The 55,501-nt window shown below is 65.9% G+C and carries 56 protein-coding genes (1 of these 56 cut by a window edge); 24 read left to right on the top strand and 32 right to left on the bottom strand.

Features of this window, described 5'->3' with window-relative positions; translation table 11 throughout:
• The 7 genes from trpC to BMX04_RS10050 form a co-directional block, all read left to right on the top strand.
• A protein-coding gene (gene trpC / locus BMX04_RS10080) for an indole-3-glycerol phosphate synthase TrpC (RefSeq protein WP_074786106.1) crosses the window boundary here: on the top strand, positions 1-202 show its 3' portion. It extends 614 nt beyond the left edge of the window; 202 of the gene's 816 nt are visible here — the last part of the coding sequence; the start codon falls outside the window, past its left edge; its stop codon occupies positions 200-202.
• A complete protein-coding gene (gene moaC, locus BMX04_RS10075) occupies positions 202-678 on the top strand; it encodes a cyclic pyranopterin monophosphate synthase MoaC (protein ID WP_074786105.1) in 477 nt (158 codons plus the stop codon). The genes trpC and moaC overlap by 1 nt, the downstream gene beginning before the upstream one ends.
• Positions 675-1,847 carry a molybdopterin molybdotransferase MoeA gene (locus BMX04_RS10070; protein ID WP_074786104.1) on the top strand — a complete coding sequence of 391 codons (1,173 nt, stop codon included), beginning with the start codon at positions 675-677 and terminating at the stop codon, positions 1,845-1,847. The genes moaC and BMX04_RS10070 overlap by 4 nt, the downstream gene beginning before the upstream one ends.
• Positions 1,848-2,198: 351 nt before the next feature.
• Positions 2,199-2,663 carry a (2Fe-2S)-binding protein gene (locus BMX04_RS10065; protein WP_074786103.1) on the top strand — a complete coding sequence of 155 codons (465 nt, stop codon included), beginning with the start codon at positions 2,199-2,201 and terminating at the stop codon, positions 2,661-2,663.
• Position 2,664: 1 nt separating this feature from the next.
• Positions 2,665-4,905, top strand: coding sequence for a xanthine dehydrogenase family protein molybdopterin-binding subunit (locus BMX04_RS10060; protein ID WP_074786102.1), 2,241 nt, complete (start codon positions 2,665-2,667; stop codon positions 4,903-4,905).
• Between the two features lie 40 nt (positions 4,906-4,945).
• Positions 4,946-5,998, top strand: coding sequence for an AbrB family transcriptional regulator (locus BMX04_RS10055; protein WP_074786101.1), 1,053 nt, complete (start codon positions 4,946-4,948; stop codon positions 5,996-5,998).
• Between the two features lie 118 nt (positions 5,999-6,116).
• Positions 6,117-6,872: an SDR family NAD(P)-dependent oxidoreductase gene (locus tag BMX04_RS10050; protein ID WP_074786100.1), complete on the top strand. Its 756-nt coding sequence runs from the start codon at positions 6,117-6,119 to the stop codon at positions 6,870-6,872.
• On the opposite strand, the gene BMX04_RS10045 is transcribed toward BMX04_RS10050, so the two are convergent.
• Positions 6,859-7,878 carry a fatty acid desaturase gene (locus tag BMX04_RS10045; RefSeq protein WP_074786099.1) on the bottom strand — a complete coding sequence of 340 codons (1,020 nt, stop codon included), beginning with the start codon at positions 7,876-7,878 and terminating at the stop codon, positions 6,859-6,861. The two genes, BMX04_RS10050 and BMX04_RS10045, sit on opposite strands and share 14 nt — an antisense overlap.
• A 140-nt stretch (positions 7,879-8,018) precedes the next feature.
• On the opposite strand from BMX04_RS10045, the gene BMX04_RS10040 reads away from it, so the two are divergent.
• Positions 8,019-8,738, top strand: a complete 720-nt coding sequence (locus tag BMX04_RS10040) for a hypothetical protein (RefSeq protein ID WP_074786098.1) — start codon at positions 8,019-8,021, stop codon at positions 8,736-8,738.
• Between the two features lie 273 nt (positions 8,739-9,011).
• On the opposite strand, the gene der is transcribed toward BMX04_RS10040, so the two are convergent.
• From der to BMX04_RS10025, 3 genes are read right to left on the bottom strand one after another with little or no spacing between them, the layout of a single operon-like run.
• Positions 9,012-10,475, bottom strand: coding sequence for a ribosome biogenesis GTPase Der (gene der, locus BMX04_RS10035; protein ID WP_074786097.1), 1,464 nt, complete (start codon positions 10,473-10,475; stop codon positions 9,012-9,014).
• A gap of 50 nt (positions 10,476-10,525) precedes the next feature.
• The gene (locus BMX04_RS10030) at positions 10,526-11,854 is read right to left on the bottom strand and encodes a PQQ-like beta-propeller repeat protein (protein ID WP_083398154.1); all 1,329 of its coding nucleotides are present in this window, start codon (positions 11,852-11,854) and stop codon (positions 10,526-10,528) included.
• Between the two features lie 53 nt (positions 11,855-11,907).
• On the bottom strand, positions 11,908-12,597 hold the full coding sequence (locus tag BMX04_RS10025; RefSeq protein WP_050662705.1) for a tetratricopeptide repeat protein: 690 nt from the start codon (positions 12,595-12,597) through the stop codon (positions 11,908-11,910).
• A 206-nt stretch (positions 12,598-12,803) separates the two neighbouring features.
• Between BMX04_RS10025 and BMX04_RS10020 the strand changes: the two genes are divergently transcribed.
• The 3 genes from BMX04_RS10020 to BMX04_RS10010 all read left to right on the top strand — a co-directional run bounded on the left by BMX04_RS10020 (position 12,804) and on the right by BMX04_RS10010 (position 18,218).
• Positions 12,804-14,042, top strand: coding sequence for an efflux RND transporter periplasmic adaptor subunit (locus tag BMX04_RS10020; protein ID WP_074786096.1), 1,239 nt, complete (start codon positions 12,804-12,806; stop codon positions 14,040-14,042).
• The gene (locus BMX04_RS10015; RefSeq protein ID WP_074786095.1) at positions 14,039-17,830 is read left to right on the top strand and encodes an efflux RND transporter permease subunit; all 3,792 of its coding nucleotides are present in this window, start codon (positions 14,039-14,041) and stop codon (positions 17,828-17,830) included. The genes BMX04_RS10020 and BMX04_RS10015 overlap by 4 nt, the downstream gene beginning before the upstream one ends.
• A gap of 211 nt (positions 17,831-18,041) precedes the next feature.
• A complete protein-coding gene (locus tag BMX04_RS10010) occupies positions 18,042-18,218 on the top strand; it encodes a VPEID-CTERM sorting domain-containing protein (RefSeq protein WP_074786094.1) in 177 nt (58 codons plus the stop codon).
• 12 nt (positions 18,219-18,230) lie between these two features.
• On the opposite strand, the gene xrtE is transcribed toward BMX04_RS10010, so the two are convergent.
• From xrtE to BMX04_RS09995, 3 genes are all read right to left on the bottom strand, one after another.
• Complete coding sequence (gene xrtE / locus BMX04_RS10005; protein ID WP_074786093.1) at positions 18,231-19,838, bottom strand: exosortase E/protease, VPEID-CTERM system; 1,608 nt, start codon at positions 19,836-19,838, stop codon at positions 18,231-18,233.
• A gap of 66 nt (positions 19,839-19,904) precedes the next feature.
• Complete coding sequence (locus BMX04_RS10000) at positions 19,905-20,570, bottom strand: alpha/beta hydrolase (RefSeq protein WP_074786092.1); 666 nt, start codon at positions 20,568-20,570, stop codon at positions 19,905-19,907.
• Complete coding sequence (locus tag BMX04_RS09995; protein ID WP_074786125.1) at positions 20,567-21,196, bottom strand: DNA-3-methyladenine glycosylase family protein; 630 nt, start codon at positions 21,194-21,196, stop codon at positions 20,567-20,569. Before BMX04_RS09995 ends, BMX04_RS10000 begins: the two co-directional genes overlap by 4 nt.
• Positions 21,197-21,289: 93 nt before the next feature.
• Here BMX04_RS09995 and BMX04_RS09990 point away from each other — a divergent pair, with 93 nt between their 5' ends.
• Positions 21,290-22,507 (top strand): MFS transporter, encoded by a 1,218-nt coding sequence (locus BMX04_RS09990; RefSeq protein WP_074786091.1) that lies wholly within the window; start codon positions 21,290-21,292, stop codon positions 22,505-22,507.
• 61 nt (positions 22,508-22,568) lie between these two features.
• A complete protein-coding gene (locus BMX04_RS09985; protein WP_074786090.1) occupies positions 22,569-22,955 on the top strand; it encodes a hypothetical protein in 387 nt (128 codons plus the stop codon).
• Positions 22,956-22,965: 10 nt separating this feature from the next.
• Here the strand turns inward: BMX04_RS09985 and BMX04_RS09980 are convergent, their stop codons facing one another.
• Positions 22,966-23,838, bottom strand: coding sequence for an NAD(P)-dependent oxidoreductase (locus BMX04_RS09980; RefSeq protein WP_074786089.1), 873 nt, complete (start codon positions 23,836-23,838; stop codon positions 22,966-22,968).
• A gap of 97 nt (positions 23,839-23,935) precedes the next feature.
• On the opposite strand from BMX04_RS09980, the gene BMX04_RS09975 reads away from it, so the two are divergent.
• A complete protein-coding gene (locus BMX04_RS09975; protein WP_074786088.1) occupies positions 23,936-26,413 on the top strand; it encodes a penicillin acylase family protein in 2,478 nt (825 codons plus the stop codon).
• A gap of 7 nt (positions 26,414-26,420) precedes the next feature.
• Here the strand turns inward: BMX04_RS09975 and pqqE are convergent, their stop codons facing one another.
• From pqqE to BMX04_RS09940, 7 genes are all read right to left on the bottom strand, one after another.
• Positions 26,421-27,521 carry a pyrroloquinoline quinone biosynthesis protein PqqE gene (gene pqqE, locus BMX04_RS09970; RefSeq protein WP_074786087.1) on the bottom strand — a complete coding sequence of 367 codons (1,101 nt, stop codon included), beginning with the start codon at positions 27,519-27,521 and terminating at the stop codon, positions 26,421-26,423.
• Positions 27,518-27,796 (bottom strand): pyrroloquinoline quinone biosynthesis peptide chaperone PqqD, encoded by a 279-nt coding sequence (pqqD, locus tag BMX04_RS09965; RefSeq protein WP_083398153.1) that lies wholly within the window; start codon positions 27,794-27,796, stop codon positions 27,518-27,520. The genes pqqE and pqqD overlap by 4 nt, the downstream gene beginning before the upstream one ends.
• Complete coding sequence (gene pqqC, locus BMX04_RS09960; RefSeq protein WP_074786085.1) at positions 27,793-28,542, bottom strand: pyrroloquinoline-quinone synthase PqqC; 750 nt, start codon at positions 28,540-28,542, stop codon at positions 27,793-27,795. The genes pqqD and pqqC overlap by 4 nt, the downstream gene beginning before the upstream one ends.
• Complete coding sequence (pqqB, locus tag BMX04_RS09955; protein ID WP_074786124.1) at positions 28,539-29,435, bottom strand: pyrroloquinoline quinone biosynthesis protein PqqB; 897 nt, start codon at positions 29,433-29,435, stop codon at positions 28,539-28,541. The genes pqqC and pqqB overlap by 4 nt, the downstream gene beginning before the upstream one ends.
• 21 nt (positions 29,436-29,456) lie before the next feature.
• A complete protein-coding gene (gene pqqA, locus BMX04_RS09950; RefSeq protein WP_050662718.1) occupies positions 29,457-29,555 on the bottom strand; it encodes a pyrroloquinoline quinone precursor peptide PqqA in 99 nt (32 codons plus the stop codon).
• 108 nt (positions 29,556-29,663) lie between these two features.
• A complete protein-coding gene (locus BMX04_RS09945; protein ID WP_074786084.1) occupies positions 29,664-30,347 on the bottom strand; it encodes a response regulator transcription factor in 684 nt (227 codons plus the stop codon).
• An 11-nt stretch (positions 30,348-30,358) separates the two neighbouring features.
• Positions 30,359-31,996 (bottom strand): sensor histidine kinase, encoded by a 1,638-nt coding sequence (locus BMX04_RS09940; RefSeq protein WP_338101068.1) that lies wholly within the window; start codon positions 31,994-31,996, stop codon positions 30,359-30,361.
• A gap of 97 nt (positions 31,997-32,093) precedes the next feature.
• On the opposite strand from BMX04_RS09940, the gene BMX04_RS09935 reads away from it, so the two are divergent.
• Positions 32,094-32,279: a hypothetical protein gene (locus BMX04_RS09935; RefSeq protein ID WP_074786083.1), complete on the top strand. Its 186-nt coding sequence runs from the start codon at positions 32,094-32,096 to the stop codon at positions 32,277-32,279.
• A gap of 5 nt (positions 32,280-32,284) precedes the next feature.
• Here the strand turns inward: BMX04_RS09935 and BMX04_RS09930 are convergent, their stop codons facing one another.
• The 8 genes from BMX04_RS09930 to BMX04_RS09895 form a co-directional block, all read right to left on the bottom strand.
• Positions 32,285-33,076: an ABC transporter permease gene (locus BMX04_RS09930; protein ID WP_050662720.1), complete on the bottom strand. Its 792-nt coding sequence runs from the start codon at positions 33,074-33,076 to the stop codon at positions 32,285-32,287.
• Positions 33,073-33,789 carry an ABC transporter ATP-binding protein gene (locus BMX04_RS09925; protein ID WP_074786082.1) on the bottom strand — a complete coding sequence of 239 codons (717 nt, stop codon included), beginning with the start codon at positions 33,787-33,789 and terminating at the stop codon, positions 33,073-33,075. The genes BMX04_RS09930 and BMX04_RS09925 overlap by 4 nt, the downstream gene beginning before the upstream one ends.
• 66 nt (positions 33,790-33,855) lie before the next feature.
• Positions 33,856-34,512 (bottom strand): ABC transporter ATP-binding protein, encoded by a 657-nt coding sequence (locus BMX04_RS09920; RefSeq protein WP_244888518.1) that lies wholly within the window; start codon positions 34,510-34,512, stop codon positions 33,856-33,858.
• Complete coding sequence (locus tag BMX04_RS09915) at positions 34,458-35,216, bottom strand: ABC transporter permease (protein ID WP_074786080.1); 759 nt, start codon at positions 35,214-35,216, stop codon at positions 34,458-34,460. Before BMX04_RS09915 ends, BMX04_RS09920 begins: the two co-directional genes overlap by 55 nt.
• Positions 35,213-36,217 (bottom strand): ABC transporter substrate-binding protein, encoded by a 1,005-nt coding sequence (locus BMX04_RS09910; RefSeq protein WP_338101067.1) that lies wholly within the window; start codon positions 36,215-36,217, stop codon positions 35,213-35,215. Before BMX04_RS09910 ends, BMX04_RS09915 begins: the two co-directional genes overlap by 4 nt.
• A gap of 15 nt (positions 36,218-36,232) precedes the next feature.
• A complete protein-coding gene (locus BMX04_RS09905; RefSeq protein WP_074786079.1) occupies positions 36,233-36,670 on the bottom strand; it encodes a cupredoxin domain-containing protein in 438 nt (145 codons plus the stop codon).
• A gap of 32 nt (positions 36,671-36,702) precedes the next feature.
• Positions 36,703-37,674, bottom strand: coding sequence for a PQQ-dependent catabolism-associated beta-propeller protein (locus BMX04_RS09900; RefSeq protein ID WP_050662726.1), 972 nt, complete (start codon positions 37,672-37,674; stop codon positions 36,703-36,705).
• Between the two features lie 12 nt (positions 37,675-37,686).
• Positions 37,687-38,811 (bottom strand): ABC transporter substrate-binding protein, encoded by a 1,125-nt coding sequence (locus BMX04_RS09895; protein WP_074786121.1) that lies wholly within the window; start codon positions 38,809-38,811, stop codon positions 37,687-37,689.
• A 221-nt stretch (positions 38,812-39,032) separates the two neighbouring features.
• Between BMX04_RS09895 and BMX04_RS09890 the strand changes: the two genes are divergently transcribed.
• The 4 genes from BMX04_RS09890 to BMX04_RS09875 are packed head-to-tail and all read left to right on the top strand — an operon-like array spanning position 39,033 to position 41,797.
• Positions 39,033-39,521: a DUF3280 domain-containing protein gene (locus BMX04_RS09890; RefSeq protein ID WP_074786078.1), complete on the top strand. Its 489-nt coding sequence runs from the start codon at positions 39,033-39,035 to the stop codon at positions 39,519-39,521.
• On the top strand, positions 39,518-40,060 hold the full coding sequence (locus BMX04_RS09885) for an SRPBCC family protein (protein WP_074786077.1): 543 nt from the start codon (positions 39,518-39,520) through the stop codon (positions 40,058-40,060). The genes BMX04_RS09890 and BMX04_RS09885 overlap by 4 nt, the downstream gene beginning before the upstream one ends.
• Positions 40,023-40,988 carry a YncE family protein gene (locus BMX04_RS09880; protein WP_074786076.1) on the top strand — a complete coding sequence of 322 codons (966 nt, stop codon included), beginning with the start codon at positions 40,023-40,025 and terminating at the stop codon, positions 40,986-40,988. Before BMX04_RS09885 ends, BMX04_RS09880 begins: the two co-directional genes overlap by 38 nt.
• Complete coding sequence (locus BMX04_RS09875) at positions 40,985-41,797, top strand: quinoprotein dehydrogenase-associated SoxYZ-like carrier (RefSeq protein ID WP_074786075.1); 813 nt, start codon at positions 40,985-40,987, stop codon at positions 41,795-41,797. The genes BMX04_RS09880 and BMX04_RS09875 overlap by 4 nt, the downstream gene beginning before the upstream one ends.
• A gap of 15 nt (positions 41,798-41,812) precedes the next feature.
• On the opposite strand, the gene BMX04_RS09870 is transcribed toward BMX04_RS09875, so the two are convergent.
• The 7 genes from BMX04_RS09870 to BMX04_RS09840 form a co-directional block, all read right to left on the bottom strand.
• On the bottom strand, positions 41,813-42,604 hold the full coding sequence (locus BMX04_RS09870) for an inositol monophosphatase family protein (RefSeq protein WP_074786074.1): 792 nt from the start codon (positions 42,602-42,604) through the stop codon (positions 41,813-41,815).
• 104 nt (positions 42,605-42,708) lie between these two features.
• A complete protein-coding gene (locus BMX04_RS09865) occupies positions 42,709-43,251 on the bottom strand; it encodes a PQQ-dependent catabolism-associated CXXCW motif protein (RefSeq protein WP_074786073.1) in 543 nt (180 codons plus the stop codon).
• Positions 43,248-44,117: a substrate-binding domain-containing protein gene (locus BMX04_RS09860; RefSeq protein WP_074786072.1), complete on the bottom strand. Its 870-nt coding sequence runs from the start codon at positions 44,115-44,117 to the stop codon at positions 43,248-43,250. Before BMX04_RS09860 ends, BMX04_RS09865 begins: the two co-directional genes overlap by 4 nt.
• Positions 44,101-44,604: a c-type cytochrome, methanol metabolism-related gene (locus tag BMX04_RS09855; RefSeq protein ID WP_050662734.1), complete on the bottom strand. Its 504-nt coding sequence runs from the start codon at positions 44,602-44,604 to the stop codon at positions 44,101-44,103. The genes BMX04_RS09860 and BMX04_RS09855 overlap by 17 nt, the downstream gene beginning before the upstream one ends.
• Positions 44,605-44,686: 82 nt before the next feature.
• Positions 44,687-46,489, bottom strand: coding sequence for a lanthanide-dependent methanol dehydrogenase XoxF5 (gene xoxF5 / locus BMX04_RS09850; protein WP_050662735.1), 1,803 nt, complete (start codon positions 46,487-46,489; stop codon positions 44,687-44,689).
• Between the two features lie 178 nt (positions 46,490-46,667).
• Positions 46,668-47,519: an S-formylglutathione hydrolase gene (gene fghA / locus BMX04_RS09845; RefSeq protein ID WP_074786071.1), complete on the bottom strand. Its 852-nt coding sequence runs from the start codon at positions 47,517-47,519 to the stop codon at positions 46,668-46,670.
• 1 nt (position 47,520) lies between these two features.
• Positions 47,521-48,633: an S-(hydroxymethyl)glutathione dehydrogenase/class III alcohol dehydrogenase gene (locus BMX04_RS09840; protein WP_074786070.1), complete on the bottom strand. Its 1,113-nt coding sequence runs from the start codon at positions 48,631-48,633 to the stop codon at positions 47,521-47,523.
• 183 nt (positions 48,634-48,816) lie between these two features.
• Between BMX04_RS09840 and BMX04_RS09835 the strand changes: the two genes are divergently transcribed.
• Positions 48,817-49,449, top strand: a complete 633-nt coding sequence (locus BMX04_RS09835; RefSeq protein ID WP_244888517.1) for a hypothetical protein — start codon at positions 48,817-48,819, stop codon at positions 49,447-49,449.
• 6 nt (positions 49,450-49,455) lie between these two features.
• Here BMX04_RS09835 and BMX04_RS09830 read toward each other — a convergent pair whose 3' ends face one another.
• The gene (locus tag BMX04_RS09830; RefSeq protein ID WP_074786069.1) at positions 49,456-50,499 is read right to left on the bottom strand and encodes a quinoprotein relay system zinc metallohydrolase 2; all 1,044 of its coding nucleotides are present in this window, start codon (positions 50,497-50,499) and stop codon (positions 49,456-49,458) included.
• 135 nt (positions 50,500-50,634) lie between these two features.
• On the opposite strand from BMX04_RS09830, the gene BMX04_RS09825 reads away from it, so the two are divergent.
• From BMX04_RS09825 to bmt, 3 genes are all read left to right on the top strand, one after another.
• Positions 50,635-51,459: a quinoprotein dehydrogenase-associated SoxYZ-like carrier gene (locus BMX04_RS09825; protein WP_074786068.1), complete on the top strand. Its 825-nt coding sequence runs from the start codon at positions 50,635-50,637 to the stop codon at positions 51,457-51,459.
• 126 nt (positions 51,460-51,585) lie between these two features.
• Positions 51,586-51,900, top strand: coding sequence for a DUF1476 domain-containing protein (locus BMX04_RS09820; RefSeq protein ID WP_074786067.1), 315 nt, complete (start codon positions 51,586-51,588; stop codon positions 51,898-51,900).
• 161 nt (positions 51,901-52,061) lie between these two features.
• A complete protein-coding gene (gene bmt / locus BMX04_RS09815) occupies positions 52,062-53,072 on the top strand; it encodes a betaine--homocysteine S-methyltransferase (RefSeq protein WP_074786119.1) in 1,011 nt (336 codons plus the stop codon).
• A 219-nt stretch (positions 53,073-53,291) separates the two neighbouring features.
• Here bmt and BMX04_RS09810 read toward each other — a convergent pair whose 3' ends face one another.
• Positions 53,292-54,377 carry a PA0069 family radical SAM protein gene (locus BMX04_RS09810; RefSeq protein ID WP_074786066.1) on the bottom strand — a complete coding sequence of 362 codons (1,086 nt, stop codon included), beginning with the start codon at positions 54,375-54,377 and terminating at the stop codon, positions 53,292-53,294.
• A gap of 137 nt (positions 54,378-54,514) precedes the next feature.
• Here BMX04_RS09810 and BMX04_RS09805 point away from each other — a divergent pair, with 137 nt between their 5' ends.
• The gene (locus tag BMX04_RS09805) at positions 54,515-55,495 is read left to right on the top strand and encodes an SGNH/GDSL hydrolase family protein (RefSeq protein WP_083398157.1); all 981 of its coding nucleotides are present in this window, start codon (positions 54,515-54,517) and stop codon (positions 55,493-55,495) included.
• Positions 55,496-55,501: the final 6 nt, after the last annotated feature.

The raw sequence follows: 55,501 nt of genomic DNA, 5'->3' as shown, positions 1-55,501 counted from the left end.
CACCCGCAAGCTGGCGAAATTCGTCGCGCCCGACGGTCTGATCGTCAGCGAAAGCGGGCTGTCCAACCCCGACGATCTGGCCGAGATGGCGCGCTACGGCGCGCGCAGCTTCCTCATCGGCGAGACCCTGATGCGCGCCGAGGACGTCGCACAGGCCACCCGCGATCTTCTGGCCAACCCGATGAAGGCGGGCGGCGTCTGATGAGCGATCTGACGCATTTCGACGGTCAGGGTCACGCCCATATGGTCGACGTGTCCGACAAGGACGTGACGCCACGTGTGGCCGTCGCGGAAGGGCACATCAAGATGGCCCGCGAAACCTATGATATCATTGTAGAAGGTCGCGCCAAGAAGGGTGACGTTCTGTCGGTCGCACGGCTTGCGGGCATCATGGGGGCCAAGAAGACGCCCGACCTGATCCCGCTCTGCCATCCGCTTCCCGTCACCAAGGTGGCGGTGGAGCTGACGCTTGACCCCGACCTGCCCGGTGTGCGGATCGAGGGCACGGTCAAGACCACCGGGCAGACCGGCGTCGAGATGGAGGCGCTGACGGCGGTCTCGGTGGCCGCGCTCACGGTCTATGACATGGCCAAGGCCGTGGACAAGGCCATGGAAATCGGCGGCATTCGCGTGATCCTGAAAGATGGTGGAAAATCAGGCCGGTATCAGGCGCAATGATCACGGTCGACGCCGCCCTTTCGCATCTTTTCGCCCTCGTCGAGCCGCTTGAGATCGAAGAGGTGCCACTGGCCGAGGCCTCGGGCCGCATCCTCGCGCGCGACGTCACCGCACGGCGCGATCAGCCGCCTTTTTCCGCCTCGGCGATGGATGGCTACGCCCTGCGCGGCGACGAGGCCACACCCGGCGCGCGGTTCACCGTCATCGGAGAGGCGGCGGCGGGGCATGGCTTTCATCGCGCCGTCAACGCAGGTGAGGCGGTCCGCATCTTCACCGGCGCGCCCCTGCCCGAGGGGGCGACCCGCGTCATCATCCAAGAGGACGTGACGCGCGACGGCGACACCATGACCCTCGGCGCGGATATCGGCACCAAGGACCATATCCGCCCCCTTGGCTGCGATTTCCGGCAAGGCCAGAGCATCACCGCCCCGCGCACGCTGCGCCCCGCCGATATCGCGCTCATGGCCTCGATGAACATCGCGTCGGTGCCGATGCGGCGCAAACCGCAGGTGGCGCTGATCTCCACGGGTGACGAGTTGGTCATGCCCGGCGAGGCCCCCGGCCCCGATCAGATCATCGCCTCCAACACCTTCGGCCTCAAGGCGCTGCTCGAGGCGCGCGGCGCGCGGGCGCGCATCCTGCCGATTGCCCGCGATACAGTGGCCTCGCTCACCACCGCCTTCGGGCTGGCCGAGGGCGCGGACCTGATCGTGACCATCGGCGGGGCCTCGGTCGGCGATCACGATCTGGTGGGCCGCGTGGCGGGTGATCTCGGCATGGACCGCGCCTTTTACAAGGTCGCGATGCGGCCGGGCAAACCGCTGATGGCCGGTCGCATGGGTGGGGCCGCGATGGTCGGACTGCCGGGCAATCCGGTCTCGGCCATGGTCTGCGGCCATGTCTTTGTCGCACCGATGATCGACAAGATGCTGGGGATGGGCGAGGGGCCAGCCCCACGCCGCGAGACTGTCTTGGCCGCCCCCCTGCCCGCCAACGGCCCGCGCGAGCATTACATGCGCGCCCGGCTCACAGATGCGGGCCTCATCGCCGAGGACAAGCAGGACAGCTCATTGCTCAGCATCCTCGCCCATTCCGACGCGCTCCTGGTGCGCCCCCCGCATGACCCGGCGCGAAACGCGGGCGAGACGGTGGCGTACCTGCCGATCTGATTTGGCTGGTCCGGGTCTTCGGTGGTGATTTTGGCCTTGAGCTGCCGTCGTCATTTCAGGGGAAAGCCGCGCGGTGCCCGACCGCGGGTGGGCGCTGCAACCTTAGTGGGATGCGCTTTATGGCAGCCAAATACTGCAACGATTGCGCGGGTTTGTGACGTTGCAAAAGCGCCCGCCCGGGGGGCGGTCGGGCGCTGCGCGGCGGTGCCTGCAGCACCTTGATTCCGCGCATTGGGACTGAACTCCAATGGCAGTTCAAGCCCATGCCACCCCTCCCCCAAATCCCGCTTTACACCTGAACCGAACGGTTTATCTTCCATCCCAGCGCCCCGCGCGAAAGGAGCCTGCCCCATGCAACTCAGCGTCAACGGCGCCGACCACTCTCTCGACGATCTCGAACCCGAGATGCCGCTGCTCTGGGCCCTGCGCGACGTGCTCGGCATCAAGGGCCCGAAATACGGCTGCGGCATCGCCCAATGCGGGGCCTGCACCTTGCATATCGACGGCCAGGCCGTGCGCTCCTGCCAGGTGGCGGTGGGCGATGTCTGGGGTCCGGTGACCACGATCGAGGGGCTCGGCACGCCCGACGCTCCGCACCCGATACAGGCCGCATGGATAGACGCACAGGTGGCGCAATGCGGCTACTGCCAGTCCGGCCAGATCATGCAGGCCGCGAGTCTGCTGACAGAGACCCCCGACCCCACGGACGAGGACATCGACGACGCCATGTCCGGCAATCTGTGTCGTTGCGGCACCTATCCGCGCATCCGCGCCGCGATCAAGGCCGCCGCCAAGTCGATGAACGAAGGGGCCTGAGATGGGACGCGTGAAAACCATCGCCCGCCGCTCCTTCCTGATCGGCTCAGTCGCCATCGCGGGCGGCGTCGCCTTCGGGCTCTGGCGCTACAAGACACCCTATGCCAACCCCCTGCTCGCCGATCTGCCCGAGGGCGCGGCGGCGCTCACACCTTACGTGAGGATCACCTCCGACGCGATCACCCTGATCACGCCGCGCGCCGACAAGGGCCAAGGCGCGGTCTCGGTACAGGCCGCGCTGATTGCCGAGGAACTCGACGTCTCGCTCGATCAGATCGAGACCGATTTCGGCCCGCCCAGCCCCGCCTATTACAACACCGCCCTCGCAGGCGACGCGGTGCCGTTCCGCGCCACTAACGATAGCTGGCTCGCCGAAACTGTGCGCGACCTCGCCGATGCGCCGATGAAATTCCTCGGCATGCAGATCACCGGCGGCTCGACCACGGTGCCCGATGGCTATGACAAGCTGCGCCATGCCGGGGCGGTGGCGCGCGAGACGCTCAAGGCCACGGCCGCACGGCTGCACGGGGTGGAGCGGTCCGCCCTCAGCACCGAGACTGGCGCGGTGATCCTGCCCGACGGCACACGGCTCAGCTATCAGAGCCTTGCCTCAGAGGCCGCGCAGACCGACCCGGTCACCGATGTCACCCTGCGTGACCCGTCCGAGTGGCGATTGCTCGGAAAACCGATGCAGCGCATTGATATCGTGGCCAAATCCACCGGCACGCAGGGTTACGGCATCGACATCGACCAGCCCGAGATGCTGCATGCCGCGATCAGGCTCAACCCCGGTCAAGGCGCGGCGCTCGCCAGCTATGACGCCACCGAGGCGCGAACCATGCGCGGCGTGCAGAAGATCGTCGAAATCCCCGGCGGCGTGGCGGTAATCGCCGACAACACATGGCGCGCCATCCGCGCCGCCGAGGCGATCACCTGCGATTGGGCCGCAGCACCCTACCCCGCCGACATGGCAGATCACTGGCAGGCGCTGTCGGACAGCTTCACGCGCGACGCACAGGACAGCCAATTCCGCGACGAGGGCGATGTCGAGGCCGCACTGGCAGGCGGCGCGGAGATCGAGGTCGAATACCGCGCGCCCTACCTCGCCCATGCCCCGCTGGAGCCGCTCAGCGCCACCGTGCGCTACACGCCCGAGCGCATAGATATCTGGACCGGCACACAGGTGCCGCGCTTCATCGAGACCAACGTCGCCCGGATCACCGGGCTCGATCGCGACCGCATCCACGTCCACGCAGAGATGATCGGCGGCAGTTTCGGACACCGGCTGGAGGATGACGTGGTGCGCCACGCCACCCATATCGCCATGGAAATGCCGGGCCGCCCGATCAAGCTGACCTATTCGCGCGAAGAGGACATGGCGCATGACTTCCCCCGCCAGATCGCCATGGCGCGCGGGCGCGGGCGGGTCGAAAACGGCCGCGTCACCGCCTATGACCTGGGCATCGCCATGCCCTCAGTGCTCTCGTCGCAGATGGGCCGTCAGAACATCCCCGCGCCGGGGCCCGACCTGCAGATCGTGGCAGGCGCCTGGGATCAGCCCTTCGCCATCCCCGATTACCGCGTCACCGGCTACCGCGCGCCGGAACTCGCGCCGATCTCAAGCTGGCGCTCGGTCGGGGCGTCATCGAACGGATTTTTCCACGACTGCCTGCTCGATGAGCTCATTCACGCCGCCGGGGCCGACCCGCTGGAGGAACGCCTGCGCCTATGCACCCACGCCCCGTCGCGCGCGGTGCTCGAGGCGGTGGGCGAGATGTCGAACTGGGGCAGCGCCATGGACCCCGGCGCGGGGCGCGGCGTCGCCTATTGCCTCTCGTTCGGGGTGCCCTGCGCTCAGGTGGTGGAGGTCAGCGATACCGAGGACGGCATCCGCCTCGACAAGGTTTACGTCGCCGCCGATGTCGGCCGCATCATCGACCCGGTGAATTTCGACGGGCTGGTCAAGGGCGGCGTGATCTTCGGCTTGGGCCACGCGATGAACTGCCAGGTCACCTATGCAGACGGTGCAGCCGAACAGCGCAATTTCGATCAGTATCCGGGCATGCGTCTCTATCAATGCCCCGAAATCGAGGTGCGCGGGCTTGAGACCGCCGACAAGATTCGCGGCATCGGTGAGCCGCCCGTGCCCCCGGCCCCGGCAGCACTCGCCAACGCGATCTTCGCCGCCACCGGCACGCGGCTGCGCGAAATGCCCTTCGACCGTCACGTGACCTTCGCCTGAGCCCCTTGCCCCCGCCCGCGCGGGGTGGTTCAAGAGGGGCATGCCGCATATCCTGACCACTCTCGCGCTGCTCGCGCTCTCGGGTCTCGCCGGGTTTGGCGCGCAGGCCATCGGCACGCCACTGCCCTTCATGCTGGGTCCTTTGGCCGCTTCCGCGCTGATCGCCACCGCCCTGCCCGGGCATCTGCCGCAGGGCTACCGCTTTCCCACATGGCTGCGCCTCGGCTTCATCGCGATCATCGGGCTGATGATCGGATCGCAGGTCACAACCGCGCTCTTTACCGAGGCGCATCACTACGCGCTGACGCTTGGCGCGGTCACGCTCTTCGTCGGGCTGGCACATGGGCTGGGCTACGCGGTCTTCCGCGCCTTGGGCGGCTATGACAGCACCACCGCCTTTTACGCCAGCACCCCCGGCGGGCTATACGAGAGCATCGAGATGGGCGAGGCGGCAGGTGCCGACATGACCCGGCTGATGATGCAGCAATTCCTGCGGATCATCGTGGTGGTGACGCTGCTGCCCTTGGGCCTCTCGCTCTGGCTGGGGGAGCCGGTGGGCAGTGCGGCGGGCCAAAGCCTGGCGCGCGGCGATGTGCCATGGTCCGACCTGCCGCTGGTGGCACTTGCGGGGCTGGCCGGGCTGGCTCTGGGCCACGCCCTGCGCCTGCCTGCCGGGCAGATGACCGGGCCGATGGCGGTGGCGGCGCTGCTCTCGTTGACCGGCTGGCTCAGTTTCGACATCCCGCAATGGCTGGTGAACCTCGCGCAGATGGTGCTGGGCACAGCCCTCGGCATGCGCTTCACCGGGCTGAGCCGGGGGCTCTTGCTGCGCGGCGCGGGGCTGGCGCTGGTGTCGGTGGGCGGCATGCTGGCAATCGGCGTGGGGCTCGCCGCGCTGCTGCACGGCATGACGGATGAGCCGGTGGATGTGCTGGTGATCAGCCTCGCCCCCGGCGGCGTTACCGAAATGGCGCTGGTGGCGCTCAGCCTGCAGGCCAACCCGGCCTTCGTCACCCTGCACCACATCTACCGGATCTTGCTGACGGTCGTGACCCTCGGGGTGATCACGCGGCTGCGGCAGCGCATCGGCTGATAGGTCGGCCTATGAGTATTTTTCCCATAAAGAAACCGGGGCTTTGACAGTCCGTCTTTGACAGTCAGGCACGCAGGCGGTATTTGAACATATGTTCATTTAATCGCAGGAGAGCGGCATGCGCATCGAGGACACGGCGGCGATCATCACGGGCGGGGCGTCGGGGCTGGGCGAGGCGACGGCGCGGCAATTCCGCGAGGCAGGCGCGCAGGTCACGCTGCTTGACCGGGACGCCGAACGCGGGCGCGCGCTGGCTGAGGAAATCGGCGCCGGATTCGCCGAGACCGACGTCACCGACGAGGCCTCCGTCGCCGAGGCGATCACCCGCGCCAAGTCGGAAATGGGCCGGATCACGGCCGCGGTAAACTGCGCCGGCATCGCCACCGGGGCCAAGGTGCTGGGCCGCGACGGCCCGCACCCGCTCGACGCGTTCCGCCGCACCATCGACATCAACCTCGTGGGCACATTCAACGTGGCCCGCCTCGCCGCCGCCGCCATGGCCGAAAATGCCCCCGATGCGGACGGCGCGCGCGGCGTGATCGTCAACACCGCCTCCATCGCCGCCTTTGACGGGCAGAAGGGACAGGCGGCCTATGCGGCCTCCAAGGGCGGGATCGTCGGGCTGTCGCTGCCGATGGCGCGGGATCTGTCGCGCGAGGGGATTCGCGTGATGGCGATCGCCCCCGGCATCTTCGCCACCCCGATGATGCGCGGGCTGCCGCAGGACGTGCAGGACGGTCTCGCTGCCGAGGTGACCTTTCCCAAACGTTTGGGCGACCCGGCGGAATATGCGCGGCTGGCACGGTTCATCGTCGAATGCGGCTATCTCAACGGCGAGGTCATCCGCCTCGACGGGGCGCTCAGGATGCAGTGACGCGCGTGGCCGAGGCGCGCCTGCGCGGCGCGGGAAACGGCACCAGCCGCCCGCTCTCCTCGTCCCAGAGCTTGAGCCGGAAACTCGCAAGCGCCTCGGGCCAGCGGATCACGTCATGAGACCTGAGATGATCCGGAAGCTCGTTCTGGCAGCGCCGCAAGTTGTAGGACGGGATGCCGGGGTTGTAATGGTGCAGGTCGTGATAGGCGATATTGCCGGTGCCCAGATCCCACAGCCAGCCGAGATCGAGCGAGCTTGACCCCTCCAGCGTCGCCTTGCGGAAATCCAGATCGGGCTTGCGGTCCCAGTAGGTCTCTTCGAAATTATGCTGAAGATAGACCAGGAACACCCCAATCACCCCGGCAATCACCGCGCTCAGCGCCAGCACCCCGACACCCGGCCAGCCGAGTGTGGCCCAGACCAGCGCCACAAACCCCGCCAGCACCGCGTTATGCGCGATCACGCCCCACACCCCGACCCGAGCCGTGTTACGCGGCCAACGATAGGCGATGAAATAGGTAACGATCCCGCCCAGTGACAGCATCACCACCGGGTTGCGGTAAATCCGGTACCACAGCCGCCGGTGCCACGGGGCGGCCTGCCATTCGCACAGTGTCATGGTATAGACTTCGGTCGTCTCGCGGTGATCGAGATTGCCGAGATAGGCGTGATGCAGGTTGTGATTGTATTGCATGACCCTGAACGGTGTCAGCGAAAAGACCGACAGAACATGCCCCGCCACATCGTTCAGCCAGCGCGTCGCGAAAAGCGAATGATGCCCGCAATCATGCTGCAACACGTAAAGCCGCACGGTCGCGAAGGCCAGAACCAGCACCAGCGGCGCCGCAACTAGCCACGCGCCCTGCCCCGCCAGCAGCCCCGCGCCCGCCAGCGCCGCCACATAGACCACCAGTGTCTCTGCGAAGGACACCCCGCCGCGCAGATCGCTCTTGGCCGTGTAGGGCTTGAGAAATGCGCGCAGGGACTGGTCTCTGGCGGTGGTCATGGCGGCCTCCTTTGTGAAAGGGATATCAACCTTTTACCCTCCAAGATTTGAACTTCTCGTGATGCAATGCAAGGGGCGGCGCGGTTTTTTCGGCGCACATGGGGATTGACGCAGCGCGGTGCGCAGACGATGGAAGGGGCATGATCCGGTTTCTCGCCTTCGCCCATCTCGCCGCCGCACTCGGTTTCGCCGCCTCACCGTTCCTCGGCGACGGCTTCAACGGGTTCAGCCCCGATCAGTTTCCCGTGCCACAAGACGACCCGGCGGTGCAGCCTGCAGGCTATGCCTTCGCGCTCTGGGGGGTGATCTATCTGTGGCTCATCCTCGGCGCGGTGTTTGGCCTGATCGCCCGCAGGGAGGATGCGGGCTGGTCGCAGGTGCGCGCACCGCTGGTGGCGAGCCTGCTGGTGGGGGCCGCGTGGATTCCGGTCGCCAATGCCTCGGTGCCCTGGGCCACGGTGATGATCTGGGCGATGCTGGCCACGGCGCTATTCGCGCTCCTGCGCGCGCCGTCTCGCGACGGCTGGTGGCTGTCCGGGCCAGTCGGGCTCTATGCCGGATGGCTGACGGCGGCGAGTTCGGTCTCGGTCGGGCTGGTGCTGGACGGCTATGGCTGGCTGCCGGACGTGGCGGCGGCGGTCGTGGCCCTCGCACTTGCCCTCGTGATCGCGGCTGCGGTCCTGACGCTCCGCCCCCGCGCGCTCACCTACGCGGCGGGCGTGATCTGGGCCCTGATCGGTGTGGTTGTGCAGAACATGGGCGACGGCAGCCCGCTGACACTCGGATTGGCGGCAGGCGGCGCGCTGCTGATCACGGCGAAGGCCGGATATGCCCTGCGGCGCGGGGGAAGCGTAGTCTAGCGTGGCGATGGTGGCCTAAACCCGACATACGCACCACCCGCGCGAAACGCACCGAAGGTGCCGCGCGATCGCCATGCCAGAGGCATGCCTCCGGCATGACGCCGTCCCGCGGCCTGGCGAATTGATAGGGTGCGCAACGTGTTGAGTTCAGAATGACTTGGCTGGGATAAAGTGCGGGCATCAGCCGTCGCATCGCCAGTCCCCGGCCCTGCGACCGCGCGGCACCTTCTGGCGGGGTGCTATGCCCGCTTCAGGCCCAAAACCACCCATCCCCTATTTCGACGACCGCCCCGAGATGTGCTTGCGCAGGCTCGACGGGCCCGGCTTCTTCTTGGCCTTGTAGGGGTTCTTGTCCGACTGGCTGCGCATATAGAGGCGCACCGGCGTCCCCGGCATATCAAAGTCGTCCCGCAACCCGTTGATCAGATAGCGCGTATAGCTTTCCGGCAGCTTGTCTGGATGGCTGCACATCACCACGAAACCAGGGGGCCGCGTCTTGGCCTGCGTCATGTAGCGCAGCTTGATCCGGCGTCCGCCCGGCGCGGGCGGCGGGTGCTGCTCCAGCATCCCCACCAGCCAGCGATTGAGATGCGCCGTGGTGATCCGCCGGTTCCAGACCTCATGCGCCTTTTCCACCGCCGCGCGCAGCCGGTCGAGACCCTTTCCGGTCTTGGCCGACACCGTCACCAGCGGCGCACCGCGCAGCTGCGGCAAAAGCCGCTCGAACGCCTCGCGCAACTCGCGCAGTTTCTGCTGCTTCTCGGGCTCCACGTCCCATTTGTTGACCGCCACCACCACCGCACGCCCCTCGCGCTCGGCCAGGTCGGCGATCCGAAGGTCCTGCTGCTCGAAGGGAATGGCGGCATCCAGAAGAACCACCACCACCTCGGCGAATTTCACCGCCCGCAACCCGTCCGACACCGACAGCTTTTCCAGCTTGTCCTGCACCCGCGCCTTCTTGCGCATGCCCGCCGTGTCGAAAATCCGCACCGGCAGCCCGTCCCAGTCGAGCGCGAGCGAGATCGCATCGCGGGTGATCCCCGCCTCGGGGCCGGTCAGCAGCCGCTCTTCCCCCAGTATCGTGTTGATAAGGGTGGATTTTCCGGCATTGGGCCGACCCACCACAGCCACCTGCAAGGGCCGCGCCTTGGTCGGCGTATGGTCATACTGCGCGGGCGTCTCGCCCTCTTCATTGACCTCGATATCGGTGACCGGGGCATCCGCCTCGGCGCGCTCCTCATAGGCATCGGCCAGCGGCTGCAACTGCGCATAAAGATCGTTCAGACCCTCACCATGCTCCGCCGACAGGCGAATGGGCTCGCCCAGCCCAAGGCCCCAGGCCTCGATCACCCCGGCATCGGCGGCAGAGCCCTCGGCCTTGTTCGCCGCAAGGATCACGTGATCCGACCGCTTGCGCAGGATCTCGGCAAAGATTTCGTCCACCGGCGTCACCCCGGTGCGCGCGTCGATCACGAAGAGGCACACATCGGCCATCTCCACCGCCCGCTCGGTCAGCCGCCGCATCCGGCCTTCGAGGCTGTCATCCGTGGCATCCTCCAGCCCCGCCGTGTCGATCACGGTAAAGCGCAGATCGCCAAGCCGCGCCGCCCCCTCGCGCAGGTCGCGCGTCACGCCGGGCTGGTCATCGACCAGCGCCAGGCGCTTGCCCACAAGGCGGTTGAATAGCGTGGACTTGCCCACATTGGGGCGTCCCACGATGGCGAGGGTGAAAGACATGGATCAGGCTCCGCTCCGGCGTCAAGCCGGTCTGATACAGGATCGCGCGGTCAACGGAAAGCCAGCAACTGACCCTTTTTCGACACGACATAAAGCGTGCCGCCCGCAACCACCGGATTGGACGTGGCCCCGCCCGGCAATTCTACGCTGCGGATCATCTGACCCGAGGCCGGATCGAAGAACCGCAGCCGCCCGTCGCCCGAGGCAAGGACCAGCTGCCCGCCCGCGATGATCGGACCGAAATGTCCGACGATCTGCGCCTGCTTGCGCGGTTTGCGTTCGTCAAAGAGCGGCAGGGAATGGCCCCAGATGCGGGTGCCGTCCTGCGCCGCGAGCCGCACCAGCTCGTTGCGATCCGTGACCATGAAGAGCGAGTCGCCCACAGGCCAGACCGGGTTCAGCGGGCCCTCGTTTGCCGTCCAGATGCGCTTGCCGCTGCCCAGCCGCAGCGCGACGGTGCGGCCCGCATGGCTGCCGGTATAGACGCGGTCGCCGACCACCACCGGATCGCCGGTGATATCCAGCACCTGCGCGCTTGCCACACCAGAGCGTTGCCCCGCGACCTGCGCATCCCAGAGCCGCAAGCCACCCTTGCGGAACGCGCCCTGCAATTCGCCCGCGCCAAAGGCCAGCACGGCATATTTCTCGGTCAGCGCCGGGGCCGGTCCGCCCAGAACGTTGTGAATGTCCGGCGTCGCACTCAGCTGCCAGTCAACCCGGCCCGTCGCGGTATCCAGCACCCAGGCCACATCGTCGCCCGCCACTACATAGACCCGCCCGTCATAAACCGTGGGCGTCGCGGTGCCGGGCGAACCAAGGTCCTGTGACCACAGCGCCGCCCCGGTTTCAGGGTCAAGCGCGCTCAGCACGCCGAACCCCGAGGACACGAAGAGCTTGCCATCGCCGAACGCCAGCCCGCCACCGCTGGCATGATCGGAGCGGTCATTCGGCGGCGTGAGGTCGCTGGTCCACAGCAGGGACCCGCTGGTCGAGACCGCCGCGACCTGCGCCTTCGCATCGAGCGTGAACACACGTCCGCCCGCCACCACCGGATCGGCGGTAATGCGCACGCGACGCCCGTCGCCTGCGCCGATATTCACAGACCAGGCCAGTTGCGGTGCTACCGAGAGCGCCGGATGCGCCACCCGCGTCGAGGGCGTGCCAATGCGCTGCGTCCACTCGGCATTGTTCACCGCCGCCGGAAGCGTGACCGCCACCACCTGATTTTCGGGGGTTTCCTCGGCCTGCGCGCGGCGCACCTCGCTTTGCAGCACCTCGCGAATGCCCTCGCGCTCGCCGCTCAGGATCGGCTCATTCTTGGAACAGGCCGTCAGGGCAAGGGCCACCGCCAGCCCCAGAAATACCGTTTTCGCCGTCACTGCATCGTCCTCACTTGTCGCCTCTTGCCGCCTGCCCCGTGATGCCGCGCTTATTACTGCAGCACGGTCGCTGTATCGGGGTCGGCCATCGGTGTGTCCGGCGGCTCTTCTCCCAGTGCCACAATCACTTGTGTGACGCGCCGACGCAAGCCCGCTGTGGCCTCGGCATCCACCGCGATCCGCGTCAGAGCCTCGAGCGCCCCCGCACGATCCCCGGTTTCGAGCGCGAGCAGCGCCAATTGCTCTTCGGCCAGAAGGCGCACGACGCCGCCCTCCGACACCATCCCCTCAAGACGCGTGCGACGGTCCTCGACGCTCAGCCCCGATCCCGGCAGCGTCACCGCCTTGAGCGTGGCGATCTGACGATAGACCGACAGGGTGGCATCGCGGTCGGCAATGTCCAGCAGGCGCGCCGCAGCCGCTTCCGGGTCCTGATCCGCGCCCTCGGCGGCGGCCAGCAGGTCCACCACCGCAGCGGCCTCGGGGTTCGGTGCATCTACATTAGCCAGCGCCGTCGCGCGCGCCGCACGGTCCTCAGCCGATAGCGCCGACAGAATACTGTCCCCGAAGTCCTGCGCCGTCGCCCGCGCCTGCGCCTTGCGCCACTCGTTCCACGCGGCCCCGCCCACCAAAAGCAGAATCGCCAGAATGGCGATCCAGCCATAGCGCCGCATCAGCCGGAACAACCGGTCGCGCCGCACCTCTTCGGTGACTTCCTCGATGAAACTGTCGGTGTCGCTCACGCCGTCGCCCCTTTGCGAAATTTCCGCTCCTCTTAACCCGAAGCCCGCCCCCTGCCAAGGGGCGGCGGTGCGCTGCCATGTCTGACGCTTGCAGTGACGCGCGGAAAAGATTAATCTGAACCGGTCAGTTCAGCGTATCCGTCTTATTGCCCGGCGGTGCGCCGCTTGGCGTGCCGACCGTTGTCACAAGTCCTGAAAGTTCACTCATGCGCCTGGTTCCCATTCTGATCGCCGTGCTGGTCTCCGGGCTGATCTATGCATTCGTGTTCGAGCGGGATCGCTTGCTCGCCCTGCTGCCCCAAACCGAAGCGCCAAGCAGCGAGAGCCCCGCCACCGGGGCCGACACCGGCGAATCGGCGCAACCGCAGACCGAGACAATGCGCGTCGTCGTGCAGCGATCAAAGGCCCGCGACGTGGACAGCGCCGTGATCGTCCGGGGCCGCACCGAGGCCGACCGTATCGTGGAACTGCGCGCCGAAACCTCCGGTCTCGTGATATCCCAGCCGCTGCGCAAGGGGGCCTTCGTTGATCAGGGCGACGAGCTTTGCCGCCTTGATCCGGCGGCGCGGCAGGCCACGGTGCAAGAGGCCCGCGCCCGGCTGGCCGAGGCCAAAAGCCGCGTCCCCGAGGCCAAGGCCCGCGTCGAAGAGGCCCGCGCGCAACTCGAAGAGGCCGAGATCAACCGCAACGCCGCCGAGAACCTCGTCACCGATGGTTTCGCCTCGCAGACCCGCGTCGCCGCCACCCGCGCCGTCGTCAGTTCCGCGCAGGCCGCGGTGCAATCGGCCACCTCGGGGCTCGAGGCCGCCCGCGCCGGGATCGAATCCGCCCGCGCCGCCGTGGCCAGCGCCGAAAAGGAAATCGACCGCCTGAGCATCACCGCGCCCTTTTCCGGCGTGCTGGAGACAGACACCGCCGAAATCGGCAGCCTGCTGCAACCCGGCGCGCTCTGCGCCACGGTGCTGCAACTCGACCCGATCACGCTGGTGGGATTCGTGTCGGAAATGCAGGTCGCCCGGGTCGAGTATGATGCCCCCGCCACCGCGCGCACCACCTCCGGCAGCGAGGTCAAGGGCACGGTCAGCTTTCTGTCCCGCGCCGCAGATGACACCACCCGCACCTTCCGGGTCGAGGTGCGCGTGCCCAATCCCGACCTCGGCCTGCGCGACGGCGAAACCGCCGAGATCCGGATCAGCGCCGAAGGCAAGGCCGCACATCTGCTGCCGCAATCGGCACTCACCCTCAATGACGAGGGCACGCTTGGCCTGCGCCTGGTGGATGCAGAGACCCGCGCGCAGTTTGTACCGGTGACGGTGTTGCGCGACACGCCCAACGGCGTCTGGCTCACCGGCCTGCCCGAGACCGCCGACGTGATCGTGATCGGGCAGGAATACGTGAGCGACGGCGTGCCCGTGCGCCCGGTCTATCAGGAGCTTGGCCAATGACCGGCATCGTCGACTGGGCCGCCGCCCGGGCGCGGATGGTGCTGGCCTTCATCGTGCTGTCGATCCTCGCCGGCACGCTCTCGTATATGGGCCTGCCCAAGGAGGGCGAGCCCGATATCGAGATCCCGGCGCTCTTCATCACCGTGCCCTTCCCCGGCATTTCCGCCGAGGACAGTGAGAAACTGCTGGTCAAGCCGATGGAGACCGAACTCAGCGATCTCGACGGGCTCAAGGAAATGACCGGCACCGCGGCCGAGAATTTCGGCGGCGTGGCACTCGAATTCGAATTCGGCTGGGACAAGACCAAGATCCTCGCCGATGTGCGCGACGCGATGGATGCCGCCGAGGCCGACTTTCCCGACGGGTTCGAGAAATACACCATCAACGAGGTGAATTTCAGCGAATTCCCGATCGTCATCGTCAACCTCTCGGGCCCGGTCCCCGAACGCACCATGTCGCGGCTGGCCAAGGATCTTCAGGACACGCTCGAAGGGCTGGAACCGGTGCTCGAGGCGGGCATCGCGGGCAATCGCGACGAGATGGTCGAGGTGGTGATCGACCCGCTCCGCCTCGAAGCCTACAACGTCACCGTCAACGAATTCGTCGAGGTCGTGCGCAACAACAATCAGCTGATCCCGGCGGGCGAGGTCGACAACGCCCAAGGCACCTTCGCGGTCAAGATCCCCTCCTCCTTCGAGGAAACCCGCGATATCTACGAATTGCCGATCAAGACCAATGGCGACCGGATCGTGCGCTTGGGCGATCTGGCCACGATCAACCTCACCTTCGAGGACCGGATCGGCACCGCGCGGTTCAACGGCGAGACGACGGTCGCGCTGCAGGTGGTCAAGCGCAAGGGCTTCAACATCATCGACACCGCCGATCTGGTCCGCGAGGTGGTGGCCGAGGCCGAAACCCGCTGGCCCGAGGAATTGCAGGTCGCGGTCAATGTCGGCACCTCGAACGATCAGTCGCGCACCGTGGCCTCGATGGTCAGCCAGCTTGAAGGCTCGGTGCTCACCGCCATCGCGCTGGTGATGATCGTCACGCTGGCCGCCCTTGGCATCCGCCCGGCGCTGCTGGTGGGCTTCGCGATCCCGACCTCGTTCCTGTTGTGCTTTGCCCTGCTGGCCGTGATGGGCGTGGCGATCTCGAATATCGTGATGTTCGGCCTGATCCTTGCCGTCGGCATGCTGGTCGACGGCGCCATTGTCGTGGTGGAATACGCCGACAAGCGCATCGCCGAGGGCGAGGGCCCGATGCATGCCTATGTCGGGGCCGCCAAGCGGATGTTCTGGCCGGTGGTCAGTTCCACCGCCACCACGCTCTGCGCCTTCCTGCCGATGCTGTTCTGGCCCGGCGTGCCGGGGCAGTTCATGGGGATGCTGCCGGTCACGCTGATTTTCGTGCTCTCGGCCTCGCTCCTGGTGGCGCTGGTGTACCTGCCGGTTCTGGGCGGCGTCACCGGGCGGCTGGAGCGGTGGTTCAACGACCGGATCGACCAGATCGCGGGCGGCTTCTGGCTCTGGCATATTCTGCTCTTTCCGCTGGCGCTCGGAGCAGTCTATCTCGCAGGGCAAGCCGCGCCGGTGCTGTTCGATCAGGTGACGGCGGAATTCTCCGGCATGGACAGCGACGATATCCTCGGCTCGGTGATGCCGGTGCTGGCCACGGTCTTCGGCCTGCTTCTGGGCGTGGTGGCGCTGATCGGCGTCGGCGTGGCCAGCGTTCTGACCACGCTGCTGGGGCTGATGGCGATCCCGCGTCGCTGTGGCAACCTGTTGCGCGCCATCGGCCGCACCCTCCTGCCCCGCCGCCGCACGCGGGTGCGCGCGGGCTATCGCCGCTCCGTCTTCGGCTGGGTGATCCACGCGATCACCGGCAACCCGGTGATGCCGCTGGTGGCGTTCGGTGCGATCTTCGTGCTCGTGGGCTCGGTGCTGATGTTCTACGTGAACAACAACAACGGCACCGAATTCTTCGTCGACAGCGAACCCGAACAGGCCATCGTCTACGTGCGCGGACGCGGCAACCTGTCGATCGACCAGAAGGACCGGCTGGTCAAACAGGTCGAGGATATCGTGCGCGCCCATCCCGGCATCGAGACCGCCTTCGCCTTTGCCGGGGATGGCGGGCTCGACAACAATACCGGCGGCGCGCAGCCCCCCCGCGACACCATCGGCCAGGTGCAACTGGAAACCATCCCGTGGGAGGACCGCCCGCGCGCCACCGAAACCTGGTTCACCATTCCGCTGCTCGACATTCCCGTGAACCGCCACGTGGTCGCCCCCGACTTTGACGGCGACGCGGTGATCGCCGACCTGACCCGGCAACTCGAAGAGATCCCCGGCATCAAGATCGAGATCCTCGCACAATCGCGCGGTCCCGCCTCGGCCAAACCGGTGCATCTGCGCATCAAGGGCGACGACTGGCAGGCGCTCAAGGCGTTCACCGAACAGGCCCGCGCGCAGTTCGAAGAGACCGCAGGCCTGCGCCAGATCGAAGATACTCTGCCCCTGCCCGGCATCGACTGGCAGATCGACGTCGATGTCGAAAAGGCCGGCCGCTTCGGCGCGGATGTGGCGATCGTCGGCGCGATGGTGCAGCTTGTGACGCGCGGCATCCTGCTCGACACGATGCGCGTCGACAGCAGCGACGAGGAAATCGAGATCCGCGTGCGCCTGCCCGAGGAAAACCGCGTGCTCTCCACCCTCGACAGCCTCAAGGTGCGCACCGAGGACGGGCTGGTGCCGCTGTCCAACTTCATCAGCCGCAAACCGGTGCAGCAACTGGCACAGATCGACCGCATCGACCAGACCCGGTTCTTCGACGTCAAGGCGGCAGTGGCGGACGGGATGACCCGAACCGTCACAGGGCCGGACGGGGCCGAAACCACCGTGCCGATCACCGCTAATGAACGGATCGAACGGCTGACCGAGTGGCTTTCGTCAGGCGTCGTGCCGCCGGGCATCAGCTACGAATGGACCGGCGACGCCGAGGATCAGGAGGAATCGGGCGCCTTCCTGCAAAAGGCCTTCGCAGGCGCGCTCGGCCTGATGTTCATCATCCTTCTGGCGCAGTTCAACAGCGTCTATAACGCGGTTCTGGTGCTGCTCGCGGTGGTCCTGTCCACGGCTGGCGTGCTGATCGGCATGCTGGTGATGAACCAGCCGTTCTCGATCATCATGACCGGCACCGGCATCGTCGCGCTGGCGGGCATCGTGGTGAACAACAACATCGTGCTGATCGACACCTATCAGGACTACGCCCGCTACATGCCGCGGATTTCCGCGATCACCCGCACGGCTCAGGATCGCATTCGCCCGGTGCTGCTGACAACGATCACCACCATGGCGGGGCTGGCACCGATGATGTTCGGCCTCAGCCTCGATTTCTTCAATGGCGGCTACGCCTTCAACAGCCCCACCGCGCTCTGGTGGAAGCAACTGGCGACGGCGGTGGTCTTCGGCCTCGGCATCGCCACGGTGCTGACGCTGATCTTCACCCCGGCGATGCTGGCCCTGCGGGTCTGGGCCACCACCTACGTTCTCTGGGGCGCGCGGCTGATGGCGATGCTGTCGATGGGCCGCTCCAGCCGCGCCGCGCGCGACTGGGCGCTGCAACGCGCGGCCCGGCGCATGGCGGGCACCGAACTCGTCTGGCCGGATGAGCGCGCCCCCCGCCCCGGCTATGTCGAGGAAGAGACCGCCGAGGCCCCGCATCTCGACGACCTCAAGCGCGTTCTGGACGAGCGCGCGCCCAAGCCGCCGCTGCGCGCCGCCGAGTGATTCTGCCCTGCGCGCTCCCAAAACAACGTGACTTGGCCGGTTTGCCGAAATCCCGCGCAGCAGGATGGAAACAATACCGGCTCAAAACGCCGCGTCGTTGACAAATCGCGGTCAATCGTACTTCGGGTCTTGAAAAATGGCGAAAAAACGGCGACTTTTGGGCATCAATCTGCGCAAACATTAAAGCACATCTATTCTGGGGGACGGCACAATGTGGAACTGGTTTTTCGGCGGCTATTACGGCGGCGGCACATCCGGGGGTGATACCGGGTCAGCATCGGCCGTGACGGAAATGGACGCCGCCAGCGGCACGTTGGCCATCGCCGTCGTTCTGGCCGCACTTGTCCTGACCTGGGAAATCAAACGCCGCCGTCGCGCGCGGGGCTGAGGGGCCACCCCCTCAGATCAGCGCCCAATCTCCCCTCCAAAGGGCGACGGCAGCGATCAGTGCGTTCGCACTCGCATGGGCGGCCATGGCATCAGCCAGCCGCCCATGTCGCATGTAAAGCAACGAAAACACCACCCCCGCCAGCGCCGCCTCGATCCAGCGGCCATGCACCAGCGCGAACAATCCAGCCGAAACCGCGATCGCCGCCACCCGGCTCAGCGGCGTGCCCCGGTCGATCCGGGCCTGCACATATCCGCGAAAGATCAACTCTTCGATCACCGGCACCAGTGCCACCGTGCCCAGAATGCGCAACACGGCCCAGAGCGCAAAGGCCCCCGCACCCAAGCCTGCCAGCGCCTCGGGCACCGGATCTGCGGGTGGTGCCGTCACGATCCACGCCACACCGACCCCCAACCCCGCCAGCACTGCCAGCGGCGACGGCCAGTCCAGATAGCGCACCACCGTGGCCCGCGCCCACCAGAGCGCGCCCAGCATCAAACCCACCTGTAGCGGATAGCCCAGCGCAGGCGCGGCCCAGAACGCCTGCACGAGCATTCCCGACAGCGCGAACACGATGAACGGCACGATGCGCCCGGCCACGTCATCCTGCGCCAGCGGCGGCAGCGCGGACCGCGCCTCGGACCGGGCGTCATGCTGAAGCGCATAGCGGCTGCGGTTGACCACGACCAGCACCCACACGGCCAGCGCGGTGAACATGATCCAACCGGCGAAACTGTGAAACCCGTTGACCGCCAGTTCGGGCGAGACATGCGCGCCGATGAGGATCAGCGCGGTGATCCGAACTGTGTTGAAGACCCAGCTTGCCAGCAGCGCCAACGGCCAGATCACCAGCCCGAACCGGCGCAGCCGCAGATCATCGCGAAAGAGCACCGCATAAAGCGCAAGGAACGCGGTGATCAGCACCAGCCCCTCGATCCCCGAACAGGTCTCCGCCACCTCGACGCGAAACTCTTGCGTGCCGATGATATAGGCCTCCGGATTGACCACCACCACATCCGAGAACAGCCGCAACATCAGGTAGACCGCGATAAAGGTCACATCGGTCAGCGCCTGCACCGTCCAGAGCGGCCCGGCCAGCACCACAATGCCCGGAATCGCCGCCGCAACCCCGCAGATCGCCAGCACCGACGCGGCACGCCCGGACAGCCACCCGGACCATGCCCCGGGCCGCGCCAGCCAGAACAGCCCACCCGCCGCCGCCATCGCCGCCCCCGCGCAGAGCACCGGAAAGACGAGGTGAAAAATCTGGTTCATGTCAACGGCAGGAACGACGACCAGCGGGGCAAACGTCACCAAAAGCCCCGCGCCGTGCAGCAGCGCCCAACCCCGGCCACCGGGGGCCGTGCCGGTGATCCGCGCAAAGCCCGCGCGCGCCTCGGGCCGCGCCCAGAGATACACCCCCAGAAGCGAGGCCGCACAGACAACCCAAAGCGCCACCCAGCGCAACCCGCGACAGGCGGTCTCGACTGCCGTGGCGCGGCATTCGATATCGCTTAACACTTGAAAGGCGGCGACCAGCACCGCCATCTCGGCGACATAGAGCGCACCCAGCCAGAGCGCGCGATGCGGCAGGCCGCTATGTGCCGATGTCTGCTCCATCCCCCGCGCCTAGCCCGCGCGCGTGATCGCAATATGGCACGGCCGGGGCATTTTGCGGCCCCGCCCTCAGAGGCCCAGCTTGTCGCGCATGAACGCGAGCGCCACCGACAACCCATCGGGCGCGATCCCATGCGCGGTGCCCTTCATGATATGGGCATAGACGTCCTTCCAGCCCGCCTCCTGCAAGGCCTCGGCGGCCTCGGGCAGCGATTGCACCGGCACCACGTCATCGGCGTCACCATGCACCAGCAGAACCGGCGGGCGGCTGCGGGTCTCGTCGGCCAAAAGGTCCGGCGACAGCAACCGGCCGGAAAACGCCACGATCCCCGCCACCGCATCCTCGCGGCGCGGCGCCACGTGCAGCGCCATCATCGTGCCCTGCGAAAAGCCGAACAGCACCACCTGTTCGGGCAGCAGGTCCTCATCCACCATCAGCGCGTCGAGAAACGCATCGAGATCCTGCGCCGCCGCCATCAATCCGCGCTCGGCCTCTTCCTCGCTGGAATTGTCGATCCACGGGATCGGAAACCATTGCAGGCCCATCGGCATGCCGGGAATGCTCTCGGGCGCATCGGGTGCCACGAAGAGCGTATCGGGCAGATGCTCGCCCAACGGGTCGGCCAGACCCAGCAAATCCGCGCCATTGGCCCCGTAGCCATGCAGAAACACCACCGCTGAGCGGGTCTCGCCCGACACGGGCTCCCTGCGGTCCGCCTTCAATACCCGTGTCATCTGATCCCTTCCCTGTCCTTGGCCACCCGGTAATAGGCCCAGAGCAGCCGCGCCGCAACCGACCGCCACGGCGACCACGCAAGTGACATCTCGCGAAAGGCGCGGGGCTTGGGCCGCTCCGGCAGATCGTAGAGAATGCGTGCCGCCTCCTGCAACGCCAGATCGCCCGGCGCGAACACATCCGCCCGCCCGAGGCTGAACATCGCGTAAATTTCCGCCGTCCAGACACCGATGCCCGAAACTTCCGTCAGTGTGGCGATCACCTCGTCATCCGGCGCATCGCGCAACGCGGCATAGTCGATCTCGGCCTCGGCCAGCGCCCGGGCATAACGCGCCTTCTGACGGCTCAGGCCCACAGAGCGCAGGTCGTCGTCGCTAACCGCGCGAATCGTCTGCGGATCGGCATAACCGGCCGCCTCGACCCGCCCCCAGATCGCATTCGCTGAGGCGACGCTCACCTGCTGGCTGACAATGGCACTCAAAAGCCGGGTAAACCCGTCCTCGCTGCGCCGCAGGGGCAGCGCGCCAGTCTGCGCATAGGCCTGCGCCATGCGCGGGCAGACGGCGGCCAGATGCGCGGCCCCCTCGGCCACGTCGTCATGGGTTTCGATGATGCGTCCTGTCATGCCCGCGATCATAGGCCGCTTGCGGCAAAACCCAAGGGGGTGCGGACGCAATCGCGCTTGCACCCGCCCGCGCCCGGGTCTAGCAAGCTGGCCATGACCGACACCGCCCTGCATATCGACGACAGTCGCGCCAAGCGCAACGTGGCCGTTCTGGTGGCCGCGCAGGCGATCCTCGGCGCGCAGATGCCGATGATCTTCGTGGTGGGCGGCCTCGCCGGACAATCGCTGGCCTCGAATGTCTGTTTCGCCACGCTGCCGATTTCGCTGATCGTGCTGGGTTCGATGCTCTCGGCCACGCCGGTGTCGCACATGATGCAACGCTTTGGCCGTCGCACAGGCTTCATGATCGGGGCGCTTGCGGGGGCGATTGGCGGGCTTGTCGGGGCCTATGGGCTCTACGTGGCCTCCTTCCCGATCTTTCTGGCGGGCAGCTTCATCACCGGCACCTACATGTCGGCGCAGGGCTTTTACCGTTTCGCCGCCGCCGACACCGCCAGCGACACCTTCCGCCCCAAGGCGATTTCCTACGTCATGGCCGGGGGCCTCTTGAGCGCCATCATCGGCCCGCAACTGGTCAAGCTCACGTCGCAAGCGATGGTGATCCCGTTCTTCGGCACCTATCTGGCGGTGATCGCGCTCAATCTCGTCGGCGCGCTGCTGTTCCTGCTCCTCGACATCCCCAAGCCGCCCGTACCCTCCGAGGACGCGCCGCGCGGGCGTTCGCGCATGGAATTGCTGAAGACCCCGCGCATCGCGGTGGCGGTGATCTGCGCCATGGTCTCCTACGCGCTGATGAACCTGGTGATGACCTCGACGCCGCTCGCCGTGGTCGGCTGCGGCTTTGACGAGGGCAACGCGGCGGATGTGGTCACCGCGCATGTGCTGGCTATGTATATCCCCTCGTTCTTCACCGGCCATCTGATCGTGCGCTTCGGGGTGGAAAAGATCGTCGCCACCGGGCTGATCATCCTCGCCGGTGCGGGCGCGGTCGCGCTCTCCGGCGTGGAGCTGGAGCATTTCTTTGTGGCGCTGATCCTGCTGGGGCTTGGCTGGAATTTCGGCTTTATCGGCGCGACCACGATGCTGGCGGGTGCCCATGCCCCGCATGAGCGCGGGCGCATGCAGGGGCTGAATGATCTGCTGGTCTTCGGCGGGGTGACCTTCGCCTCGCTCGCCTCGGGCGGGCTGATGAACTGCTCGGGCAGCTCAGCACAGGCGGGCTGGACCGCCGTCAACCTCGCCATGGCGCCCTTCCTGATGCTGGCGGGGGCCACGCTCATCTGGCTGGTGATGCGCCCCCGCACGGCGTGATCGCTGGCGTCAGCCGGGTTTTTTGAGTATTTTTGCCATAAAGAAGCAGGAGGGGCGCGTCATGATTTCCGAGATCTGGCACAGCTACCGCCGCCTGCCGCTCTGGGTGCAGGCCTGGGTGTCAGTCATCCTCGTCCCGGTGAATACCGCGTCACTCGCGTTCCTGTCCGAGCCTTTTGGCCTCTGGGTCGCGGCGCTGGCGGTTGGGGCGATGCTGCTCAACGGCGTTATGATGCTGGTCGAGCGCGGCTTTTCCAAACTGATGGCGCTGCCGCATGTGCTGATCTGGACACCGATGCTGGGGTTGGTGCTGTGGCTGCTGGCGCAGGAAATTGCCCCAGACTATCGCATCTACCTGCTGATCCTGCTGGCGGTCGATGTGATCTCGCTGGTCTTCGACGTGATCGACACCCGAAAGTGGCTGTCAGGCGACCGCAAGATCGCCTGACGAAGCTGTTTCAGCCCAGCTTGCGCAGCCGCGCGAAGAGGCTGGAGGTGTCCCAACGCCCGCCGCCCATGGCCTGCACATCCTTGTAGAACTGATCGACCAGGGCCGTGACCGGCAGGCTCGCGCCGGTCTCGTCGGCGGTCGAGAGACAAATCCCCAGATCCTTGCGCATCCAGTCGACGGCGAAGCCGTGCTCCCACTTGTCGTCGAGCATGGTCTCGTAGCGATTGTTCATCTGCCACGACCCGGCGGCCCCCTGGCTGATCACCTCGACCACCGCGCGCCCGTCAAGCCCCGCCTTCTCGGCGAAATGCAGCGCCTCGGACAGGCCCTGCACCAGACCGGCGATGGCGATCTGGTTGCACATCTTGGTCATCTGCCCCGCGCCGCTGTCGCCGATCCGGCGGCAGAGCTTGGCATAGGTGTTCATGATCGGCTCAGCCGCGTCATAGGCGGCCTGATCGCCGCCGCACATGATCGAGAGCTGACCATTCTCGGCCCCCGCCTGACCGCCCGACACGGGCGCGTCGACAAATTGCTGCCCACCGGAGCGCGCCCCGGCATAAAGCTCTGCCGTGACCTTGGACGAGACCGTCGTGTGATCGACGAAGATCGCGCCATCATCCATCCCGGCAAAGGCCCCGTCCCCGCCCAGGCAGACGCTGCGCAGATCGTCGTCATTGCCGACGCAGGCCAACACGAACTCGGCCCCCTCTGCAGCCTCGCGCGGGCTTGGCGCGTGGCGCCCGCCATGCTGCGCTGCCCATTTTTCGGCCTTCGACGCGGTGCGGTTGTAGACGCAGACATCATGGCCCGCGGCCTGCAGATGTCCCGCCATCGGATAGCCCATGACGCCCAATCCCAGAAATGCCAGCTTTGCCATTCTTCTCTCCTCCTGTCGCGTGTTGCCATTGTCTCAGGGGGGATTTCTGACTATCCCCGCAGGAGATGCAAGCAGAAACCCGGATGAGGCGACCCCTGTGGCGGTGATTATCAAATGGCTTTTGCGCGTGGCGGGCGCGGTGGTGGTGCTGGCGCTGGTGGCGGTGCTGGTGGCCTATATGCTGCTCTCACGCTCGCTGCCGGAGTATGACAAGCGCCTCACCGTGCGCGGGCTCGACGCGCCCCTCGAAATCGTGCGCGACAACGCCAATGTGCCGCATGTTTTCGGCACCAAAGACACCGATGTGTTTTTCGGCCTCGGCTATGCCCATGCGCAGGACCGGCTGTGGCAGATGATGACCATGCGGCGCACGGTGCAGGGGCGTCTGTCGGAGGTGTTCGGCACCCGCACCGTCAAGATCGACAGCACGCTGCGCCGCTTCGACCTCTACAATCTCGCGCGGCAATCGGTGGCGGCACAGGATGCGCAGACGCTGGCGGCGCTCAAGGCCTATTCCGATGGCGTCAACGCGCGGATCACCGAGATCAATCAGGACGCGCTGGGGCGCGGCGCGCCCGAGCAGTTCCTCTTCAACGCCCCGATCGCGCCCTGGCAGCCCGCCGATTCTATCGCGCTGATCAAGCTGATGGCGGTGCAACTCTCAGGCCATCTCGACAACGAAGTAACATTCGCCCGCGCCTCGCTCGCGCTCGACGATCCCGCCCGGCTCGACGATATCATGCCGCTCGCGCCGGGCAGCGGCATCGCCGCCCTGCCGGAATATGCCAGCCTCTTTCCTGGTGCGGAATTTCGCCATGCGCAGGCAGAGCCAGACCTGACCGGCGATCCGCTCTCGCCCTTCAAACGGCGCGCCTTTGCCGGGGCCTCCAATGCCTTTGCCGCCGCCCCCTCGCGCTCGGCGGCGGGCGGCACGCTGCTGGCCAATGATCCGCACTTGGGCTTTTCGGCCCCGAACATCTGGTATCTGGCCCGGCTGGAATTGCAATCGGGCGGCGTGATCGGCGGCACCATCCCCGGCATCCCGGTGATCCTGACGGGCCGCAGCGCGCGGCTGGGCTGGGGGGTGACCTCGTCCTATCTCGACGATCAGGACGTGTTCATCGAGGAACTGAACCCCGACAACACCAACGAATACCGCACGCCCGACGGCTGGAAGAGCTTTCGCACCAGCCGCTCGATCATCGAGATCAAGGATGCCGATCCGGTCACCCTCACCCTGCGCTGGACCGACAATGGCCCGGTCCTGCCCGGCAGTCACTACAATCTGGCAGAGGTGACACCGCCCGGCCATGTCGCCTCAGTCGCCTGGACCGCGCTCAGCGGCGAGGACACGACGATGACCTCGGCCATGGGGCTGATGCGGGCGCAGACCGTGCAACAGGCAATTGACCTCAGCCGCCTCTACATCGCGCCCTCGCAGAACCTCACGCTCGTGGGTCAGGACACCATCGCCCTGCGCCTGATCGGCGCCATGCCCCGCCGCAGCGCCCGGCACGAGAGCGAGGGGCGCATGCCCTCGCGCGGCTGGCTGCCGGAAAACCGCTGGCAGGGCATGCTGCCCTTCGCCGCGAACCCTGAATTCGTCGCCCCCAAGGGCGGCATCCTCGGCAATACCAACAACAAGGTGGTGGATCGCCCGTTTCCGATGCATGTCAGCTACCTCTGGGGCGACACGCAGCGGGTGCACCGCTGGCGCCGCCTGATGCAGGGGCGTGCGGTGCATACCCGCGACAGCTTCATCGAGGCGCAGCTCGATACCGTCAGCTTTACCGCCCGCTCGATCCTGCCGCTGATCGGGGCCGATCTGTGGTTCACCGGCGAGGCCGCGCCCGAAGGCACCCCCGAACGCCTGCGCGAGCGCGCGCTCACCATGCTTGCCGCTTGGAACGGCGAGATGAACGAGCACCTGCCCGAACCGCTGATCTATGCCGCCTGGATGCGGGCGCTGATGGACCGGCTCATCCGCGACGATCTCGGGCCGCTCTCGCGTGAGTTTGATCACCCCGACCCGGTCTTCATCGAGCGCGTCTTTCGCGATGTCGACGGTGCCGCTGCGTGGTGCGATGTCAAGCAGTCGGCGGCGCAGGAAACCTGCTCGGACATCTCGCGCATGGCGCTCGACGATGCGCTGATCTGGATCGAGGAACGCTACGGCACCTCGCTCGAAAGCCTGCGATGGGGCGACGCGCATCAGGCGACGCATGATCATCAGGTGCTGGGCGAGGTGCCGCTCTTGCGCTATTTCGTCAACATCCGGCAATCCACATCAGGCGGCGACAACACGCTCCTGCGCGGGCGCACGCGCGGCGGCGAGGGGCCGGACCCGTTCCAGAACGTGCACGGCGCGGGCTATCGCGGGGTCTATGATTTCGCCGATCCCGACAGCAGCGTGTTCATCATCGCGACCGGCCAGTCGGGCCATTTCCTCAGCCGCCATTACGACGATCTGGCCCAGCTTTGGCGGCGCGGCGAATATATCCCGATGTCGCTCGACCCGGATCTGGCACGCGCCGCCTCGGTCGGCGTCACGGTGCTGGAGCCGCGCGCGGAATGACCTCGGCTCAGACGCTCGTTTTCTGCGGCATAGTCCGGTAAACCAGCGCCGCGTCATCGCGCGTGGCATGGGCATCGGCACTGGCCTGCAAGACGCCGTGATGGGGCGATTTCACGCAGACCGGATCGGTCGCATCCGGATCACCGAGGATCGCCATCGCCTGACAGCGGCAGCCGCCAAAGTCGATTTCCTTGCGCTCGCAACTCTTGCACGGCTCCTGCATCCAGTCCGTGCCGCGATAGGCGTTGAACGCTGCCCCCTCGTACCAGATCTCCCGCAGGGGCCGCTCGGTCACCCGATCAAAGCTCAGATGCGGAATGCTCTGCGCCGCGTGACAGGGCAGAACCTGCCCGTCAGGCGTGATGTTCAGACCGCTGCTGCCCCAGCCGCCCATGCAACGCTTGGGCAGGTCCTCGTGATAATCGGCGGGCACATAGTCGATCACCAGCCGCCCTTTCAGACGCGCCCGCGCCTCGGCCACCAGCCGTGTCGCCTCGCGCGCCTGCTCGCGCGTCGGCATCAGCGCGTCGCGGTTTTCCAGCGCCCAGCCGTGGAATTGCACCGTCGCCACCTCGATTCGGCGCGCGCCCATTTCCCCGGCCATCTCAATGGCGCGCGGCAACTGATGCAGGTTGCGCCGGTGCAGCACCGCGTTCAGCGTCAGCGGAAAGCCGATCTCGCCGATCCACTCGGCCACCTGCATCTTGCGGGCAAACCCACCGCGATAGCCGCCGATCTCGTCAGCCATGGCCGGGTCGGTGCCCTGCAACGACAGCTGCACATGATCCAGCCCCGCCTCGTCCAACTCGCGCAGCCGCCGCTCGGTCAACCCGATGCCCGAGGTGATGAGATTGGTATAAAGTCCCGCCTCGCGCGCCCCCGCGACCAGTTCGGTCAGATCGCGGCGCGATGCCGGCTCGCCCCCGGAAAGATGCAGTTGCAACACCCCCAGATCAGCCGCCTGCCGGAACACATCCACCCAGGTCGCGGTATCGATCTCGCTCTCCTGCCGGGCCAGTTCCAGCGGGTTCGAACAATAGGGGCACGACAGCGGACAGCGATGCGTCAACTCGGCCAGCATTGCGATGGGCGGATTCACCTTGGTCATGCCGTCACGTCCAGAAACCGCCGGTCGCGCAACGCGGACAGAAACCCGGCGCTATCCTCGGCAATCTGCTCGGGCGGTGCATCGTATTTCGCGGCCAGCATCTGCGTGATTTCCCCGAAACTGCGCCGCCCGTCGACCTCGGACAATATCGCATGCCCCACCATGTCGAGCGTCACGGCGCGCTCGGGGGCCAGCAACACCCAGGTCTCGCGGACGCGGTCGAAATGCAGCCGCACACCGCGCGGCAGGGCGGGGATATCGGCAGGTTTCATCATGACGCCCTCTGCATCATCAGGCCTTCACCGGGCTGCCACGCGCCGGGTGGAATGCGGGCGGGGTCCACATAGGCCCCATACAGCGCATCCAGTTGCGACCACAGCACATCGGTCTTGAAGATCAGCGCGGCGGCGGCGGCATCCTGTTTCTCGGCGGTATCGGCGTGATCCAGCACCCATTGCAGACCAAAGGCCACGTCCTTCGGCGCCTCCTTCAGACGGTTGCGGAAGTACGACAGCGAACTGTCATCCGCGAACTCGTAATTCTGCAACAGCCCCTCGATGCGCTGCGCGTGGATCTTGGGCGCGAACAACTCTGTCAGCGAGGCCGCGACCGCCTCCAGCAGGGTCTTGTCGCGCACGAACCGCACATAGGCATCCACGGCAAAGCGCGTGGCAGGCAACACCCCCTCGCAAGAGGCCACGTAATCGGGATCGAGCCCCACCGCCTCGGCCAGCCGCAGCCAGCGGCGAATGCCGCCCTCATTGGTGTCGGTGCCGTCGTGATCCTCGATCCGCGACCGCCAGATCCGGCGCAAATCCGGGTCCTCGACCCGGCTCATAAAGGCCGCGTCCTTCATCGGGATCGAATGCTGATAATAATAGCGGTTGATCACCCAGGCGCGCACCTGATCGGGGCTGCACTCGCCGCCATGCAACATCGCGTGAAACGGGTGGCGGTCGTGATACCGCTCCGCCCCGATCTGCCGCAGCCGTGCTTCGAACTCCTCTTTCGACGGGGTCATGCCGTGATCTCCATTCCATCCTGACCGATGATCCATCCCGCCGCCTCGGCCTCGGCGCGCTCATCCGAGTCGGGGCGCAAGACGGGGTTGGTGTTGTTCATATGCACAAAGACCTTCTGTCCGATGGTAAGCCCGGCGAAAGCAGCGATCGAGCCGTCCGCCCCGCTCATCGACATATGGCCCATGCGCTTGCCGGTCTTCTCGCCCAGGCCCGCGCGCCGCATTTCATCGTCGCGCCACAGCGTGCCGTCGAAAAACACCGCATCCGCCCCCACCAGCCGCTCGGCCAGCGTGTCGCTCAGCATCGCGCAGCCGGGGATGTAATAGACCCGGGTATCGCCCGAACGCAACTCCACCCCAACGGTCTGCTCGCCCACAAGATCGGTCTGCACCTCGCCCGCCTCCATGTAGAGCGGCACCTTGCCCGGCACGGCAAACAGCGTTGCCTCAAGCCCCGGCACCAGTTCAAAGGGCGTATCCAGCGCAATCGCCGCCCGGTCCACGACCGAACGGTTCAGCGCATCGAAAATCGGATTGGCGTCCAGCACCTCGTGAATGCCCGGCGTCGCAAACAGTGTGAACGCCTGCATCTCGCGCAGCGTCAACAGCCCCGCCACATGATCAATGTCACCATTGGTCACAAGCACGGACGCAAGAGGCAGCTCGCGCAGCCCACTTGGATGGAGAGACGGGGCACGCGCAAGCTGCTCTCGAATATCAGGAGAGGCATTGAGAATTGCCCAGGTCGCACCATCTGCCGTCACGGCCAGTGACGACTGCGTCTGAGCGGGGATGTCCCCCGCTCGCGCGAGGTTACAGTTGGGACAGCCGCAATTCCATTGCGGGAGGCCACCACCGGCAGCCGCCCCGAGTATGCGCGCGCGGAAACTCATCGTCATTCCGCGCGCCCTGGATCAGAACAGTACTTCGCGGTCGTCTTCGAATTCCGGGCCGTACATGTTGATTTCCATGCCGCACTCGATTTCGCGGAGCGTGGGTTTGGTCCATGCCATGACAAGGGTCCTCCTCATTTGTATGTCGTTTTGACAGCTCAAGACTGCCAGATCACTCGTACTCGGGCGACTCTTATTTTATAAGAGATATGCAGACTTTGGTCTGCATCAAGGGGTCTTCAGGCGCGGCGCAACCCCATCCAGGCAAAACCCTTTGCTGCGTATCGTCTTGATCTCGAACCCGAAATCGCCCTCGGCCAGCTTGCGCCTCAGATAACCGATATAAACATCCACCACGTTTTCGCTGGCCGATCCCTCGGCCGCCCAAAGCGCGTCAAAGATCGCGTGGCGCGGCTGTGCCGTGCCGCCATGCTCGATAAGCAGCGCCAAAAGCGCATATTCCCGCTCGGTCAGCGTCACCGCATCACCCCCCCGCCGCAGCACCCGCTCGCGCGGGCAGAGCGTCGCCGCCGCGACCTGCCGGTGATCGGCGCGCGCTTCCTGCACCCGCAGCCGCGCCACCAATTCGTCAAACGAAAACGGCTTGACCACATAATCATCCGCCCCCGCCTCCAGCCCCGCCGCGCGGTCCTCCACATCCGACAGCGCCGACAGCATCAGGATCGGCAGCGTCAGGCCCCGCTCCCGCGCCTCGCGCACCAGTGAAAGCCCGCTGTCGTTGCCCAGCATCACATCCACGATGGCACAGGAAAACCGCCCCCGCTCCAGCCGCGCCAAGGCCCGGCCCGCGCGGTTCTCGGCCTCGGCCTCATAACCGTGCAGCGCCAGCCCCCGCATCAGGGCCGAGGTGATTTCCGGGTCATCCTCGACGATCAACAACTGTTTGCTCATGGGGCCAGAGCCTAACCCGATCCGCGCGGCAGGCGAACCGATATCTTGGTCCCGGGTGCGTCGCCGATGGCGGCCTCGCGGGGCACCGGGCTGAGCAACGCGATCTGCCCGCCCTGCGCCTCGACCACCCATTTCGCCAGCGCCAGACCTATGCCAAATCCCTGCCCGCGCCCGCGCCCCGCCTGCTCGAACCGCTCGAACACGCGCGCCTGCGCCTCGGGCGCGATGCCGGGGCCATTATCCGTCAGCGTGAGACCCGCACCCTGCGCATCCACCTCCGCCGCGAGCCGCAGCGCACCGCCCTCGCGGGCATGACTGATCGCGTTGCGCACCAGCCCCACGATCACCTGCCGCGCCCAGTTGGGATCGCAGATGACCGTCACCGCCGGTATCTCCGCAACCTCAAGGCTCAGCCCGGCAGTGTCGATTTCCGCCTGCACCTCCTCCACCACCTCCGCCGCGATCCGCTCCAGCGGCACCGCCACGGGATCGAGCGCCAGTTGCCCGTTCTCGGACCGCGCCACGCGCAACAGATCGTCGATCCGCCGGTTGAGCCGCGCGGCCCGCGTCTCGATCGTGGCAAAGGCGTCTGACGCACCCTCACCGCCCTGCCGCCCAATCTGCGCCTCCATCAGGATCACCGTCAGCGGTGTGCGCAACTCATGGCTGATATCGGCAAAGAACCGGCGGCGATTGTCGTCGATCTCCTCCAGCCGCGTGTTGGCCGCACGCAATTCCTCGGTGCGCTGCGCGATGGTCTCGTTCAGCCGGTCCCACTCCGCCTGCACCGCGTCCCGCCGCTCCGAGAGTGCCCGCGCCATGCGATCCGTCTCGGCATAAAGCAGCCCGATCTCATCGCGCCCGCCTTCCGGCAGCGCGACCGCGAAATTCTCCTGCCCGATCTCGCGCGCAGCCCTGCGCAGCCGGTCGAGACGGCGAAATTGCGGGCGGATCAGCAACAGGTAGAACCCGGCCACCAGCACAAGGCTCACGATACCGGTGACAATCGCGATCCGGCTCAGCCGCGCGCGCAGGCGCTCGATTCCGGCCAGCACCTCGTTGCGCAGGATGATCTCGGTATTGACCGCCTGATTGAGCAGCGGATCGAACCCGCTCGCGAAACTGTCGATATAGGCGCGCAGCCGGTCGCGGTCGCGCTCGGGACTGCGCAGCGCCTGCAGCGTGTTCTGCAACAGCGCCTCCATCCGCGCGAGGCCCAGCGATTGCGTCGCCTGCCGCGATTGCGCATCAAGGCCCAGTGCGCGCGCCTCCTCCACCGCCTTCTCCAGATCCGACCGCAACAGCGTGAACGTCCGCGCAATCGCCTCCGACACCGGCTCCAGCCGCTCGGCGCGCACCTCGGGCGGGCGTTCGGTCTGCACCGTCTCGGTCGCGATGACGATGAAGGTCGACGCCTCGCGCGACAGTGTCGAATACCGCGCCATCCGCGTCTCGGTGGCCAGCGCCGCCTCCAACCGGTCTGCAACCCGCGTCATCCCCAGATAGAGGATCGCCGCCAGCACCAGCGTGACACCGCCCAAGAGCGCCGCGCCGATCCCCAGCTTCGCCTTGAGCGATTCGGTCTGTCTCAGACGCACGCGCAGTTCCTCCTCATGCCGGAAAATCCGGCCTGCGGCGCGCAAAAGCAACAGATTTGCGCCGAACCACCTCTCGGGGCGTGCAATCACGGCCCGCCGCGCTAGACTGAACCCAGGGAGGATGGACGCCCGCGAGAAAGGACGCCGCATGATCCAATTGCTCTTTGTCACCTGCATGGCCGCCGCCCCGGCGCAATGCCAGGACCATCGCCTCATCCTCGGCGACATGACCCCCGCCGCCTGCCTGCGCATGGCGCAGCCCGAACTTGCCCGCTGGATGGAAAACCACCCCGATCTGCGCATCCGCCGCTGGCGTTGCAGCCGCCTGTCCTGAGCCGCTCACCCCTTGCGCTTCATCAGCGCACGCGACGGATCATAGGCCCAGAGCGCCACCGCCCCCAGCACAACGGTCGATCCCACCACCCACGCGAGCGCCTGCCAGTTCATCTGCAGGTACAGCAGGAAGCGGATCAATTCGACCACATGGGTGAACGGGTTGAACGCGCAGATATCGTGCAAAAGCTCCGAACTTTCGCGCATCTTCCACAGCGGATAGAGCGCCGAGGACAGGAAAAACATCGGGAAGATCACGAAATTCATCACCCCTGCGAAATTCTCCAATTGCTTGATGAAACTCGACAGCACCAGCCCGAGCGCGCCCAGCATCAGCCCCCCCAGAATAAGCCCCGGCAACACCGCCACATAGCCCCAGACAGGCATGGTGATGTCAAACAGCGCCGCGATCCCGAGGAACGCATAGACCTGCAACACCGAGATCAGCGTCGCCCCGAAGAGGCGACAAAACAGCAGCCAGCCGCGCGGATAGGGGCTCGTCAGCAGCAACCGCATCGACCCCATTTCGCGGTCATAAACAAGGCTGAGCGAGCTTTGCATGCCGTTGAAGAGCAGCACCATCGCGCACAGCCCCGGCACGATATAGGTCTCATAGGTGATATAGGTCTGATAGGGTGGGATGATCGACAGGCCAAGCGCGGCCCGAAACCCCGCCGCAAAAACCAGAAGCCACACCAATGGCCGCACCAACGCCGCCAAAAACCGCTCGCGCTGATGCACGAAGCGCAGGAATTCGCGGCCCATGATCGCCCGCGCGACGCCCCACAGCCCGCTCATGCCACCACCTCCGTCCGGCTCAGGAACCAATCCGACAGCGGCATCTCTCCGCGAATATCCCGCGTCCTGCCATCCGCAAGAATACGGCCCTGATGCAGCACCAGCAGGTGATCGCCGTCGCGCACCTCGTCCGTCAGATGCGTCGTCCAAAGCACGCACAGGCCGTCACGCGCAAGATCATGCACATGCCCCACGATCGCGGCCCGCGCGGCGGCATCGAGGCCCACGGTTGGCTCATCCAGCAACAGCACACGGGGCCGGTGCAACAGCGCCCGCGCCAGCTCCATTCGCCGCCGATGCCCGCCATTGAGATCCGCCGCCTTTTCGCCGGCCCGCTCCGCCATGCCCAACCGGTCGAGCGCGGCGTCAATCCGCCCGTCCAGCCCCTTGCGCGGCAGCCCGTGCAGCGCCGCGAAATAGCGCATGTTCTGCCGCACCGTCAGGTTCAGATCGAGCGTCGGCTGCTGAAACACCACGCCCAGATGCGCCAGCGCGCGGCGCGGCGCGCGCGCCATGTCGTGGCCCGCCACCACCACCTGCCCCTCGGGCGACACCAGCAATCGCGTCAGCAGCGACACCAGCGTCGACTTGCCCGCTCCATTGGGGCCCAGCAGCGCACAGAACGTCGCCTCGGGCAGGGCAAAGGACACCCTGTCCAGCGCCTGTTTCGCGCCATAGCGAAAACTCAGATCGCGCACCTCAAGCTCTGCCATGCCGTCCCTCTCCTGCTCCGTCGCACACTGCCCCGTCCGGCGCGGGGCAACAAGCCCGCGCGCGCCTCACGGCCCGACCCCGTCACGCAACACCGCCGGTTGCCCCGCCAGATGCATGATCCGGCTCGCCAGTCGCTCGGCCTCGGCGCGGGCATGGGTAACAAGCAGGGTCGCAGGCCGCGTCTCGGCGATCAGCCGCTCGGTCAGCGCCAGCATCTCCTCTCCGGTGGCGGAATCCAGCGACACGAACGGCTCATCCATGATCAGCAATTCGGGCTGTCCGGCAAAGGCCCGCGCAAGGCTCAACCGGCGCTGTTGCCCCAGCGACAACTGCCCCGGAAACGCAGCGCCCCGGTCGCCCAGCCCGACCTTGCCCAGCATCTCCTGCGCCTCGGCGTCACCCAAGCCCGGATGCACGATCCGCAGATTGTCCAGCGCCGACCGCCACGGCAGCAATGTGGGGTCCTGAAACACCATCGCCCGGCGCGCAGGGCCGCGCACATGGCCGGTGAAATCCTCGTCCACCCCCGCCACGATCCGCAGCAAGGTCGATTTCCCCACCCCCGACGGCCCGAGGATCGCCATCACCTCCCCGGGGGCAACCGTGAACGTCACCTGCCCCAGCACCTGCACCGCACCGAACCGCTTGTCCGTGATCCCGACCTCGATCATGCCGCCCGCCAGCGCCGCACGCGCCGCTCCCAGGGTTGTAACAGGCCCCATTCCACCGCCAGCATCACCGCGATGAACGACAGCGCATAGACCAGCACCATCCCCACATCGAACAGCTGAAAATGCATGTGGATCTGAAACCCGACGCCCGAGGACCGGCCCAGGAATTCCACCACCAGCACGATCTTCCAGATCAGCGCCACACCCGACCGCGCCGCGCCCGCGATGAACGGCGCCAGTTGCGGCAGCACAACATGGCGCAGCCGCGCACCCCGCGGCATCGCATAGACCCGCGCCATCGCATCCAGATCAGGGCTCAGCGCCCGCGCGCCCTCGCGAAGCACAATCGCCACATTGGGGATCTTGTTCAGGCTCACGGCCAGGATCGCCGCCACCTCGGTCAGCCCGATCCACAGATAACACAGCACGATCAGCACCAGCGCGGGCAGGTTCAGAAACACCACCAGCCACGGATCGAGCCAGCGATCGAGCCTCTCCGAGCGTCCCATCACCAGCCCCAGCGCCACGCCGATCGACATCGCCAGCACAAAGGCACAGGCGACCCGCCACAGCGTCATGCCGAGATGATAGAGCAGATCGCCCGAACGCAACTCGCCCCAGAACGGCCCCGCCAATTGCCACGGCGCGGGCAAAAGCTGCGGATCGCGCGTCAGCAGCGCGGCCACCGCCCAGACCCCCAGCAGCACCGCCAATGACAAGGCAGGCACCGCGCGGCTCTGCGCGGTCTCGCTCATTCGATCTCTGCAAACAGGCCGGGCGGAAGCCGCGCCGCATCGCCCACCAGATCGCGCCCACCCAGCTCATGCATCAGCGCGAACATCGCCTGCGCGCCCGCAGGATCAACCGGCCCGCGCGGCGGCACCCCGGCCAGCCAATCCTCCCGCAACTGCGCGAATTGCGCCTCCGATTGCGGCGCGATCAGCGGGCGCAGCGCCTGCCACGCCGCCTCCGACCGGCCCAACACATCCTTGGCCGCGCGGCTCGCGTCATAGAACGCCTGCGCCAGCCCCAGATGCTCGGCCATGAACGCCTCGCGCATGTAATAGCCCAAAAGCGGCGTCGCCGGATCGAGGCCCAGCGCCTCTGCCGCCGTGCCCACCGAGATCAGTTCCCGCATTCCCTCGGCCTTCATCCGAGCCAGGAAATGCCAGTAATTGATCGCCCCCGCATAATCCGCCCGCAGCGCTGATTTGTAGATCAGCGGCGGCGCGCCAAAAACCTGTTCGGTCTCGGCCTCCAGGTCCATGCCGTGCTCCGCCCGCGCATAGGCGCGCAGGATCAGCCATGATTTATCGAGCGGCCCGCCTGCAATCCCGATCTTGCCGCCGCGCAGATCGGCCAATGTCTGCGCGGTGCTGCCATCAGGCACCACCACGCCGCCCACCGCGCGCGAATAGGGGATAAAGACGTAATCGCGCCCCGCCGCCCGCTGCCGCGCCAGCCAGATCATGTCGGCCACCGCCAGATCGGCGGCCCCGCCCTGCACCGCCAGATGCGTGGCGGCGGTATCGGCATAGGGCTGCACCTCCAGCCGGAACCCGTGCTCGCGGTCCAGCCCCTCGCGCAGGATGGTCTGCAATTCCCAGTTCACCGTGCCGACCTTCAGCACGGCAGCCCGGATCACCGGCAGATCGTCGGCCAGCACCGGCCCCGCGCAGACCAGTCCCAGCACGAGGAGAAGGCGCGGGATGATCCCGCGCCCCGCCCGCCAGAGCCTGGCAAATGATGGTCGCAAAAGGCCCCGCCTCCGTTACTGAATGGTAAACGTCACCATCTGGCTTTCGCCGGTCGAGCCCGGAATGCGCAGCACATGCCGCCCCGGCTTGATCGCGATAAAGGAAAACTCCATCGTGCCGCCGTCATCGAATTCGAAACTGTCCACCGCCATCGGACGGATCTCGATATCGTTGATCACGATCTCGTCCATCCAGATCGCGCGAAAGAAATCCGGCCCCGACAGCGCCAGTTCGGCAGACCCGTCCGAGGTGATCTCCATCTCGTAATAGGCCCCGGATTCCAGCGTGCGATCCTCGCCCAGCGGAACACCCGAGCCGAGCGTCAACTCGATCGGCTCGCCGCGATTGCACTTGGCCAGCAGCCCGGCAAAGCCGAACTCATCGCACAGCGGTGCCGCGGCCACGGGCGCGCCCACAAAAGCCAGGCAAAAGGCGGTCACAAGTCGTTTCATTGTCAGTCTCCCTTTTTATCAATCAATGGTCTTCAGTCGATGATCGCCACGCCCCAGGGCGCCTGTCCCACCTCCACCGACCGGATCGCCTTTTCAGCGGCCACGTCGATCACGGTGATGTCGTTGGAATTGCCGTTGGTGCTCACGAGGTATTTCTGATCCGGCGTGAAATCGAGCTGCCAGACGCGCTGTCCCACCAGGATGTAATCCAGCACCTCAAGGCTCTCGCCATCCACAACCGCCACCCGGTTCGCAGGCCCGAGCGCGACAAAGACGCGGCTGCCATCTTCAGTCACTTTCACACCCACCGGCTGCAGCCATTCGGGCTGCACATTGGGCACCTCAAAGGTGAGCTTGCCGACCACCGTTGGCGCGCCATCCTCGGCGATATCCATCACCGTGACGGTGCCGCCGATCTCCGACGACACATAAAGCCGCGTGCCGTCCGCCGTGTATTGCGCATAGCGCGGGCGCTGATCGACCAGCACGTTATACTTGATCTTGTAATCCTCGGTGGAGATGAAATGCGCCATGTTCGTCGTCTCGGACGTGTTGACCACGAACTTGCCGTCGGGGCTGATCCCCATCCCCTCGGGTTCCACCCCCACCGGCACCTCGGCCAGCACCTCGCGCGTGTCGGTATTGGTCACGGTGACAAGGTTGTCATCCTCATTGGCGATATAGAGCCGCGTGCCGCTTTCCTCGATGGTGAAGAGTTCAGGGTCGGGCCCCGACGGCAGGCTCGGCAATTCCTCATAGGTCTCGGTGTCGAACACCCGCACCAGATTGTCATCCGAGGCGCAGACATAAAGCTTCTTGCCATCCGGGCTGACGATGATGCCGCGCGGGCGGTTGCCGCCATCGAACTCGGTCAGCACCTCCCATGTGTCGGTATCGACGACCGTGATCGTGTTGCCCCGCTCGTTCGATATGAACGCCTTGCCGGCCAGCGCGGGCGAGAGGCTGAGCGCAACAAGCGCCGTTGAGAGTAGCAGCGTTTTCATACCTGTCTCCGTTCAGTTGAAGGCTGTGCATTGAGATTCGGGCTGATCCAGCCCCATCGTGTCGAGCGGCGATCGTTGATGCAGAAAGCCCTCCTGCGGGCTGACGCTCACGGTGATGCGCCCATCGTAAAGCAGGATCGGCTGCCGCATCTGCCCGTTCCATTGGCGAAACGTCACCTTCTGCCCCTTGAACGCCGCCAGCTCGAACGCATCCGACAGCGCATAATCGCGGATCGCCTCCGGCTCGGCGGAACTCGTGCGCGTCACCGCCTCGCCCACCACCCGCAGCGCCAGCCAGACGTTGTAATCCTCCGAGGTGACGGTGCGCCGGGTCAATTCCTCGAACCGGGTCTGGAACTGCGTCGCCCCCCAGGCCTCATGCGCGCCGTGCATGGTGACGGGTTTCAACCCGCCCGACCCCATCACCGGGCGCGGCGTCCACAGGTGATAGGGCAGGTAATTGGCGAAATAGTCGGTGGCATCCGCCGTGATCACCACGTCATGATCCTCGGCTCCCTGCATGAAGGTCGGCAATTGCCGCTGCACCAGCACATGGCCCGAATCCGTCCGGCGACTGCCGCCGGTATCCTCGAAGGTGCGCTCTTCCACGATCTCGGCCCCGTACTTGGCCGCCGCCCGCCGGAACGCCGCGCCAAGCGCCACATCGGCGGGGTTCGACCCCTCGATCAGCAGCCAGTCACCCCATTTCTTCCAGACCGCGAATTGCGCCACCGCATCGGCCATCATCTGATCGGACGGCGCGATATGCAGCAGGTTGGCGCGGCACTGATCATCGCGCAGGCCCGTATCGGGCGCGGCTGCGTTCAGCACCAGCGCGCCCTCCTCCGCCGCACGGTCCGACAGGCGCAACAGATCCTCGGCTTCGGCCTGCACCACGATCAGGCGAATACCGTCACCCAGCAAGTCCTCAAGCGCCGCATCGGCCCCCTCGGGCGGCACGGCCCGTGTCACGGTCTCATAGGTATGCCCCATGAAACTGCCCGTGGTGCCATTGTCCTCATCCGCCAGCGCCGCCCCGGCAAAGCCGATATCCTCGGCCCGCAGATCATGGCGCGACACCGGCAGCAATGTGGGATAATCCACCCGCAGCACCGCCGCGCGCACATCGACCGCCATCGCGGACCCGGTCCAGAAACAGAAGGTAAGCGACGCCAGCAGCGCCTGAGCATATTTCAGCACGGTATCCTCCCTTGCCCGGCCTTTTTTCGATGCCGGTCCATCTGCCCCAAGCTGCCGTGAAGACCGCTTTGGACGAAACCGCTACCTTTGGCCGTGTTGCTGGAATCACCTTAGCAGGCCCAGACTATGGCTCTATTCTTATTTTATAAGAGCGTGCCATGAGGTTGATAACACTGCTGTTTCTTGGATTCGCCTCGGCCGCGACCGCAGGCGACAAAGTGGCGTTTTTCGGCCTCACCCTGCTCGACGAGTCCCTGCAAAGCCAGATGCAGGGCGAGGACCCGGCACAGATCGCCCGCATTGCCATGCTCGAAGAGATCGTGCGCGACAGATTTCTCGCCGAAGGCTACGAATTGCTCGACATCACACCCGTGCAGGCCGATCTCGACCGCATCGTGAACCCCGCCAAATGCTATGGCTGCGACACCCGCATGGCCACCGATCTGGGGGCCGATTTCTCGCTGGTGGGCGAGGTGCAGAAGGTCTCCAACCTGATCCTCGCCATGAACCTGCAACTGCGCGACGCCGAAACCGGCGATCTGGTGCGCGGCGGCGTGGTCGATATCCGCTCGAACACCGATGAAAGCTGGCAGCGCGGCATGCGCTACATCCTGAAAAACCGCATTTTTCGTGAGGAGGAAAAATGAAACGACGTCTATTCCTGATCGCCGCTGCGGCACTGACACTTCCGTCACTGGCACTCGCCCACGGCCCGACCCGGCAAAAGGTCACCGTCACCGCTGAGGTCGCCGCCGACCCGGCGGACGTCTGGGCCGCGATCGGCAATTTCCAGGACATGTCCTGGCACACTGCGGTGCATTCATCGACCGGCGAGGACGGCAACGATATCGACGCCACACGACAGCTGGTTCTGGGGGCCGAAGGCGGCCCCACCATCGACGAGGTGCTCTATAAGTACAGCGCCGAGAAGATGAGCTATTCCTACCGCATCACCGAGGTAAAGGTCGAGGTTCTGCCGGTCACCAATTATTCCTCGCACCTGACCGTGAAACCGCGCGACGGCGGCGGCTCGCTGGTCGAATGGCGCGGCGCCTTCTATCGCGGCTATCCCAACAACGACCCACCCGAAGAGCTCAACGATGCCGCCGCCATCGCCGCCGTGACCGGCGTCTATCAGGCAGGGCTCGATGCCCTGGTCGAGCGGTTCGGTGCGCCGGGCTCTTGACGCCACGCTGCTGATCCTCGGGCTGGCTCTCGCCGGGTCGGGATCGGCACAAACCGCCTATATAACCTGCCAGAACGGCGAGGTTCTCAGCGTCATCGACGTCGCCCAAGGGGTCGAGCGCGCCCGCTGGCCCCTGCCCGGCAAACCGGCAGGCGTGGCGGTGACGGGGGACGCGCTCTACACCGTCTCCCCCGACAGCAAGACCGTCCGCCGCCTTGACGCCAAAACCGGCGCGGTGCTGGCTGAGACCGTGCTCGATGGCGGCCCCATCGGCGTCGCGCATGACGCGGCGCGCGGGCGGCTTTACGTCTCGGACTGGTACAACGCCCGGCTCTGGGTGCTGGACGATCAGACCCTCGCCCATCTGCAAGATCTCACAACCGCCGCCGCCCCTGCGGGCATCGCCCTTTCCGATGACGGCCGCCACCTCGCCACCGCCGAGCGGGACGCCGACCGGGTCACGATCTTCGACGCCGACACGCTCGCCATCCTCGCGCAACCACAGGTCGGCACCCGCCCCTTCGGCCTGCGTTTCGCCCCCGACGGGCGGCTCTTCGTCGGCAATGTCGGCAGCGATGAGGTCACCGTTCTCGACCCCGCCAGTGGCGCGACCCTTGCCACCGTGCCCGTCGGCGCGCGCCCTTACGGCGTGGCCTTCGCGCAGAGCCGCGCCTTTGTCACCAACCAATATGCCGACACCGTCAGCGTCATATCCCTCGACGATCTGACACTCACAGCCACCCTCGACGTGGGCGAATATCCCGAGGGCATCGACGCCACGCATGACAACACCCGCATAATCGTGGCAAACTGGTTTTCGAACACGGTCAGCGTGATCGACGCGGCCACATTGCAAGTGGTGAACGAGATCGAGACCGGCGACGGGCCGCGCGCCTTCGGCCTGTTCATCACGGAGGATGACCGATGAAACACACGCTCCTGCCCCTCGCACTCATGGCGGCGCTCGCCCTGCCTGCCGCCGCGTCCGAGCCGGTCTGGCCCGACCTCGCGCAGGATCTCTACGGCACCCGCCCGCTGCTCGACGGCACCGAGCATATCGCCATCGACACCCCCTACCGCACCACCGAGGACGCCCGTACCCATGTCAAGGCGACGCTCGCGGCCCCGCCGGGGCGGCTCTGGGGTAGGGTCGAGGTGATCCTCGATGACAACCCGATGCCGGTCTCGGCGGTCTTCGACTTCAAGGCCCCGCAGCCGCGCTTTACCTTCGACGTCACCATGCGGATCAACGGCCCGACGCCGCTGCATGTGGTCGGCGAGACGACGGACGGGCAGTTGTACGTCGCCGACACCTTCGTCAAGACCTCCGGTCAGGGGGCCTGCGCCGCACCGCCTGGCACCGACCCCGACGTTGCCCTCGCCACCCTCGGCCAGATGCGCATCGCCATCACCGACTCTGCGGTCAGCCGCGTGCAGGACCGGCTTGCCGCCCTTACCGCCCGCAACCGGCAGGTCGATCTCGAGATCAGCCATCCCAGCCACTCGGGCATGCAGATGGACCAGATCAGCCTGCTGTTCATCCCGCTGCGCTATGTGGAAACGGTCGATATCGACCTCGATGGCGGCGGCTACGTGGAAATGACCGGCTCCATCTCGCTGTCCGAAAACCCCCGCGTCAGCCTCTCGGTGCCCGGGCGCACACAGGCGGTGGACGTCACCATGACCGACACCGACGGCACCGTCAGCCACGCCCAGGCCACCCTGCCGGGCTACTGACGCCCCCGCAACGCGCTAGCGACGGTCGGTCAACAGGCAATCGCGCGCCACCTGCCAACTGTCCGGGTCAGGCGCGCAGATCAGGCCACCGGTGGTATGCACCGGCTTGTAATCCGACCCGTCGAAATGCGCGCTATGGCCCCCGGCCTCGCGGTGCAACAGCCAGCCCGCCGCGTGATCCCAGGGCATCAGCTTGTTATAGGCCAGCAACTCGCAATGCCCGCTCGCCGCCAGCCGGTATTCATGCGCCGCACAGCGCAGCCAGAAATTCATCCCGAATTTCGGCAGGTTCTCCTGCACGACGGGGCGCAGATGCGCGGGCAGGAAATTCGTCCCGGCGACGATATTCATCTGTTCCGGCGCGCAGGGCGGCGACACCCGCAGCCGCACCTCCTCGCCGTTCGCCCGCCGCAGCCACGCGCCGCCGCCCCGCACGGCAAGCGCGGTGTCATCGCAGACCGGATCATGGATCGCGGCAAACACGATCTCGCCCGCCGACAGCCCCGCGATCATGGTCCCGAACAGCGGCACGCCCGAGGTGAAATTCTTGGTCCCGTCGATCGGGTCGATCAGGAACGCCGTCCCGGCCTCTCCCATCTTCGCGATCATCGCGGGATCATGGCCGGTGCTTTCCTCGCCGACGATCAGCGCCGCCGGAAACAGGTCCGTCAGACCGGCACTCAGCCGCGCCTCCGCCGCCTCGTCGGCCTCGCTGCACACATCGAAGGCAGAGGTCTTTTCATGCACCGGGTTGGGCACCTGCGCGCGGAACCGCGGCATCAGTTCCTCGTCCCCGACACGGCGCATCAGATCGCAGAGACGGTCGATATGATCAGAGGTGAACAGCGGCCTGACCTTTCAATGGGGCGTCCCTCCTGTCTAGGCGACAGGGACCGCGCGGTCCAGCCGCCTCACGGCTCGGGCACTGGCGTGATCACTTCGGTCGGATAGTCGAAAAACGTCCAGCCATCGGTGCCGTCGGGCATCCAGTAGACCTCGGAATAACCATACTCCAGCGACCGCTTGGCCGCATTCCACGACATCCAGCACTCCGCCAGGCAGAAGATCACCACCGGATGATCCATGTTCCCGTCCGTGGCCTGCTCCAGCCCAAGACGAAAGTAATCCGCCGTCACCTCGGCAATCGCGCCGTAGCCCACATTGGGCAGCCAGATCGCCCCGGGGATCGAATGGCGCGGCTTGTCGCGCCATATCGTGCCCTCGGGCAGGTTCTTGGGCTTGGGCGCACGCGGCAGCACGTCGATGAACGCCGCCTCGCCCGCTTGCCACAATTCATGCGCGGCCTCGGGATCGAGAACCCGCCCCCCGGTCAGGCTGTCCGGTACCGGCCCGCGATACTGATCCATCCGGTAGCCATCGGGCTCGCGCACCGTCTGCGCCACCGCTGTCACCGACAGGCCCAGCAGCGCCACGAGGATCAGCGCGTGTCTCATCCCTCAGGCTCTTTGACCGCCGTGCCCATGTCATTGACCAGCGGCACACCGGCCTCGCGCAGCAGCGCGTCGATCTCGTCCTGATGACGGCGGATCAACGAGTTCAGCTTGCGTTCCCAGACCTTCTCACCCAGCCGGACGCCCATGGTGATGCGAAAGAACAGGCGCGGCGGATCGGTCTCGTTGACCAATGGGATCACGGCAAGGCCAGGGTGCCCCTGCTTGACCAGCGGCCCGCCCAGCGGCCCCCACAGGATCGCGGCGTCGATTGCGCCCGCCTCCAGATCGGCGATCATGTCGGTGGCCGGGCTTTCATGGCGGCGATCGACAAATAGCCGGTACGGTTTCGCCTTCCCGATCAACCCGTTACGCGCCAGATGCGCCGAGGGCGGCGTGCCCGCGACAATGCCGATGCGCTGCCCGTTCAGGGCCGCATCCGACAGTGAGGTCACCCCGGCAAGCGGGCCATCCTTGGGCACGATCAACGTGTAGACCGAGGTGAAATAATGATTGGTGTTCTGAACCAGCTCATGCCCCTGCGCATAGCCCATCACCACGTCACAGCGTTTGGCCTTGAGGGTGTTGCGGATGAAACCGGTGGCCATCGGATACCAGGTGTATTCGACCGGCACGCCCAGCTTGTCCGCGATCAGCTCGGCCAGCGCGTTCTCATACCCGCTCTGGTCCTCGGCAGACGCCGGCATGTTGGCCGGATCGGCGCAGACCCGCAGCGCGTTCTCTGACACCAGGTCCGATGTCTGCGCCCGCGCGTCTGCGGCAAACCCCGCCGCGAGCCATGCCGCGACGAGGCCAAGGGCAAGGCGCGCAGGCCGTGCGCACCGGGCAAGATCAGCCCATGCAGTCATTTTCGTCCTCTTGGATCGCGTCCGCCTTGGCCTCTTTCTTCGCCGGGCGTCCGCGTGGCACGGCATCCATGCCGCGCGCCTTGAGATAGACATAGATGTCGTCGAGATAGCACATCACATTCCGGTTGTCGCCGAAGTGCGGCATCACCGAGTTGCCGTTCTCGCGCCCGTTCACCACGACGCTGTAGAAATCGTAATAGTCCATTTCGACAGCGGATTTCTTCAGCGCGGGGGCATAGGTCGAGCCCTCGCCATCGGGGCCGTGGCAGACATGGCATTCGGAATGATAGCGCCGGAACCCGGAAAACGTCAGCCAGTCCACAGTGCCATCCTCGGCCACGTTATAGGTGGGAATGTCGTCTGCCGTGAAATAGCGGCCGTCCTCTTCATAGGCGACGGCGATGTTGTCACCCGCGTCCTGCGCGGCGGCGGCACTGGCCAGACCGGCGGCAAGGGCGGTGGCGATGAGGCTGCGGAGTGGGGTCATGGAAATCCTCTGATATGTCAGGCGGACTGGCACGCGCATGGCGCGCCAGTCCGGAAGTTTGTCGAGTCTCGATCGCAGTCGATCAGTTCGGCAGAGCGAAGACGGTCAGCTGACCACCCAGAGCGGTATAGTCGCTCAGCGCAGCATAGCCGCCCACGGCACCGAGGCCGTCATTGGGGTTTGTCAGGCCAGCCGCAAGACCGATCCCGGCCCAGCCACCAACACCCGACAGGATGCCGACATACTGCTTGCCGTCTCTCTCATAGGTCATCACGTTGCCGATGATGCCCGACGGGGTCTTGAAGCGGTAAAGCTCTTCCCCGGTCTCGGCATGCACCGCCTTGAGATGACCTTCGAGCGTGCCATAAAAGACAATGTCACCCGCCGTGGCCAGCGCGCCCGACCAGACCGAGAACTTCTCGGGGATCGACCACTTGATCTCGCCGTTGATATTGTCCCAGGCGATGAAGTTGCCCATGCCGCCATGGCTGTCCGGCGCAGGATACATCGCCAGCGTGGCGCCCACATAGGGCTGACCGGCGGTATAGGCCACGCGGAACGGCTCATAGTCCATGCAGACATGGTTGGTCGGCACGTAGAACATTTCCGTCTTCGGCGAGTAAGCCGATGGCTGTTGGTCCTTGGTGCCAAGGGCGGCCGGGCAGATGCCGGTCGAGTTCACGTCCTCGCCGTTCTGCTCGGTGGAATACTGCGCCACCACCGCCGGACGACCGTAGGTGTCCGACTCGGGGTCCATATCCACGCCCGTGGTCCAGTTCACCACCGGGTCGAACTTCTCGGCCACCAGCAATTCACCCGACACGCGGTCCATCGTGTAGCCCAGACCGTTGCGATCGAAATGGGTCAGCAGCTTGCGCGCCTCGCCGTCGATCTCCTGATCCGTCAGGATCATCTCGTTGACGCCATCATAGTCCCATTCGTCATGGGGCGTCATCTGATAGACCCACTTGGCCTCGCCGGTATCGATGTCACGTGCGAAGATGGTCATCGACCACTTGTTGTCGCCCGGGCGCTGCGCCGGGTTCCAGGTCGAGGGGTTGCCAGAACCGTAATAGAAGAGGTTCTCTTCCATATCGGCCGAATACCAGCCCCATGTGGTGCCGCCGCCGATCTTCCACTGATCGCCTTCCCAGCTCTTGAGCGAGCTGTCAGCACCAACCGGCTCACCGAGCGCGGTGGTCTTTTCGGGATCGAACAGAATCTGATCATCCGGGCCCACCGAATAGGCGCGCCAGACCTGCTCGCCGGTCTTCATGTCATAGGCCGTCACATGGCCCTGAACACCGAACTCGCCGCCCGAGATGCCGACGATGATCTTGTCCTTCACCGGCAGCACCGTGGCGGTGTTGGTCTCACCCTTGGAGGGATCGCCATTCACGGCCTCCCACTCGACAGCGCCGGTATCGGCGTTGAGCGCGACAACCTTGGTATCGGCCTGATGCAGGAAGATCTTGCCATCCGCATAGGCGACGCCGCGGTTGACCGTGTCACAGCACATCACCGGGATCACTTCGGGGTCCTGGCGCGGCTCGTATTTCCACTTGATCTTGCCCTCGTCGGCGAGATCGAGCGCATAGACGATGTTCGGGAACGGTGTGTGCACATACATCGTGTCGCCGATCACCAGCGGCGAGCCCTCATGCCCGCGCAGAACACCGGTCGAGAACGTCCACGCGACCTGAAGGTCACCCACGTTGTCGGCATTGATCTGATCGAGTTCGGAATAACGCTGGTTGGCGTAGTCACCCGTCTGGATCGCCCATTGCTTGGGGTCATCCATCTGGGTCATGAGATCATCGTTTGCGGATGCCATGGTGGCAACGCAAAGGGCGATCCCAGAGGTCAAAAGCGGTAGCTTTCTCATCTTGGTCCTCCTCCCTGAGGCGCGGCACGTGTGCCGCTGGTTTTGAACGACCGGTCCACCATAGGAAGGCCGTCTGTCTTGCCCCTGTCGGTCGGTCTCTCCTCCGCACCGACATGGGCAAATTCTGGTCTCGCGATCGCTTTCGGCAACGCTCGCGATGATGTCGCTCTCCGCCGCCTCAATGCCTCCCCGCATGAGGCCGCATCAATCGCTCGGCATGCCATGCGACATGGTCCCCGGCGAATGAATTGACGAAGAAATAGGAATGATCATAGCCCGCCTGCAGCCGGATTTCGCCCGCCTGCCGCCGCTTTGCCATCACGCTCGCCAGCGCCTCGGGCATCAGCAGGTCGAGGAAATTGTCGCTCATCCCCTGATCGACCAGCAGATCGCCCTTCCAGCCGTTCTGCTGCATCAGCAGCACCGAATCGTGCAGCGCCCAGGCGCTTTCGTCATCCCCCAGATAGGCCCCCAGCTGCTTGCGCCCCCAGTCCGAATTGGCCGGATGCGCAATCGGCGCAAAGGCCGACAACGAGGTAAAGGCATCGGGGTTACGCAGCGCCATCGTGATCGCGCCATGCCCACCCATCGAATGGCCGGTGATGCCGTGGCAATCCTCCAGCGGCAGCGCATCGAGCGCGAGGCTGCGCAACTCGCTCAGCACATAGTCATACATCTGGAAATGCCCGGCCCATGGCGCGCGGGTGGCGTTCACGTAGAACCCCGCCCCCTGCCCCAGATCATAGGCCTCGTCATCGGCCACGCCGTCACCGCGCGGGCTTGTGTCGGGAAAGATCACCGCCAGCCCATGCCGCGCCGCATGTTCCTGAAACCCGCCCTTGGTCATGGCGTTCTCATGGGTGCAGGTCAGCCCCGACAGATACCACAGCACCGGCACCGGGCCATCCTCGGCCTGCGGCGGCAGATAAGCGCCAAAGGTCATGTCGCAGTCGCACACCTCCGAGCGGTGCGCATAGACCGCCTGAACCCCGCCGAAACTGCGGTTTTCGGAGATGACCTTGAGCGTCACCTCAAAACTCCACCACGGCGCGGATCGACTCGCCCTTGTGCATCAGCTCGAACCCCTCGTTGATCTGATCGAGGCTCAGCTTGTGCGTGATCATCGGGTCGATCTCGATCTTGCCCTGCATGTACCAATCGACAATCTTCGGCACATCGGTGCGCCCGCGCGCGCCGCCGAAGGCCGTGCCGCGCCAGCTCCGCCCGGTCACCAGCTGGAACGGCCGGGTCGAAATCTCGGCCCCCGCAGGCGCCACGCCGATGATGATGCTCTCACCCCAGCCCTTATGCGCCGATTCGAGCGCCGCGCGCATCACGCCGACATTGCCCGTGGCATCGAACGTGTAATCCGCGCCGCCCCCGGTCAGTTCGACCAGATGCGCCACCAGATCGCCCTCCACCTCCTTGGGGTTGACGAAATCGGTCATCCCGAAATGCGTCGCCATCTCGACCTTGCCGGGGTTGAGATCGACGCCCACGATCTGATCCGCGCCCGCCAGCCGCAGCCCCTGAATGACGTTCAATCCGATGCCGCCCAGCCCGAACACGATCGCGGTCGAGCCCAGCTCCACCTTGGCGGTGTTGATCACCGCGCCGATGCCGGTGGTGACGCCACAGCCGATATAGCAGATCTTGTCGAAGGGCGCGTCCTTGCGCACCTTGGCGAGCGCAATCTCCGGCACCACGGTATGGTTGGCGAAGGTCGAACAGCCCATGTAATGATGGATCGGCGTGCCATCGAGCATCCGGAACCGCGTCGTGCCATCCGGCAACAGGCCCTGGCCTTGGGTCGAGCGGATCGCCTGGCAGAGGTTGGTCTTGGGGTGCAGGCAATAGTCGCATTCGCGGCATTCGGGCGTATAGAGCGGGATCACGTGATCGCCCACTTCGAGGCTCGTCACCCCCTCGCCGACTTCGATCACCACGCCCGCGCCCTCATGGCCGAGGATCGCCGGGAAAATCCCCTCAGGGTCATCGCCCGAGCGGGTGAACTCGTCGGTATGACACAGCCCCGTCGCCTTGATCTCCACCAGAACCTCACCCGGTTTCGGGCCGTCCAGCTCAACCTCCATGATCTCCAACGGTTTCCCGGCCTCAACGGCCACGGCAGCACGTGTGCGCATCCAACTTCCTCTTTGCATTCCGGCCACGCCACGCCCACCTTCGGGAATCGCGATGCGGCGATTTTTCCTCAGGAGTATGCGGGCGGCGCACCGGTCCAAACAATTCATACCTTGGTGGGTATTGGGTTCGCTGGACAGCCCCCGCATGCTCGACCATAGTCGTAGCCAAGGGAGGCACAATTGATGTCAGGCCGCATGTCACGCTCGAAATCATTGGGGATCGCGCTGTCGCTGATACTTGCGGCGGGCAGCACTCACGCCGCAGATTTCTCCGATCCGACATGGCCCTGCATCCAGCGCAAGGTGCCCACGCTCTCGGTCGGGCTGATGTGGACACATCCCCTGCCCGAAACCCCAGAGGCCGACCCGGACCTGAAACGCGAGATCGACCGCCTCGCCGCCAAGCTGGCGCTGCGACGGCTCGAAGTCGAGGAGTTGCGCCCCGATATAGAGGAGTTCGCCGCCCGCCATGACGGTGCGCCCGACATGCTGGGCCACGTCTTCCAGCGCGTGTTCACCACCCTCTCGACCCGCCGCGCCCAGGTGATTTCGGGGATCGAAGAGTTTTCCCTCAGCCAGATCGCGCTTTCCGAGCGGATCGACACCGCCCGCGCCGAGATGGGCACGCTGATGAACTCCGACAGCCCCGATTTCGACCGCGTCGATGCGCTCGAGGAACAGCTTGACTGGGATCAGGTGATCTATACCGACCGCCAGAGCACGATCACCTATCTCTGCGAAACCCCGACGCTGATCGAAAAACGGCTCTATTCGCTCGCGCAGATCCTGCAACAGCAGATCAACGAGCCGGGCTGACCGGCCCTATTCCCATTCCAGTTCTGTGTAGGCCACCGTGGCGTTGCGCGGGTTGTAGGCATCAAACAGCTGCCAAGCCCCGGCCTCGCTCTGCGCCACCGTCTCCACCGCCTCCGACAGCCGCGCGCCTTCGTCGATAGCCGCACGGGTGTCGCGCTCCAGCACCTTCAGATAGCGCGCCAGCGGATGCGCGCCCCGTGGCCACTCCAGCGACGGGCCACCATGCCCCGGAATGACCCGCGCCACCGCCATCGCCTGCATCTCGTCCAGCACCGCGCGCCAGCCCCACAGGCTGCCATCGAGGGCGGGGGTATGCCGATCAAACACCAGATCACCCGAGAATAGCGTGCCACTTTCCCGGTCCAGCACCGTCAGGTCATTGCCGGTATGCGCCACAGGCCAGGCCCGCAGATCGAGCACGCGACCCCCCAGATCAATCTCGGCACGCTCCGCCACCGGGTCCGTCACGCCGGGCACCCGCACCCCGACAAACTCCGCCTCGCCCACCAGCGCGCGCAGGCTTTCAAGGTAATTCGCCTGCCGGTCCGCCAGCGCGCGCACCAGTCCCGCATGCCCCCAGACCCGCGCCCCCCTCTCCATGAGGACGCCCGCGCCGAACACATGATCGGGGTGCATATGGGTCAGGATGACGTGCGTGACAGGCAAGTCCGTGCGCGCGCGAATGGCCCGCCACAGCGCCTCACCCATCCAGGGCGCGCTGCCGGTGTCGATCACCGCCACCCCCGCCCCGCCGATGACAAACCCCAGATTGCTGACATCGCCCCGGTTCGCCGCATCCGGCTCCGCCACCCGCCCCAGATGCGCGAATACCCCCGGTGCGACCTCGGCCACCTCCAGCGCCTCGCCCGCCGCCCGGCAGTCCGGCCCCGAAACCTCCAGCCCCTCCGCCAACCCCGCCAGATCGGGCGGGCTCTCGATCAACGCCGCGCGGCACCCGGCCTCGCTCGCCGCCGCATATCCCGCCAGCAGCCGCTCCCGGCACACCGGCTCGGCCCCCATCAGGCACATGGTCAGGATCGCTTCGAACATCGCACCACCACTGCGTTTTTAATACGCTCAGCCTCATCCTACACAGAGCCGTGATCCACGCCAACTTTGGTATGACTTCGCGTCAACGCGGGTTTATGCTACATTTCACGCGCACCCATGGGAGGAGGAAAGACCATGGCCGGAAAACTGACCGGAAAATTCCTGGCCGTCGCGGCACTCGCCGCCTCATTGGCCTTTACGGCCCAGGCCGGTGACCAGGTCGAAAACCCGCTCACCGAGAGCGAGATGTGGGACATGCTGCGCGAGGATGTGGTCGGCACCGCCCCGATCCACGACGGCAGCGCGCTGCTCACGCTCGACGCCCCCTACCGCGCCCATGACGCGGCGACCGTGCCGATCCTGCTCAAGCAGACCGACACCAGCGCCCGCATCCGCAAGGCGACTGTGGTGATCGACGAAAACCCCGCGCCAGTGGCGGCGGAACTCGGCTTTTCGGATGCGATGGCGCCGATCGACTTTGAACTGCGCGTGCGCGTCAACCAGTATTCCAACGTCCGCGTCATCGCCGTAACCGAGGATGGCCTGCACATGACCGGGCGCTTCGTCAAGGCCTCAGGCGGCTGTTCCGCCCCCGCCAGCCGCGACCCAGAGGTGGCGCTCGCCGCGATGGGCAAGATGAAACTCAAGAGCTTCCTGCCCGCCACCCAAATCTCCACGCCGCGCCGCGAGGCGCAGATCATGGTCCGCCACCCGAACTATTCCGGCCTGCAACGCGATCAGATCACTCAGCTTTTCATCCCCGCCCATTTCATCGACCATATGGAGGTCTGGCAGGGCGACGAGTTGCTCTTCACCATGGATGGCGGCATCTCGATCTCGGAAAACCCGGTGTTTCGCTTTTCCTACAACGACAACGGATCGACCGACCTGCGCGTGATGGCCACCGATACCGAGGGCAACCGCTTCGAGAGGGTGCTGCCCAAGGGCGCCGATAGCTGATCCGACGCGCATCAGGGTGCGACCAAGACGTACAGACGCGCCGAAACCCCGGCGCGCCTCTTGCTCTTTGTCGCGTCAGGCGGCATATCGGGGGCAACCGCAACGCAGTGCAAGGGGACCGGCCCGATGACCACCTTCGACGATCGCGAAAGCGCATTCGAGAACAAGTTCGCCCATGACGAGGAAATGGCCTTCCGTGCCGTGGCTCGGCGCAACAAGCTTCTGGGCCTCTGGGCCGCAGAACTTCTGGGCAAGACCGGCGACGACGCCGATGCCTATGCCCGCGAGGTCGTGAAGGCCGATTTCGAAGAGGCCGGCCACGAAGACGTGGTGCGCAAGGTCGCAGGGGACCTCGGCGATATCGCCGATGCCGAAACGATCCGCGCCAAGATGGACGAGTTGCTCAAGATCGCCAAAGGCCAGCTGGTCAAGGAAACCTGACACCGGTACGTTTTTCACAGCGGCGCGCCACGCCCGGCGCGCCGTTTTTTCGTGCTGCGCGCCAAGTTCAAACGCGCCTCACCATTTACATGAGAAATATGAGTTTGCGCAGCACCGCCTCCGGTGCCAAAGCTGCCCAGCCTCAAAAGCGGAATATCATCATGACCAACGCCCTCACCAAACTGCTGGCCACGCGCGACTGGATTCTCGCCGACGGGGCCACGGGAACCAACCTGTTCAACATGGGGCTCGAATCCGGCGACGCGCCGGAAATGTGGAACGATGAGCATCCCGACCGGATCGCACTGCTCTACAAACAGGCGGTGGATGCGGGCAGCGACCTCTTTCTCACCAACTCCTTCGGCGGCAACGCGGCGCGGCTCAAACTGCACGGCGCGCAGAAACGCGCCCGCGAACTGTCGCGCATCTCCGCCGAGATCGGCCGCTCGGTGGCCGACCGCTATGACCGCCCGGTGATCGTCGCAGGCTCGGTCGGCCCGACCGGCGAGATCATGGCCCCGATGGGCGCGCTCACCCATGAGCTGGCCGTCGAGATCTTCCACGAACAGGCCGAGGGCCTCAAGGAAGGCGGGGCCGACGTGCTCTGGCTCGAAACGATCTCCGCACAAGAAGAATACAAGGCCGCCGCCGAGGCCTTCAAGCTCGCCGACATGCCGTGGTGCGGCACCATGAGCTTTGACACCGCCGGGCGCACGATGATGGGCCTGACCTCCGCCGACATGGCGACGATGGTCGAGAAACTGGGCAACCCGCCGCTCGCCTTCGGGGCCAATTGCGGCGTTGGCGCATCCGACCTTCTGCGCACCGTGCTGGGCTTTGTGGCCCAAGGCTCCGAACGCCCGATCATCGCCAAGGGCAATGCCGGCATCCCCAAATATCACGACGGCCACATCCACTATGACGGCACGCCCGAACTGATGGCCGATTACGCGGTGCTGGCGCGTGACGCGGGCGCCACCATCATCGGCGGCTGCTGCGGCACCATGCCCGAGCATCTGTCCAAGATGCGCGCCGCGCTGGAAGAGCGCCCCAAGGGCCCGCGCCCGACGCTCGACCAGATCACCGACGCGCTCGGCGCGTTCTCCTCAGCGGCCGACGGCACCGGCGACGACGTCCCCGCCCCCCGCCGCACCCGCCGCAGACGGGCGTGAGGGGTCGGGTGGGCTAACGCACCTCCCGCGCGAAACGCACCGAAGGTGCCGCGCGATCGCCTGGCCGTCCCGCGGCCTGGCGATATGATAGGGCGCGCAACGTGTTGAGTTTAGAATGACTTGGCTGGGATAAAGTACCCGCCACGACCGTCACATCGCCAGTCCCCGGCCCTGCGATCGCGCCGCACCTTCTGCCGTTTTCGGCGATGGCACCCCCCCTCAAAACAACGCCATCTGATCCCCCCGCGCCAGCGGCACCTCGAAGAGATCGCAGCGCAGAGCACCCTGCCCCGCATCCAGCCCCATCCGCCGCGCCGCCAGATCGAACCGCCGCGCGATCATTCGCGCGAACACCCCCTCGCCGCGCATCCGCCGATGCCAGTCGGCGGAATAGTCCTTACCGCCATGCATCTCGCGCAGCCGGTTCATCACCCGGCCCGCGCGGTCCGGGTAATGCGCAGCCAGCCACTCCTGAAACAGCCTCGACACCTCGCGCGGCAGCCGCAGCATGATCCAGCTTGCGGCCCCCGCCCCGGCATCCCGGGCGGCCTCCAGAATCGCCTCGATCTCGTGATCGCTCAGCCCCGGCACGACCGGCGACACCATCACCCGCACCGGCACCCCGGCGTCGCTCAGCCGCCGGATCACCGCCAGACGCCGCGCAGGCGACGGCGCGCGCGGCTCCAACAGCCGCGCCAGCCGGTCATCAAGCGTGGTGACAGACACACCAACCTTCGCCAGCCCCCGCGCTGCCATCTCCGACAGGATATCCAGATCGCGCTCGATCAGCGTGCCCTTGGTCACGACCGCCACCGGATGGTTGAACCGCGACAGCACCTCCAGACAGCGGCGGGTGATCGCATATTCCCGCTCCACCGGCTGATAGGGATCGGTGTTGGTGCCGATGGCAATCGGCGCCACCCGGTAGCTGCGCGCGCGCAACTCCGCCTCCAGCCGCAAAGGGGCCTCGGGCCGCGCGATCAGCCGGGTCTCGAAATCGAGGCCGGGCGACAGCCCCAGATAGGCGTGGCTCGGCCGCGCGAAACAATAGACACAGCCATGCTCACAGCCGCGATAGGGGTTGATCGACCGATCAAAAGGCAGATCGGGCGAGCGGTTGTAACTGATGATCCGGCGCGGCCGCTCCTCCGAGACCTGCGTGCGCATCACCCGCTCCTCCTCGTTGCGGTCCCAGCCATCTGCCTCGTAGCGCACGCCATGCGCCTCGAACCGGCCCACCGCGTTGCTCACGGCACCGCGCGCCCGCAGGCGCAGATCATGGGGCAAGGTCGCATCCTCGGTCATGGTCGGAAATATGGAACATAAAATGAACATTCACAAGTGACGTTACGGCCTGATGCAGAATCGGCAAATTTATTTGCGCGGCATCCAGAGACCATGCTCACCTATAGTTCTATGAAATTTCATGTCTGGGGGGACACATGATTCGTAATATTCTGTTGGCCGGTGTGACAGCTATGCTGCCGACGCTCGGCTCTGCCGGGCCCATCGGTCCATTTTCCGACCTTGTTGTTTTTGGCGACAGCCTGAGCGATCCAGGCAATATTTTCGCCAGCACTCTTGGCACGATCCCCGATCCCACCCTCTATCCCGACGGCCAGTTCACCAATGGCGACACATGGGCCAGCCAACTGGGCGCGAATTTTACCTCAGGCACCAATTTCGCCTTTGGCGGTGCGCGGGCCGTGGCCAACCCGGAGCCCGCGGGCGGAGACACCGACGATAACACCGACAATATTCCGGATTTTGCTGCACAGCGCACTCTGTTCGGCCTGCAATCCCCAAGCCTCGGCCCCAACCCGCTGACGGCGGTGTGGTTCGGCGGCAATGACCTGCGGGCCGGTTTGACCGATCCGGCCAACCTCGGCGCAGTCATCTCTACTGCCGTGACCGAAATCGTCACCGGAGTGGGTGATCTTCTGTCACGCGGGCTGACCGATATCCTCGTCTTCGGCCTGCCGAATCTGGGGCGCATCCCGGAGGTCACCTCGCTTGACGCCTTTCTGGCGGTCTCGGGGCAGGCCAATCCCGGCGACACGATCGCCGGGGCGACCTTTGCGACACAAGGGTTCAACGCGGCGCTTCAGGGCGCGCTCTCCACCCTTCCCCCCTTGGGAAATGTGCAGTTTCTCGACACGTTCGCGCTCTTCGAGGACATACTGGCCGATGCCGATGCCCTGGGGTTCACCAATACCACCGATGCCTGCATCCTGTCCCTTGCAGACCCGACCGATTGCACCACGGACCAGGGCTTCGTCTTCCATGACAGCATCCATCCCACCGAAAAGGCGCACGCCTTGATCGCGCAGGAAGTCCGCGCCGTCGTTGTGCCGCTTCCGGCAGGGGGCCTCCTGCTGCTGACAGCCCTTGGCGGCTTCGCCCTTCTGCGCCGCCGGACCTGAACATCG

This window comes from Roseovarius tolerans, from assembly GCF_900109855.1.
Taxonomy (GTDB): Bacteria; Pseudomonadota; Alphaproteobacteria; order Rhodobacterales; family Rhodobacteraceae; genus Roseovarius; species Roseovarius tolerans.
The sequence above is the reverse complement of the archived record's forward strand: the minus strand, read 5'-3'. Positions and strand labels throughout refer to the sequence as shown.

Bases quoted from the DNA above. Each gene is read 5' to 3' on its own strand.
- moaC (WP_074786105.1), top strand. From the start codon at position 202: ATGAGCGATCTGACGCATTTCGACGGTCAGGGTCACGCCCATATGGTC.
- BMX04_RS10070 (WP_074786104.1), top strand. From the start codon at position 675: ATGATCACGGTCGACGCCGCCCTTTCGCATCTTTTCGCCCTCGTCGAG.
- BMX04_RS10065 (WP_074786103.1), top strand. From the start codon at position 2,199: ATGCAACTCAGCGTCAACGGCGCCGACCACTCTCTCGACGATCTCGAA.
- BMX04_RS10060 (WP_074786102.1), top strand. From the start codon at position 2,665: ATGGGACGCGTGAAAACCATCGCCCGCCGCTCCTTCCTGATCGGCTCA.
- BMX04_RS10055 (WP_074786101.1), top strand. From the start codon at position 4,946: ATGCCGCATATCCTGACCACTCTCGCGCTGCTCGCGCTCTCGGGTCTC.
- BMX04_RS10050 (WP_074786100.1), top strand. From the start codon at position 6,117: ATGCGCATCGAGGACACGGCGGCGATCATCACGGGCGGGGCGTCGGGG.
- BMX04_RS10045 (WP_074786099.1), bottom strand. From the start codon at position 7,878: ATGACCACCGCCAGAGACCAGTCCCTGCGCGCATTTCTCAAGCCCTAC.
- BMX04_RS10040 (WP_074786098.1), top strand. From the start codon at position 8,019: ATGATCCGGTTTCTCGCCTTCGCCCATCTCGCCGCCGCACTCGGTTTC.
- der (WP_074786097.1), bottom strand. From the start codon at position 10,475: ATGTCTTTCACCCTCGCCATCGTGGGACGCCCCAATGTGGGCAAGTCC.
- BMX04_RS10020 (WP_074786096.1), top strand. From the start codon at position 12,804: ATGCGCCTGGTTCCCATTCTGATCGCCGTGCTGGTCTCCGGGCTGATC.
- BMX04_RS10015 (WP_074786095.1), top strand. From the start codon at position 14,039: ATGACCGGCATCGTCGACTGGGCCGCCGCCCGGGCGCGGATGGTGCTG.
- BMX04_RS10010 (WP_074786094.1), top strand. From the start codon at position 18,042: ATGTGGAACTGGTTTTTCGGCGGCTATTACGGCGGCGGCACATCCGGG.
- xrtE (WP_074786093.1), bottom strand. From the start codon at position 19,838: ATGGAGCAGACATCGGCACATAGCGGCCTGCCGCATCGCGCGCTCTGG.
- BMX04_RS10000 (WP_074786092.1), bottom strand. From the start codon at position 20,570: ATGACACGGGTATTGAAGGCGGACCGCAGGGAGCCCGTGTCGGGCGAG.
- BMX04_RS09995 (WP_074786125.1), bottom strand. From the start codon at position 21,196: ATGACAGGACGCATCATCGAAACCCATGACGACGTGGCCGAGGGGGCC.
- BMX04_RS09990 (WP_074786091.1), top strand. From the start codon at position 21,290: ATGACCGACACCGCCCTGCATATCGACGACAGTCGCGCCAAGCGCAAC.
- BMX04_RS09985 (WP_074786090.1), top strand. From the start codon at position 22,569: ATGATTTCCGAGATCTGGCACAGCTACCGCCGCCTGCCGCTCTGGGTG.
- BMX04_RS09980 (WP_074786089.1), bottom strand. From the start codon at position 23,838: ATGGCAAAGCTGGCATTTCTGGGATTGGGCGTCATGGGCTATCCGATG.
- pqqE (WP_074786087.1), bottom strand. From the start codon at position 27,521: ATGACCAAGGTGAATCCGCCCATCGCAATGCTGGCCGAGTTGACGCAT.
- pqqD (WP_083398153.1), bottom strand. From the start codon at position 27,796: ATGATGAAACCTGCCGATATCCCCGCCCTGCCGCGCGGTGTGCGGCTG.
- pqqC (WP_074786085.1), bottom strand. From the start codon at position 28,542: ATGACCCCGTCGAAAGAGGAGTTCGAAGCACGGCTGCGGCAGATCGGG.
- pqqB (WP_074786124.1), bottom strand. From the start codon at position 29,435: ATGAGTTTCCGCGCGCGCATACTCGGGGCGGCTGCCGGTGGTGGCCTC.
- pqqA (WP_050662718.1), bottom strand. From the start codon at position 29,555: ATGGCATGGACCAAACCCACGCTCCGCGAAATCGAGTGCGGCATGGAA.
- BMX04_RS09945 (WP_074786084.1), bottom strand. From the start codon at position 30,347: ATGAGCAAACAGTTGTTGATCGTCGAGGATGACCCGGAAATCACCTCG.
- BMX04_RS09935 (WP_074786083.1), top strand. From the start codon at position 32,094: ATGATCCAATTGCTCTTTGTCACCTGCATGGCCGCCGCCCCGGCGCAA.
- BMX04_RS09930 (WP_050662720.1), bottom strand. From the start codon at position 33,076: ATGAGCGGGCTGTGGGGCGTCGCGCGGGCGATCATGGGCCGCGAATTC.
- BMX04_RS09925 (WP_074786082.1), bottom strand. From the start codon at position 33,789: ATGGCAGAGCTTGAGGTGCGCGATCTGAGTTTTCGCTATGGCGCGAAA.
- BMX04_RS09920 (WP_244888518.1), bottom strand. From the start codon at position 34,512: ATGGGGCCTGTTACAACCCTGGGAGCGGCGCGTGCGGCGCTGGCGGGC.
- BMX04_RS09915 (WP_074786080.1), bottom strand. From the start codon at position 35,216: ATGAGCGAGACCGCGCAGAGCCGCGCGGTGCCTGCCTTGTCATTGGCG.
- BMX04_RS09905 (WP_074786079.1), bottom strand. From the start codon at position 36,670: ATGAAACGACTTGTGACCGCCTTTTGCCTGGCTTTTGTGGGCGCGCCC.
- BMX04_RS09900 (WP_050662726.1), bottom strand. From the start codon at position 37,674: ATGAAAACGCTGCTACTCTCAACGGCGCTTGTTGCGCTCAGCCTCTCG.
- BMX04_RS09895 (WP_074786121.1), bottom strand. From the start codon at position 38,811: ATGGCGGTCGATGTGCGCGCGGCGGTGCTGCGGGTGGATTATCCCACA.
- BMX04_RS09890 (WP_074786078.1), top strand. From the start codon at position 39,033: ATGAGGTTGATAACACTGCTGTTTCTTGGATTCGCCTCGGCCGCGACC.
- BMX04_RS09885 (WP_074786077.1), top strand. From the start codon at position 39,518: ATGAAACGACGTCTATTCCTGATCGCCGCTGCGGCACTGACACTTCCG.
- BMX04_RS09880 (WP_074786076.1), top strand. From the start codon at position 40,023: ATGCCCTGGTCGAGCGGTTCGGTGCGCCGGGCTCTTGACGCCACGCTG.
- BMX04_RS09875 (WP_074786075.1), top strand. From the start codon at position 40,985: ATGAAACACACGCTCCTGCCCCTCGCACTCATGGCGGCGCTCGCCCTG.
- BMX04_RS09870 (WP_074786074.1), bottom strand. From the start codon at position 42,604: ATGCGCCGTGTCGGGGACGAGGAACTGATGCCGCGGTTCCGCGCGCAG.
- BMX04_RS09865 (WP_074786073.1), bottom strand. From the start codon at position 43,251: ATGAGACACGCGCTGATCCTCGTGGCGCTGCTGGGCCTGTCGGTGACA.
- BMX04_RS09860 (WP_074786072.1), bottom strand. From the start codon at position 44,117: ATGACTGCATGGGCTGATCTTGCCCGGTGCGCACGGCCTGCGCGCCTT.
- BMX04_RS09855 (WP_050662734.1), bottom strand. From the start codon at position 44,604: ATGACCCCACTCCGCAGCCTCATCGCCACCGCCCTTGCCGCCGGTCTG.
- xoxF5 (WP_050662735.1), bottom strand. From the start codon at position 46,489: ATGAGAAAGCTACCGCTTTTGACCTCTGGGATCGCCCTTTGCGTTGCC.
- BMX04_RS09840 (WP_074786070.1), bottom strand. From the start codon at position 48,633: ATGCGCACACGTGCTGCCGTGGCCGTTGAGGCCGGGAAACCGTTGGAG.
- BMX04_RS09835 (WP_244888517.1), top strand. From the start codon at position 48,817: ATGTCAGGCCGCATGTCACGCTCGAAATCATTGGGGATCGCGCTGTCG.
- BMX04_RS09830 (WP_074786069.1), bottom strand. From the start codon at position 50,499: ATGTTCGAAGCGATCCTGACCATGTGCCTGATGGGGGCCGAGCCGGTG.
- BMX04_RS09825 (WP_074786068.1), top strand. From the start codon at position 50,635: ATGGCCGGAAAACTGACCGGAAAATTCCTGGCCGTCGCGGCACTCGCC.
- BMX04_RS09820 (WP_074786067.1), top strand. From the start codon at position 51,586: ATGACCACCTTCGACGATCGCGAAAGCGCATTCGAGAACAAGTTCGCC.
- bmt (WP_074786119.1), top strand. From the start codon at position 52,062: ATGACCAACGCCCTCACCAAACTGCTGGCCACGCGCGACTGGATTCTC.
- BMX04_RS09810 (WP_074786066.1), bottom strand. From the start codon at position 54,377: ATGACCGAGGATGCGACCTTGCCCCATGATCTGCGCCTGCGGGCGCGC.
- BMX04_RS09805 (WP_083398157.1), top strand. From the start codon at position 54,515: ATGATTCGTAATATTCTGTTGGCCGGTGTGACAGCTATGCTGCCGACG.